The 54,979-nt window shown below is 69.8% G+C and carries 54 protein-coding genes and 1 pseudogene (2 of these 55 only partly in view); 38 read left to right on the forward strand and 17 right to left on the reverse strand.

The window, feature by feature from the left end; all coding sequences use genetic code 11:
• Window positions 1-366, reverse strand: partial view of a sugar ABC transporter ATP-binding protein gene (locus IEY14_RS16930; RefSeq protein ID WP_188910574.1) — the 5' portion only. The gene continues 1,170 nt to the left of window position 1, outside the view; the window shows 366 of its 1,536 coding nt (coding positions 1-366); its start codon is at window positions 364-366; the stop codon falls past the left edge of the window.
• Window positions 367-411: 45 nt separating this feature from the next.
• A complete protein-coding gene (locus IEY14_RS16935) occupies window positions 412-1,410 on the reverse strand; it encodes a sugar ABC transporter substrate-binding protein (protein WP_188910576.1) in 999 nt (332 codons plus the stop codon).
• On the opposite strand from IEY14_RS16935, the gene IEY14_RS16940 reads away from it, so the two are divergent.
• The 12 genes from IEY14_RS16940 (at window position 1,391) to IEY14_RS16995 (ending at window position 13,999) form a co-directional block, all read left to right on the forward strand.
• Window positions 1,391-2,113, forward strand: a complete 723-nt coding sequence (locus IEY14_RS16940; RefSeq protein ID WP_188910578.1) for a hypothetical protein — start codon at window positions 1,391-1,393, stop codon at window positions 2,111-2,113. The genes IEY14_RS16935 and IEY14_RS16940 overlap by 20 nt on opposite strands.
• Before the next feature lie 423 nt (window positions 2,114-2,536).
• Complete coding sequence (locus IEY14_RS16945; protein WP_188910580.1) at window positions 2,537-3,337, forward strand: VOC family protein; 801 nt, start codon at window positions 2,537-2,539, stop codon at window positions 3,335-3,337.
• On the forward strand, window positions 3,270-3,653 hold the full coding sequence (locus IEY14_RS16950; RefSeq protein WP_244639531.1) for a GMC oxidoreductase: 384 nt from the start codon (window positions 3,270-3,272) through the stop codon (window positions 3,651-3,653). Before IEY14_RS16945 ends, IEY14_RS16950 begins: the two co-directional genes overlap by 68 nt.
• Window positions 3,654-3,753: 100 nt before the next feature.
• On the forward strand, window positions 3,754-4,491 hold the full coding sequence (locus tag IEY14_RS16955; RefSeq protein WP_188910582.1) for a DeoR/GlpR family DNA-binding transcription regulator: 738 nt from the start codon (window positions 3,754-3,756) through the stop codon (window positions 4,489-4,491).
• 110 nt (window positions 4,492-4,601) lie between these two features.
• Window positions 4,602-5,609, forward strand: a complete 1,008-nt coding sequence (gene deoC / locus IEY14_RS16960) for a deoxyribose-phosphate aldolase (protein ID WP_188910584.1) — start codon at window positions 4,602-4,604, stop codon at window positions 5,607-5,609.
• A gap of 3 nt (window positions 5,610-5,612) precedes the next feature.
• Window positions 5,613-8,003, forward strand: coding sequence for an aldehyde dehydrogenase family protein (locus IEY14_RS16965; RefSeq protein WP_188910586.1), 2,391 nt, complete (start codon window positions 5,613-5,615; stop codon window positions 8,001-8,003).
• 47 nt (window positions 8,004-8,050) lie between these two features.
• On the forward strand, window positions 8,051-8,506 hold the full coding sequence (locus tag IEY14_RS16970) for an RbsD/FucU family protein (protein ID WP_188910587.1): 456 nt from the start codon (window positions 8,051-8,053) through the stop codon (window positions 8,504-8,506).
• Window positions 8,507-8,508: 2 nt separating this feature from the next.
• Window positions 8,509-9,432: a ribokinase gene (locus tag IEY14_RS16975; RefSeq protein ID WP_188910589.1), complete on the forward strand. Its 924-nt coding sequence runs from the start codon at window positions 8,509-8,511 to the stop codon at window positions 9,430-9,432.
• Window positions 9,429-10,304, forward strand: a complete 876-nt coding sequence (locus IEY14_RS16980; protein WP_188910810.1) for a carbohydrate ABC transporter permease — start codon at window positions 9,429-9,431, stop codon at window positions 10,302-10,304. Before IEY14_RS16975 ends, IEY14_RS16980 begins: the two co-directional genes overlap by 4 nt.
• Complete coding sequence (locus IEY14_RS16985; RefSeq protein ID WP_188910591.1) at window positions 10,301-11,335, forward strand: carbohydrate ABC transporter permease; 1,035 nt, start codon at window positions 10,301-10,303, stop codon at window positions 11,333-11,335. Before IEY14_RS16980 ends, IEY14_RS16985 begins: the two co-directional genes overlap by 4 nt.
• A gap of 44 nt (window positions 11,336-11,379) precedes the next feature.
• Window positions 11,380-12,831 (forward strand): extracellular solute-binding protein, encoded by a 1,452-nt coding sequence (locus IEY14_RS16990; protein ID WP_188910593.1) that lies wholly within the window; start codon window positions 11,380-11,382, stop codon window positions 12,829-12,831.
• Between the two features lie 76 nt (window positions 12,832-12,907).
• Entirely contained in the window at window positions 12,908-13,999 is a 1,092-nt protein-coding gene (locus IEY14_RS16995; protein ID WP_188910595.1) for an ABC transporter ATP-binding protein, read from the forward strand.
• Between the two features lie 24 nt (window positions 14,000-14,023).
• Here IEY14_RS16995 and IEY14_RS17000 read toward each other — a convergent pair whose 3' ends face one another.
• Complete coding sequence (locus tag IEY14_RS17000; protein WP_188910597.1) at window positions 14,024-14,503, reverse strand: MarR family winged helix-turn-helix transcriptional regulator; 480 nt, start codon at window positions 14,501-14,503, stop codon at window positions 14,024-14,026.
• 64 nt (window positions 14,504-14,567) lie between these two features.
• Between IEY14_RS17000 and IEY14_RS17005 the strand changes: the two genes are divergently transcribed.
• Window positions 14,568-14,987: a cupin domain-containing protein gene (locus IEY14_RS17005; RefSeq protein ID WP_188910599.1), complete on the forward strand. Its 420-nt coding sequence runs from the start codon at window positions 14,568-14,570 to the stop codon at window positions 14,985-14,987.
• Between the two features lie 46 nt (window positions 14,988-15,033).
• Window positions 15,034-15,492 carry a cupin domain-containing protein gene (locus IEY14_RS17010; protein WP_188910601.1) on the forward strand — a complete coding sequence of 153 codons (459 nt, stop codon included), beginning with the start codon at window positions 15,034-15,036 and terminating at the stop codon, window positions 15,490-15,492.
• A gap of 159 nt (window positions 15,493-15,651) precedes the next feature.
• Here the strand turns inward: IEY14_RS17010 and IEY14_RS17015 are convergent, their stop codons facing one another.
• Window positions 15,652-15,879 carry a hypothetical protein gene (locus tag IEY14_RS17015; RefSeq protein WP_188910603.1) on the reverse strand — a complete coding sequence of 76 codons (228 nt, stop codon included), beginning with the start codon at window positions 15,877-15,879 and terminating at the stop codon, window positions 15,652-15,654.
• Between the two features lie 154 nt (window positions 15,880-16,033).
• Between IEY14_RS17015 and IEY14_RS17020 the strand changes: the two genes are divergently transcribed.
• The 3 genes from IEY14_RS17020 (at window position 16,034) to IEY14_RS17030 (ending at window position 18,555) form a co-directional block, all read left to right on the forward strand.
• Window positions 16,034-16,456 carry a hypothetical protein gene (locus IEY14_RS17020; protein WP_188910605.1) on the forward strand — a complete coding sequence of 141 codons (423 nt, stop codon included), beginning with the start codon at window positions 16,034-16,036 and terminating at the stop codon, window positions 16,454-16,456.
• Window positions 16,457-16,641: 185 nt separating this feature from the next.
• Complete coding sequence (locus tag IEY14_RS17025; RefSeq protein ID WP_188910607.1) at window positions 16,642-17,388, forward strand: sulfite exporter TauE/SafE family protein; 747 nt, start codon at window positions 16,642-16,644, stop codon at window positions 17,386-17,388.
• 126 nt (window positions 17,389-17,514) lie between these two features.
• On the forward strand, window positions 17,515-18,555 hold the full coding sequence (locus IEY14_RS17030) for a 3'-5' exonuclease (protein WP_188910609.1): 1,041 nt from the start codon (window positions 17,515-17,517) through the stop codon (window positions 18,553-18,555).
• Window positions 18,556-18,562: 7 nt separating this feature from the next.
• Here IEY14_RS17030 and IEY14_RS17035 read toward each other — a convergent pair whose 3' ends face one another.
• From IEY14_RS17035 to IEY14_RS17045, 3 genes are read right to left on the reverse strand one after another with little or no spacing between them, the layout of a single operon-like run.
• The gene (locus tag IEY14_RS17035; protein ID WP_188910610.1) at window positions 18,563-19,630 is read right to left on the reverse strand and encodes a lipocalin-like domain-containing protein; all 1,068 of its coding nucleotides are present in this window, start codon (window positions 19,628-19,630) and stop codon (window positions 18,563-18,565) included.
• Entirely contained in the window at window positions 19,630-22,164 is a 2,535-nt protein-coding gene (locus IEY14_RS17040; protein WP_188910612.1) for an FtsX-like permease family protein, read from the reverse strand. Before IEY14_RS17040 ends, IEY14_RS17035 begins: the two co-directional genes overlap by 1 nt.
• Window positions 22,161-22,832 (reverse strand): ABC transporter ATP-binding protein, encoded by a 672-nt coding sequence (locus IEY14_RS17045; RefSeq protein WP_188910614.1) that lies wholly within the window; start codon window positions 22,830-22,832, stop codon window positions 22,161-22,163. Before IEY14_RS17045 ends, IEY14_RS17040 begins: the two co-directional genes overlap by 4 nt.
• 178 nt (window positions 22,833-23,010) lie before the next feature.
• Between IEY14_RS17045 and IEY14_RS17050 the strand changes: the two genes are divergently transcribed.
• The 4 genes and pseudogenes from IEY14_RS17050 (at window position 23,011) to IEY14_RS17065 (ending at window position 26,025) form a co-directional block, all read left to right on the forward strand.
• Entirely contained in the window at window positions 23,011-23,802 is a 792-nt protein-coding gene (locus tag IEY14_RS17050; protein ID WP_188910616.1) for a phosphate/phosphite/phosphonate ABC transporter substrate-binding protein, read from the forward strand.
• A 158-nt stretch (window positions 23,803-23,960) separates the two neighbouring features.
• Window positions 23,961-24,935: a fatty acid desaturase gene (locus IEY14_RS17055; protein WP_188910618.1), complete on the forward strand. Its 975-nt coding sequence runs from the start codon at window positions 23,961-23,963 to the stop codon at window positions 24,933-24,935.
• 43 nt (window positions 24,936-24,978) lie between these two features.
• A pseudogene (locus IEY14_RS25995) lies at window positions 24,979-25,218 on the forward strand (antitoxin Xre/MbcA/ParS toxin-binding domain-containing protein); the annotation flags it as partial.
• A gap of 126 nt (window positions 25,219-25,344) precedes the next feature.
• Window positions 25,345-26,025: a MarC family protein gene (locus IEY14_RS17065; protein WP_188910622.1), complete on the forward strand. Its 681-nt coding sequence runs from the start codon at window positions 25,345-25,347 to the stop codon at window positions 26,023-26,025.
• Window positions 26,026-26,052: 27 nt separating this feature from the next.
• Here IEY14_RS17065 and IEY14_RS17070 read toward each other — a convergent pair whose 3' ends face one another.
• Window positions 26,053-26,514, reverse strand: coding sequence for a hypothetical protein (locus IEY14_RS17070; RefSeq protein ID WP_188910624.1), 462 nt, complete (start codon window positions 26,512-26,514; stop codon window positions 26,053-26,055).
• An 80-nt stretch (window positions 26,515-26,594) separates the two neighbouring features.
• Complete coding sequence (locus IEY14_RS17075; RefSeq protein ID WP_188910626.1) at window positions 26,595-27,392, reverse strand: lytic transglycosylase domain-containing protein; 798 nt, start codon at window positions 27,390-27,392, stop codon at window positions 26,595-26,597.
• Window positions 27,393-27,575: 183 nt separating this feature from the next.
• Between IEY14_RS17075 and IEY14_RS17080 the strand changes: the two genes are divergently transcribed.
• Both IEY14_RS17080 and IEY14_RS17085 read left to right on the forward strand, forming a co-directional pair.
• A complete protein-coding gene (locus IEY14_RS17080; RefSeq protein WP_188910628.1) occupies window positions 27,576-28,748 on the forward strand; it encodes a zinc-dependent alcohol dehydrogenase in 1,173 nt (390 codons plus the stop codon).
• A 10-nt stretch (window positions 28,749-28,758) separates the two neighbouring features.
• Window positions 28,759-29,544 carry an SDR family NAD(P)-dependent oxidoreductase gene (locus tag IEY14_RS17085; RefSeq protein ID WP_188910630.1) on the forward strand — a complete coding sequence of 262 codons (786 nt, stop codon included), beginning with the start codon at window positions 28,759-28,761 and terminating at the stop codon, window positions 29,542-29,544.
• Between the two features lie 928 nt (window positions 29,545-30,472).
• Here IEY14_RS17085 and IEY14_RS17090 read toward each other — a convergent pair.
• Window positions 30,473-31,153, reverse strand: coding sequence for a CHASE3 domain-containing protein (locus tag IEY14_RS17090; RefSeq protein ID WP_188910632.1), 681 nt, complete (start codon window positions 31,151-31,153; stop codon window positions 30,473-30,475).
• Window positions 31,154-31,419: 266 nt separating this feature from the next.
• Here IEY14_RS17090 and IEY14_RS17095 point away from each other — a divergent pair, with 266 nt between their 5' ends.
• The 3 genes from IEY14_RS17095 (at window position 31,420) to IEY14_RS17105 (ending at window position 35,635) form a co-directional block, all read left to right on the forward strand.
• A complete protein-coding gene (locus IEY14_RS17095; RefSeq protein WP_188910634.1) occupies window positions 31,420-33,456 on the forward strand; it encodes an NADH:flavin oxidoreductase in 2,037 nt (678 codons plus the stop codon).
• A gap of 42 nt (window positions 33,457-33,498) precedes the next feature.
• Window positions 33,499-34,146: a TetR/AcrR family transcriptional regulator gene (locus tag IEY14_RS17100; protein ID WP_188910636.1), complete on the forward strand. Its 648-nt coding sequence runs from the start codon at window positions 33,499-33,501 to the stop codon at window positions 34,144-34,146.
• 172 nt (window positions 34,147-34,318) lie between these two features.
• Complete coding sequence (locus tag IEY14_RS17105; protein ID WP_244639532.1) at window positions 34,319-35,635, forward strand: OmpP1/FadL family transporter; 1,317 nt, start codon at window positions 34,319-34,321, stop codon at window positions 35,633-35,635.
• A gap of 93 nt (window positions 35,636-35,728) precedes the next feature.
• On the opposite strand, the gene IEY14_RS17110 is transcribed toward IEY14_RS17105, so the two are convergent.
• Complete coding sequence (locus tag IEY14_RS17110; protein ID WP_373288998.1) at window positions 35,729-36,439, reverse strand: pentapeptide repeat-containing protein; 711 nt, start codon at window positions 36,437-36,439, stop codon at window positions 35,729-35,731.
• A 270-nt stretch (window positions 36,440-36,709) separates the two neighbouring features.
• Here IEY14_RS17110 and IEY14_RS17115 point away from each other — a divergent pair, with 270 nt between their 5' ends.
• The 4 genes from IEY14_RS17115 (at window position 36,710) to IEY14_RS17130 (ending at window position 38,968) form a co-directional block, all read left to right on the forward strand.
• Window positions 36,710-37,594 carry a glycerophosphodiester phosphodiesterase family protein gene (locus IEY14_RS17115; protein WP_188910640.1) on the forward strand — a complete coding sequence of 295 codons (885 nt, stop codon included), beginning with the start codon at window positions 36,710-36,712 and terminating at the stop codon, window positions 37,592-37,594.
• The gene (locus tag IEY14_RS17120) at window positions 37,591-38,349 is read left to right on the forward strand and encodes an inositol monophosphatase family protein (RefSeq protein ID WP_188910642.1); all 759 of its coding nucleotides are present in this window, start codon (window positions 37,591-37,593) and stop codon (window positions 38,347-38,349) included. The genes IEY14_RS17115 and IEY14_RS17120 overlap by 4 nt, the downstream gene beginning before the upstream one ends.
• A gap of 163 nt (window positions 38,350-38,512) precedes the next feature.
• Window positions 38,513-38,710 (forward strand): hypothetical protein, encoded by a 198-nt coding sequence (locus tag IEY14_RS17125; RefSeq protein WP_188910644.1) that lies wholly within the window; start codon window positions 38,513-38,515, stop codon window positions 38,708-38,710.
• A gap of 18 nt (window positions 38,711-38,728) precedes the next feature.
• The gene (locus tag IEY14_RS17130) at window positions 38,729-38,968 is read left to right on the forward strand and encodes a response regulator transcription factor (RefSeq protein ID WP_188910646.1); all 240 of its coding nucleotides are present in this window, start codon (window positions 38,729-38,731) and stop codon (window positions 38,966-38,968) included.
• A gap of 77 nt (window positions 38,969-39,045) precedes the next feature.
• On the opposite strand, the gene IEY14_RS17135 is transcribed toward IEY14_RS17130, so the two are convergent.
• Window positions 39,046-39,657, reverse strand: a complete 612-nt coding sequence (locus tag IEY14_RS17135) for an NAD(P)-dependent oxidoreductase (RefSeq protein ID WP_188910648.1) — start codon at window positions 39,655-39,657, stop codon at window positions 39,046-39,048.
• 206 nt (window positions 39,658-39,863) lie between these two features.
• Here IEY14_RS17135 and IEY14_RS17140 point away from each other — a divergent pair, with 206 nt between their 5' ends.
• Window positions 39,864-40,235 (forward strand): winged helix-turn-helix transcriptional regulator, encoded by a 372-nt coding sequence (locus tag IEY14_RS17140; protein ID WP_188910650.1) that lies wholly within the window; start codon window positions 39,864-39,866, stop codon window positions 40,233-40,235.
• 55 nt (window positions 40,236-40,290) lie between these two features.
• Here IEY14_RS17140 and IEY14_RS17145 read toward each other — a convergent pair whose 3' ends face one another.
• Window positions 40,291-41,184, reverse strand: a complete 894-nt coding sequence (locus IEY14_RS17145; RefSeq protein ID WP_280515053.1) for an SDR family oxidoreductase — start codon at window positions 41,182-41,184, stop codon at window positions 40,291-40,293.
• 177 nt (window positions 41,185-41,361) lie between these two features.
• On the opposite strand from IEY14_RS17145, the gene IEY14_RS17150 reads away from it, so the two are divergent.
• From IEY14_RS17150 to IEY14_RS17165, 4 genes are all read left to right on the forward strand, one after another.
• Window positions 41,362-42,318 carry a DMT family transporter gene (locus IEY14_RS17150; RefSeq protein WP_210318461.1) on the forward strand — a complete coding sequence of 319 codons (957 nt, stop codon included), beginning with the start codon at window positions 41,362-41,364 and terminating at the stop codon, window positions 42,316-42,318.
• 190 nt (window positions 42,319-42,508) lie between these two features.
• Entirely contained in the window at window positions 42,509-43,702 is a 1,194-nt protein-coding gene (locus tag IEY14_RS17155) for an MFS transporter (protein ID WP_188910654.1), read from the forward strand.
• A gap of 137 nt (window positions 43,703-43,839) precedes the next feature.
• The gene (gene nhaA / locus IEY14_RS17160; RefSeq protein WP_188910656.1) at window positions 43,840-45,042 is read left to right on the forward strand and encodes a Na+/H+ antiporter NhaA; all 1,203 of its coding nucleotides are present in this window, start codon (window positions 43,840-43,842) and stop codon (window positions 45,040-45,042) included.
• 115 nt (window positions 45,043-45,157) lie between these two features.
• Window positions 45,158-45,409, forward strand: a complete 252-nt coding sequence (locus tag IEY14_RS17165; protein WP_188910658.1) for a hypothetical protein — start codon at window positions 45,158-45,160, stop codon at window positions 45,407-45,409.
• A gap of 29 nt (window positions 45,410-45,438) precedes the next feature.
• Here IEY14_RS17165 and IEY14_RS17170 read toward each other — a convergent pair whose 3' ends face one another.
• Window positions 45,439-46,104 (reverse strand): HAD family hydrolase, encoded by a 666-nt coding sequence (locus IEY14_RS17170; RefSeq protein ID WP_188910660.1) that lies wholly within the window; start codon window positions 46,102-46,104, stop codon window positions 45,439-45,441.
• A 355-nt stretch (window positions 46,105-46,459) separates the two neighbouring features.
• Between IEY14_RS17170 and IEY14_RS17175 the strand changes: the two genes are divergently transcribed.
• Window positions 46,460-46,921 (forward strand): MarR family winged helix-turn-helix transcriptional regulator, encoded by a 462-nt coding sequence (locus IEY14_RS17175; protein ID WP_188910662.1) that lies wholly within the window; start codon window positions 46,460-46,462, stop codon window positions 46,919-46,921.
• A 66-nt stretch (window positions 46,922-46,987) separates the two neighbouring features.
• On the opposite strand, the gene IEY14_RS17180 is transcribed toward IEY14_RS17175, so the two are convergent.
• The 3 genes from IEY14_RS17180 to IEY14_RS17190 all read right to left on the reverse strand — a co-directional run bounded on the left by IEY14_RS17180 (window position 46,988) and on the right by IEY14_RS17190 (window position 51,565).
• Window positions 46,988-48,892 (reverse strand): methyl-accepting chemotaxis protein, encoded by a 1,905-nt coding sequence (locus tag IEY14_RS17180; protein WP_244639533.1) that lies wholly within the window; start codon window positions 48,890-48,892, stop codon window positions 46,988-46,990.
• An 862-nt stretch (window positions 48,893-49,754) separates the two neighbouring features.
• Window positions 49,755-50,591 carry an alpha/beta fold hydrolase gene (locus tag IEY14_RS17185; RefSeq protein ID WP_188910664.1) on the reverse strand — a complete coding sequence of 279 codons (837 nt, stop codon included), beginning with the start codon at window positions 50,589-50,591 and terminating at the stop codon, window positions 49,755-49,757.
• A 218-nt stretch (window positions 50,592-50,809) separates the two neighbouring features.
• On the reverse strand, window positions 50,810-51,565 hold the full coding sequence (locus IEY14_RS17190) for an SDR family NAD(P)-dependent oxidoreductase (RefSeq protein WP_188910666.1): 756 nt from the start codon (window positions 51,563-51,565) through the stop codon (window positions 50,810-50,812).
• Window positions 51,566-51,676: 111 nt separating this feature from the next.
• Between IEY14_RS17190 and IEY14_RS17195 the strand changes: the two genes are divergently transcribed.
• Both IEY14_RS17195 and IEY14_RS17200 read left to right on the forward strand, forming a co-directional pair.
• Window positions 51,677-52,570 (forward strand): LysR substrate-binding domain-containing protein, encoded by an 894-nt coding sequence (locus IEY14_RS17195; protein WP_188910668.1) that lies wholly within the window; start codon window positions 51,677-51,679, stop codon window positions 52,568-52,570.
• Between the two features lie 237 nt (window positions 52,571-52,807).
• Window positions 52,808-54,979 carry the 5' portion of a PAS domain S-box protein gene (locus IEY14_RS17200; RefSeq protein ID WP_188910670.1) on the forward strand. It continues 1,455 nt past the right edge of the window, so 2,172 of the gene's 3,627 nt are visible here — the first part of the coding sequence; the start codon lies at window positions 52,808-52,810; the stop codon falls past the right edge of the window.

Genomic DNA, 54,979 nt, shown 5'->3' on the forward strand with positions numbered 1-54,979 from the left:
GCGCTGGAGGTCGCCCGGCACCAGCAGCCCGCCACGATTGCTCTCCTGGCCGAGAAAGACGTTCTCGGCGACGGTGAGATGCGGCACGAGCTGCAATTCCTGGTGGATCATGGCGATCCCGGCCTGGAGCGCCTCGCGCGGGGAGAAGCGCGCCACTGCCCGGCCGAAGACCGTCACCTCGCCGGCATCGGCGGAATAATAGCCGCCGATGATCTTGCCGAGGCTCGATTTGCCGGCGCCGTTCTCGCCGACGAAGGCATGAACCTCGCCAGCCGCGATGTCGATATCGATCCCGGACAGGATACGGGTGCCGCCGAAGCTCTTCTCGACACCGCGCAGGCTGACGGCGACGCCGTTACCGGACATGGGACGCGCCCTCTTTCCACCCCGCGCCGTGGCGCCCCGGCATGATCAGCCCTGCCATTCCGCCTTGAAGTCCGGATGGGCGTCGAGCCAAGCTTTGTCGACGATGACCGGGGTCTGGCCGAGCTTGGTTTCGTCGATCCAAACCGGCACGCTCTCGCCCTTCAGCGACTTCACCACCGCGTCGAGCGCCGCGCCGCCCATCGAATGGGGGAAGGAGGCGAGCGTCGCGCTGAAGGTGCCGGCGCGGATGGCGTCCACCGTGATCTGGTTGAGGCCGCCGCCGATCGTGAAGATCGAGCCCATGTCGATGCCGGCATCGGTCAGCGCCACCTCGGCGCCGAGGAGATGCTGATCGGCATTGGATAAGACGGCATTGATGTCGGGATGGGCCTGGAGGATGTCCTGCATCGCCTTCATCGACTTGTCGGGATCGTAATTGCCCTCGCCGGTGGCGACGAGCTGGATGTTCGGATGTTCGGCGATCACCTTCTTGAACGTGTCGTTGCGCAGGTTGTCGAAGGGATAAACCAACTGGCCGATCAGGATGGCGACCTTGCAGGGATTCTTGTCGGCGCAGTAGTCGGCCACCTTCTCCGCCTGCGCCCGCGCGCCGAGCGCGGGGTCGGAGGCGACGGTCGTCGTCAGCCCCTTCACCTGCGGCTGCATGTTGGAGAGTTCAGGCCCGACCGGGAACAGGGTCGTCGCGACCTTCAGCCCGGCGGCGGTGGCATCCTCCAGGGCGGTGGCGATGCCGACCGTATCGTTCGGCGAGATGATCAGAGCGTCGAAGCGCCCGCCGGCCACCAGATCCTCCACCTGGGAGAACTGCTTGGTCGCGGAGAACTCGCCGTCGAAGATCTCCGTCGTGACGTTCGGGTCCTTCTTCGCCGCCTCCTGGATGCCGGCATAGATGGCCTGATTGTAGCCGTTCTGGCTGGAGGCGGCGAGAAAGGCGATGTTGAACTTGCCGTCCTTCGCGCTGGCCGCGAACGGCGCGAGGCCGGCGAGGAGCGCCATGGCGGCGGTGAGCGATCTCGACTTCATGTGCGTTCTCCTTCGGGAACTTGATCGGCGAAAGGCCGGCGGCTTCGCTCAGCCCTTCCAGGGTGGCGGCGGTCGCGGCGAGGGGCTCGGCATGGAAGGTCGCGTCCTCGCGGCCGTCCATGAGGAGGAGCAGGAAGGCGAGCGTCGCGACCGGCTGCCAGGCCAGCGCCCGCGCGACGCGCTCGGCCGTGTAGTGTCCCTTCCGGTCGAGAAGGTTCACCGTCCCGATCACCCGTCCGTCGGCGATCGCCGGGATGTTCAGGTTGGACTCGAAGCCGAGGGCCCGGATCTTCTCCCAGTCGAAGAAGACCTCGGCGATCTCCTCGATCGTCGTGGAGGAGAAGGGCTTTTGTCCGGCCAGCACCGTCTCGAAATAGCGGTTGCGGTCGAGCCGCTTGAAATTGCCGACCGGATAGGCCTCCGGGTTTTCCGAGAAGACCCGGCGCGAGCGCATGGCCGGCAGGTCGTAGACGGAGGCCGTCAGCAGACCGCAGCCGGCATCGCGCTTCAGGCCAGCCTGGAGATGGGCGAAGAGCCTCGGCGCGGCATGCGGCCCCGCCACGATGCGCTCCAGTTCGGCGGGATCGTAGGGCCTCTCCATCGCGGTCGTCCGGTCAGACTGTCGACGGTGTCGCGGGGGCGTCGCCCACGACGCTATCCAGCATTCGACGACGCAAGGTTGCGTCGCGTCCGAAGGCGGTGATCGGGCGGAAGGCAGCCGCTGTGAAGGCGATCAAGACTCGTCGGCTCCGCTTGGTTTCGCAGCTATAGAAGCTTGTATATTCCTTGTGCACAAGAGGGCGACGGCAATATTCTGATCGTGTTCGCTCCCTGCCGTGGTCGGCTTCATCGGCCTCCAGGCCGCGCCGTAGCCCCATGCGGATCCGAGGCCGTGCGGGGTGGTCCTGTGGCGCCCGCTCGCCGACCCAGCCTTCCGACGCAGGCCGGCCCGATTGCCGAGGGTCCCGTTTCGGGCGCCATTGACAGGCCGCGCGGTCCGTTGCGATTCTTTGAAGGGAGCGCGGCGTCCCGGACCGGTCCCGTCTTCGCGGACGCGGGCCGACCGGGGGCAAGAGGGCGAGCGGCCGCGACCTTCGGCGCGAAGCGGGATGAGGGGAGATCGACGATGGTGGATCCCGACGGCACGCCGGTCTGGTTCGAACTCGTCACGCCGGACCAGGATCAGGCGCAGGTCTTCTACGAGGCGGTGGCGGGCTGGTCGGTCGCGACCTCGCCCATGCCCGAGCATGGCGGCTATCGCATCGCCAGCGCGCGCGATGGGGATGGCGTCGCCGGGCTGATGGCGCGGCGGGGCGAGATGCCGACCGGCTGGACCCTCTATTTCGCCGCCGAGGATGTCGACGCGCTGGCCGAGAAGGTGAGGGCGCTCGGCGGCCGGGTCCATGCCGGGCCGATGGACATTCCCCATGTCGGCCGCTTCGCCGCGGCGAGCGATCCGCAGGGCGTGTCGTTCAGCATCATGCGGATCGCCGGCACCGGCGCCGCGACCGCCTTCCGGCAGAGCATGCCGGGCGACCTGTCGAGTGTCGGTCACGGCGTGTGGATCGAACTCGCGACGCCCGATCCCGAGGCCGCCTTCGACTTCTACGGCCGGCTCTTCGGCTGGACCAAAGCCGGGGCCATGCCGATGGGCGACATGGGCGACTATGCCTTCATCGGCATGGGCGCGGATGTGCGTCCGGGCGCCGTCATGTCCAGCGCGACCACCGGCGCGCCGGCGCGCTGGAACTGGTATGTCCAGGTGCCCGATATCGATGCCGCGCTCGCGGCGGCCCGCGACAAGGGCGGCGACGTGCTGCAAGGCCCGGACGAAATTCCGGGCGGCGCCTTCTCGGCCAATGTCAGGGACGCCCAAGGCTTCCGGATCGGCCTCGTCGGCCCGCGCCGGCAGGAAGACGGGCGATGAGCGTCGGGTAGAAGAGCGCCCGCCCGCCGCAGCGGCGGTGGCGGATCCGAGACGCCGTGTCCATGGCGTCGAGGCGCTGCGGGTCCGCGACGCCTCGCCAATGCCCTCGATCCCCTGCGCCAACACCGATGTGCCGACGATCATGATCGCCGAGCGCATCGCCGAGACGATGCGGCGGGAATCACGGAGCGGTAGGCGCGAGCGACATCCGAGCCCGCCTTCTCGACTCCGAGCCCAGCGGTCTTCGCCGCCCGCGACGCGGATTGCTCAACGTCCGCCGATGAGAATTTGCTGGCGACCGTCGCATTTGTTGTGATTATAACATAGGACTCGGGTCGACACCGCTGGAGCGGTGCGAAGCCGGATGACGGTTGTCATCCGCGTCAAGGGCCCGGTTCGGAGGCGGTGCCGCGGCGATGCGAAAATCCAAGACGGCGCGGATCGAGACGCTGGCCGAGGCGATCGCGCTTCGCGGCACGATGCATCTGCGCGAGGCGGCGGACCTTCTCGGCGTTTCCGAGATGACGGTGCGCCGCGACATCGCCGCCGAGGCCGACCGCTTCGCCTATCTCGGCGGCCATATCGTCAAGGCCGCCGACATCGCGGCGGGCGGCGGCGCCTATGTGCTGGCGAGCGAGGCCGACAGCCATGCCAAGGCCAAGCGCGAGGCCTGCGCGAAGGCGCTCGGCCTCCTGTCGCCGGGCGAGACGATCTTCATCGACTGCGGCACGACGCTCGCCCATCTCGCCCAGCAGATTCCGAACGACATGGCGCTGACGGCGATCTGCTATTCGCTGAACGTCGCCGATCCGCTGCGGGCCAAACCGAATGTCCGCCTGGTGCTGCTCGGCGGCGTCTACCAGCCCGGCTCCGACTCCTTTTCCAGCGAGGACAGTCTGGAGACCCTCAGCCGCATCGGCCTCGACGCCGCCTTCGTGTCGGCCGGCGGCATCCATGCCGAGCGCGGGGTGAGCTGCTCGCATTTCCACGAGGTCGCCTACAAGAAGCGCGCCATGGCGGCCGCCGCGCGGCGCTATCTCGTGGCCGATAGCAGCAAGTTCGGGCGCATCCGGCCCGTCTTCTTCGCAGGCCTCGGCGAGTTCGACGCGCTCGTCACTGAGGAGGGCGTGAAGCAGGTCGATCGGGCCGCGTGACGGCGGGTGATTGCCTCTTGACGATCGTCACAAACTGAAGTTACAAATCTCACAAACGATAAGAAGCTGACAGGCCCGCGTCGCGATGCGTCGCGGGAGGGGAGGAACGGATGACGGTCCATGCGATCGCATCGCCGGTCCGGCACGCGGGGGCGATGCCGGGCGCCGCGCTGCCGCGCAACGAGGGCATGGCGCTCGACGCCGCCTGGCTTTCGGGCACGCGCGTCAATCTCTCGGCCGCCGAGCGGCGCTGCGCCACCTTGCCCGGCCGCCGCAGCGTCAAGAAGGACGCGCAGGCGGCCTGGCTCCTGAAGGCCGTGACCTGCATCGATCTCACCACCCTGTCCGGCGACGATACGGAAGGGCGCGTGCGCCGCCTCTGCGCCAAGGCGCGCAACCCGGTGCGCCAGGATCTTCTCGACGCGATGGGCATGGGCGAGCGGGCGATCGCGACCGGCGCGGTCTGCGTCTACCACCGCTTCGTCGCCGCCGCCGTCGATGCGCTGAAGGGCAGCGGCATTCCGGTCGCGGCGGTCTCCACCGGCTTTCCGGCCGGCCTCGTGCCGCACGACGTCAAGCTGCGCGAGATCGAGGCTTCCGTCGCGGACGGGGCGGCCGAGATCGACATCGTCATCACGCGCGAGCACGTGCTCACCGGCAATTGGCAGGCGCTCTTTGACGAGATGCGCGATTTCCGGCAGGCCTGCGGCGCGGCCCATGTGAAGGCGATCCTCGCGACCGGCGATCTGAAGACCCTGCGCAACGTGGCGAAGGCCTCGCTCGTCTGCATGATGGCGGGGGCCGACTTCATCAAGACCTCCACCGGCAAGGAGGGCGTGAACGCGACGCCGCTCGTGACGCTGATCATGCTGCGGCAGATCCGCGCCTATCACGAGCGCACGGGCTTCATGGTCGGCTACAAGCCGGCCGGCGGCATCTCGGCGGCGAAGGACATCCTGACCTATCAGTTCCTGATGAAGGAGGAGCTCGGCCGTCGCTGGTTGGAACCCGATCTCTTCCGCATCGGCGCTTCCAGCCTCCTCGCCGATATCGAGCGCCAGCTCGAACATCACGTCACCGGCCGCTATTCGGCCTTCAACCGGCATGCGGCAGGGTAGGCCATGAGCGTGGCGCATTATTTCGACACGATGGATTACGGCCCGGCCCCCGAGGCGGAGGGTCCGGCGCGCGACTGGCTGGGGCGTCATGCCGAGGGTTTCGGCCATTTCATCGACGGCGCCTTCCGCCCGGCGGCGGAGGGCGGTGCCTTCGAGAGCTTCGAGCCGGCGACCGGCCGGCCGCTGGCGAGGCTCGCCGCCGGCACGGCGACGGATGTGGAGGCGGCGGTCGCGGCCGCCCGGCGGGCGCAGGGCCCCTGGGCGAAGCTCGGCGGCCATGGCCGCGCGCGCCATCTCTACGCGCTGGCCCGGATGGTGCAGCGCCACGGCCGGCTGCTCGCCGTCCTGGAGGCGATCGACAACGGCAAGCCGATCCGCGAGACGCGCGATCTCGACGTGCCGCTCGTCGCCCGCCACTTCTACCATCATGCCGGCTGGGCGCAGCTCCAGGCGACCGAGTTCGCCGGCTATTCGCCGCTCGGCGTCGTCGGCCAGATCATTCCCTGGAACTTCCCGCTGCTGATGCTGGCCTGGAAGATCGCGCCGGCGCTGGCGCTCGGCAATACGGTGGTCCTGAAGCCGGCGGAATATACCTCGCTGACGGCGCTGCTCTTCGCAGAGCTCGCGAGCGAGGCCGGCCTGCCGGACGGCGTCCTCAACGTCGTGACGGGCGCCGGCGAGACCGGCGCCGCCATCGTCGAGCATCCCGGCATCGACAAGATCGCCTTCACCGGCTCGACCGAGGTCGGCCGCGCGATCCGCGAGAAGACCGCCGGCACGGGCAAGCGCCTGACGCTGGAACTCGGCGGCAAGTCGCCCTTCATCGTCTTCGAGGACGCCGATCTCGACGCGGCGGTCGAGGGCGTGGTGGACGCCATCTGGTTCAACCAGGGCCAGGTCTGCTGCGCCGGCTCGCGCCTCCTCATCCAGGAGGGCATCGCCCCGGATTTCGTGCGTCGCCTGAAGCGCCGCATGGCGGCGATGCGGGTCGGCTCGCCCCTCGATAAGGCGGTGGACATGGGTGCGATCGTCGATCCCGTGCAGCTTCGCCGGATCGAGGCGCTCGTCGCCGCCGGCGTCGCGGAAGGCGCCGTGCTCCATCAGGCGCCGGTGGCGCTGCCGGAGGGCGGCGGCTCCTTCTATCCGCCGACACTGCTCACCGAGGTTCATCCGAGCTCGATCGTGGCGCGCGAGGAGATCTTCGGGCCGGTCGCGGTGGCGATGACCTTCCGCACGCCGGACGAGGCGGTGATGCTCGCCAACAATTCGCGCTACGGCCTCGCCGCCAGCCTGTGGAGCGAGACGCTGGGCCTCGCGCTCGACATCGCGCCGAAGCTCCAGGCCGGCGTCGTCTGGATCAACGCCACCAATCTCTTCGATGCCGGCGTCGGCTTCGGCGGCTATCGCGAAAGCGGCTTCGGCCGCGAGGGCGGGCGCGAGGGCGCGCTGGAATATCTGAAGCCCGACGCCTGGGCCGGCCGCGCTCCGCGCGAGGCGGTGCCGGCGCTAGAGGCGGCAGATGCGGGGCCACGCGGCTTCGAGCTTCGCGCCATCGACCGCACCGCCAAGCTCTTCGTCGGCGGCCGCCAGGCGCGGCCCGACGGCAACGGCTCGCGGGTGATCCGCTCGGCATCCGGCGCGGCGATCGGCGAGGTCGGCGAGGGCAATCGCAAGGATCTGCGCAATGCCGTCGCGGCGGCGCGGGCCGCCGAGGGCTGGTCGCGCGCCTCGACGCACAACCGCGCGCAGATCCTCTACTATCTCGCCGAGAACCTTTCGGCGCGGGCAGGGGAGTTCGCCGCCCGCATCGCGTCCGCGACGGGGGTCGACGCGGCCGGGGCGGGGCGGGAGGTGGACATGGCGGTGTCCCGCCTCTTCACCTACGGCGCCTTTGCGGACAAGTTCGACGGCGCGGTCCATTCGCCGCCGCTGCGCGGCGTCGCGCTCGCCATGCACGAGCCGATCGGCACGGTGGGCGTCGTCTGCCCGGACGAGGCGCCGCTTCTCGCCTTCGTCAGCCTCGTCGCGCCGCTGATCGCGACCGGCAACCGGGTCGTCGCGGTGCCGAGCGAGAAGCATCCCCTCAGCGTCACCGATCTCTATCAGGTCTTCGAGACGTCGGACCTGCCGGCGGGCGTCGTCAATGTCGTTACCGGCGACCGCGAAAGCTTGACGAAGGATCTGGCGAGCCACGACGATCTCGACGCGCTCTGGGTCTTCGGTTCCAGGACGGCTTCGCGGGAGGCGGAGCGTCTGTCGGCCGGCAACCTGAAGCGCACGCTCGTCGACCACGGGCTGTCGCTCGACTGGAGCGATCCGGCGGCGGCCGAGGGGCGCATCTTCCTCACCCATGCGGTGCAGGTGAAGAACATCTGGATTCCCTACGGAGACTGATCGTCTCGGGAATCTGAAGGACATCGGACGCGCGAGGGAGGACGAGCGTGCTGAAGAACCTGAATCCGCTGTTGAACGCGGATGTGCTGCAGGCCCTCAGGGCGATGGGGCATGGCGACCGCGTGGTCGTCTGCGACACCAATTTCCCGGCCGACTCGGTGGCGCGGGAGACCGTCCTCGGCAAGCTCCTGCACATCGACAACGTGCCGGGGCCGCGCGCCATCGCCGCCATTCTGTCGGTGCTGCCGCTCGACGGTTTCGTGGACGACGCGGCGATGCGCATGGAGATCGTCGGCCAGCCGGATGAGATCCCCGACGTGCAGCGCGAGGTGCAGGCCGAGATCGACCGGGCGGAAGGCCGGTCCTGGCCGATGGGCTCCATCGAGCGCATGGAATTCTACGAGCATGCCCGGAAGAGCTATTGCGTGATCGCCACCGGCGAGCGCCGCTTCTACGGCTGCTTCATCTTCCGCAAGGGCGTCATCGCGCCGGACGGACAGTGACCATGCCGGGGCAGGGCGTCGCCATTCTCGGCATCTTCGTCGCCGATCTCGCCTTCCGCTCGGGGCGAATGCCGGCGGTGGGCGAGACCATCGCCGGATCGGGCTTCGCCATGGGACCCGGCGGCAAGGGCTCGAACCAGGCCGTCGCGGCGGCGCGGGCCGGCGCCTCCGTGCGCTTCGTGTCCAAGCTCGGCCGCGATGCCTTCGGCGACATCGCGGTCGCCACCTGGGAGCGCGAGGGCATCGCGCCGCATGTCGCACGGGTCGAGACGGCGACGGGCGCCGCCTTCATCTATGTCAACGAGGTGAACGGCGAGAACGCCATCATCGTCGTGCCGGGCGCGGCTGGATCGCTGTCGCCGGGCGATGTCGAGGCGGCGCGCGACGCCATCGCCTCGGCGGCGGTCTTCGTCACGCAGCTCGAACAGCCGCAGGATGCCGCCCTTCGCGGCCTCGAGATCGCGCGGGAGGCCGGCGTCGCGACGATCTTCAATCCCGCCCCGGCCGCGCCGGTGGACGACGTCTTCTATGGCTTGAGCAGCTTCGTCGTGCCGAACGAGACCGAGGCCGCCGCCCTGACCGGCCTGCCGCTGCGCTCGCTCGACGACGCGCGGCGGGCGGGCGACTGGTTCCTCGCCAAGGGCGCCGGCACCGCGCTGATCACGCTCGGCGAGCGCGGCGTCCTTCTGCACGGGCGCGGCGCCTCCGACCATGTCCCCGCCGTCGCCGCCGGGCCGGTGGTGGAAACGGCGGGCGCGGGTGACGCCTTCGTCGGCGCCTTCGCCGCGGCGCTCGCCAAAGGGCTCGATCCGCTCGCCGCCGCCCGTTTCGGCGCGGCCGCCGCCGGCATTTCCGTCACGCGCCCCGGCACCGCGCCCTCCATGCCGCATCTCGACGAGGTGCAGGCCCTTCTGGCGAGGGCCTGATGCGCGAGGACCCGATCAAGCACGTCTTCATCTGGCCGGCGGTGATCGTCGTCCTTCTCGTGTCGATCTTCCCGCTCGTCTATTCGCTGACCACGAGCTTCATGAGCTTCCGCCTCGTGCCGCCGACGCCGCCGCGCTTCGTCGGGCTCGACAACTACTGGAATCTCCTGCAGCAGCCGCGCTTCTGGACGGTGGTGCGCACCACCTCGCTGATCGCCTTCGTGGCCGTCGCCCTGCAATATGTCATCGGCTTCGCCGTCGCGATGGCGCTGAACATGAAGATCCCCGGCGAGCGGCTGTTCCGCGTCGGCTTCCTTCTGCCGATGCTGCTCGCCCCGGTCGCGGTCGCCCTCATCGCCCGCATGATCTTCCACCCGACCATGGGACCGCTCAACCAGTTCATGAGCGCTCTCGGCTTTCCGAACATTCCCTTCCTCACGTCCGAGGGCTGGGCGCTCGCCTGCATCGTCGCGGTCGAGGTCTGGCAATGGACGCCCTTCGTCATCCTCCTGCTCCTCGCCGGCCTCCAGACCCTGCCGGAGGACGTCTACGAGGCGGCGGCGCTGGAAAACGCGACGCCCTGGCAGCAGTTCTGGGGCATCACCTTCCCGATGATGCTGCCGATCTCGGCGGCGGTGGTCTTCGTGCGGCTGATCGAGAGCTACAAGATCATGGACACGGTCTTCGTCATGACCGGCGGCGGGCCGGGCGTGTCGACCGAGACGCTGACGCTCTTCGCCTATCAGGAAGGGTTCAAGAAGTTCAATCTCGGCTACACCTCGGCCTTGAGCTTCCTGTTCCTGATCGTGATCACGGTGATCGGCACGCTCTATCTCGCCGTGCTGCGCCCGCATCTGGAGAAGCGGCGATGACGCGCCGGCTCGCCGATCTCGGCCCCCTGGCGCGGACCCTCGTCGTCGCCGGCGTCCTCTTCTGGGCGTTTCTCACGCTGTTTCCGATCTATTGGGTGGCGATCACCGCCTTCAAGGCGCCGACCGGCGTCTTCGGCGGCCCGACCTATCTGCCCTTCGTCGATTTCGAGCCGACCCTCGCCGCCTGGCGGGACATCCTGGCCGGCATCCGCGGCCAGTTCTTCCGCACCTTCGTGAATTCGCTGGTGGTCAGCTTCTCGGCGGCGGTGCTCGCCACCGCCTTCGGCACGATGGCGGCCTATGCGCTGGTGCGCTTTCCGTTCCGCGTGCGGCTCGCCTCCGGCCTCGCCTTCTTCGCCGTCGCGCTCGGCGGCTATCTCGCCGGCTACTATCTCCTGGGGCTGGGGCGCGGCGCGGCGCTGATGACCTCCTTCGTGGTGGCCCTGGTCCTCGCCATCCTCGTCAACCGCCTGCGCGTGCCCGGACCGGTGCTCGGCAACGAGGACATCATCTTCTGGTTCGTCAGCCAGCGCATGTTTCCGCCCATCGTCACCGCCTTCGCCCTGTTCCTCATGTATTCGGAGGCCGGACGGGCCGGGCTGAAGCTCGTCGACACCTATTGGGGCCTGACGCTCTGCTACGTCGCCTTCTCCATGCCAATCGTCGTCTGGCTGATGCGCGACTTCTTCGCCGCCCTTCCCGTCGAGGTGGAGGAGGCGGCCATGGTCGACAATGTGCCGACCTGGCGGATCTTTCTCGGCATCGTCGTGCCGATGGCGGCGCCGGGTCTGGCGGCGACCTTCATGATCACGCTGTCCTTCGTCTGGAACGAGTTCCTGTTCGCGCTTTTCCTGACGAATTCGCAATGGCAGACCCTGCCGATCCTCGTCGCCGGCCAGAACAGCCAGCGCGGCGACGAATGGTGGGCGATTTCCGCCGCGACCCTCATCGCCATCGTGCCGATGATGGTCATGGCCACGCTGCTCAGCAGGCTGATGCGGTCGGGCTTGATGTTGGGAGCCATCAAGTGACCGCGTCCTACCGCCCGTCTCGGGCCACAAGGGGAGGAAGACAGATGAGGAAATGGATTCTCGCGGCGCTCGCCGCCACTTCGCTGGCCGGCGCCGCTCCGGCCCGCGCCGCCTGCGATCCCGACTATTCGGGCGTCCAGCTGAACTTCGCCAGCCAGACCGGGCCCTATATCGCCTCGGCGCTGCAGATGGCCGCGAAGAAGTGGCACGACAAGACCTGCGGCACGGTGAACGTGGTGGAGTTCCCCTGGTCGGAGCTCTATCCGAAGATCGTGACGGCGCTCACCTCGGGCGAGGCGACCTTCGACGGCATCACCTTCCCGCCCGCCTGGGCGCCGGACTTCACCGACTTCCTGACCGAGATGCCGGCGGAGATGCGCCAGGGCAAGGACTGGGACGACATCGCCCCGGTCTATCGCGACCGCCTGATGGTGTGGAACGACAAGGTCCTGTCGCAGTCGATGGACGGCGACGTGCATACCTATACCTACCGGATCGACCTCTTCGAGGACCCGAAGGAAAAGACCGACTTCAAGGCCAAGTACGGCTACGATCTCGCGCCGCCGAAGACCTGGAAGCAATATACCGACATCGCCGAGTTCTTCCATCGGCCGGACAAGAACCTCTGGGGCGTCGCCGAGGCCTATCGGCGCGGCGGCCAGCAGTTCTGGTTCTTCTTCAGCCATGCGGCGGCCTATACCAACCATCCGGACAATCCGGGCTCGATGTTCTTCGATCCGGAGACGATGAACGCTCAGATCAACAATCCCGGCTGGCTGCGGGGGCTGGAGGAGTATATCCGCGCCTCCAAGCTCGCGCCGCCGAACGCGCTGAACTTCTCCTTCGGCGAGGTGAACGCGGCCATGGCGGGCGGCCAGGTGGCGGAATCGATCGGCTGGGGCGATACGGGCGTCATCGCGGCCGATCCCAAGCAGTCGAAGATCTCCGGCAAGGTCGGCTCGGCCGTGCTGCCGGGCTCCGACGAGATCTGGAACGCCAAGACGAAGAAGTGGGACAAGTTCCCGGAGATCATCTCCTCGCCCTTCATGGCCTTCGGCGGCTGGCAGGCGGCCGTGCCGCAGACGACTCCGCATCCGGACGCCGCCTGGAACTTCATCCACTTCCTGACCAGCCCCGAGATCTCGGGCGAGGCGACGGTGACGGGCGGCACGGGCGTCAATCCCTATCGCCTGTCGCATACGAGCGACGTGAAGCGCTGGTCGACGATCTTCACCGATCGCGAGGCGAAGGAATATCTCGGCGCCCAGGCGGATTCGATCGCCGCCAAGAACGTCGCGCTCGACATGCGCCTGCCCGGCTATTTCTCCTATACGGAAGTGGTCGAGATCGAGCTCTCCAAAGCGCTGGCCGGCGAGGAGGAGCCGCAGAAGGCGCTCGACACGATCGCGGCGGAATGGAACCGGCTGACCGACGAGTTCGGCCGCGACAAGCAGCTCGCCGCCTATCGCGCCGCGATGGGCCTGCCGGCGAAGTAAGCCGGCGGCGGTGGCGGCGGGCCTTCCCGGCCCGCCGCGCCTTTCCTCGACGATCAAGCACTGGAGCGGCGTTCCCATGGCCGGGGTCACACTCGAAGGCGTCACCAAGACCTATGGCGCGGTGACGGTCATTCCGCCGCTCGACCTTGAGATCCGCGACCGCGAATTCGTCGTGCTCGTCGGGCCGTCGGGTTGCGGCAAGACGACGACGCTGCGGATGATCGCGGGGCTGGAAAGCGCCTCGGGCGGGCGGATCGCGATCGGCGAGCGCGAGGTGACGGATCTGCGGCCGGGCCTGCGCAACTGTTCCATGGTGTTCCAGAACTACGCGCTCTATCCGCATATGACGGTGGCCGAGAACATCAGCTACGGCATGCGCGTGCGCGGCACCGGCCAGACGGAGATCGCCGCCGCCGTGGCGCGCGCCGCGCGCGTCCTCAACCTCGAACCCTATCTGGCGCGGCGGCCGAAGCAGCTTTCCGGCGGCCAGCGCCAGCGCGTCGCCATCGGCCGCGCCATCGTGCGCGAGCCGGACGTCTTCCTGTTCGACGAGCCGCTCTCCAATCTCGACGCCAAGCTGCGGATCGAGATGCGCACCGAGATCAAGGCGCTGCATCGGCGCCTCGCCACGACGATCGTCTATGTCACCCACGATCAGGTCGAGGCCATGACCATGGCGGATCGCGTCGTGGTGATGAATGGCGGCCGCATCGAGCAGGCGGCCGATCCGATCACCCTCTACGAGAAGCCGGACAATCTCTTCGTCGCGGCCTTCATCGGCGCCCCTTCGATGAACTTCCTCGAGGGCCGCGTCGAGCGCGGGGAGGGCGGCCCGACGTTCCGGGCCGATGGCGGGGTCGAGCTGCCGCTTCCGCCGCGCTTCCACGCCGCCGCGCTTGCGGGGCAAGGCCAGGCCGTGGTGCTCGGCATCCGGCCCGAGCATGCGCTGCCGGTCGGCGCCGCCGGCCCGGCCGTCCGCCTCGCGGTGCGCGACGTCGAACCGCTCGGCCCCCATACGCTGCTGATCGGCCAGGTCGGCGCCGCGCCCTTCACCGCCGAGGCCTCGGCCCATACGCCCGTCGCGCCCGACGAGACGGTGTCGATCCCGCTCGACCTCGACCGGATGCACCTGTTCGACAAGGCAAGCGGCAAGGCGATCGGGCGCTGAGGGGGACGGGATTTCGCGCAGGCATCATTCGCGCCGCGGGTCGGTCCCGGCTTTGCCCGAGAGCTCCTTCAGGACGTCGAGAAAGACCGCGAAGCGGTCCGGGCCGACCTCGCGGGACCATTCGGTCTGGAGATAAGTCAGGCGCGCGTGGATCGCGTCGGCGATCGCCCAGCCGCGCGGCGTCAGATGCACCAGACGCCGATCCGCGTCGCCCTCCGCGCGGCGCTCGACATAGCCGAGACTTTCGAGCTGGCCGAGAAGGTAGTTCACGGCCTGGCGCGAGATGTTCTTCCGCCGTGCCAGCTCGGACGGCCGCACGCCGTCGGGCAGCGGATAGGAGAAGACGGCGAAATGGGCATCCTGGAACTCGGGAAAGCCCGCCGCGTGGATCGCCTCCAGAAGCTCGGCCCGCACATGCTGCCAGGTGATGCGCATGAGTGCGCCGAAGCTCGGCGGCGGCAGCGTGCGCTTGGAAGGCGGGGCGGCGTCGTAAGGATCGTCCATTGACAGCCTTGTAAAGTGGCTTTACGCCTATCTGTAAAGTCACTTTACAACGGATGCGCCACCGATGGAAGCGGATGACCGGGATCTGGTGCGCATCGGCGATCTCGAACTCCGTTTCAGGATCGGCGAGCCCTCCGCCACCGTCTTCGAGTTCCGCGTGCCGCCCCGGGCCCGCGTTCCCGCCCCGCACCATCACGCCGAAGCGGACGAGATCGTCTATGGCCTCGACGGCATCCTGACGGTGACCCTCGACGGCGTGGTCCGGGAACTGGCGCCGGGCGAGGCCGTCTTCATCCCGCGCGGCCGCGTGCATCATCACGAGAACCGGCATCCCGGTCCCGCCCGCGCCCTGGTCGTGATCACGCCCGGCACGATCACCCGCGCCTATTTCGAGGAGCTGGCGGCGGTGATCGACGGGCCGGGCCGGCCGGACCCCGAAAAGGTGCATGCCGTCATGGCGCGTCACGGCCTCGTGCCGGCCTGACCTCTTCCGAAGATACCAATCGCCCCCGCAACCGAGCCGTCCTCCGATGTCCGAGACGCAGACCGACACCTACTTCCTCGCCGGCACGCTCCTGCGCTTCCTTCAGCGCGATCCGGAGGCGGGCTACTGCCTCGTCGAGGCGCTGGTCGCGCCGGGCGCCGGCCCGCCGCCCAACCGCCATCCGACCGACGACGAGGCCTTCCACGTTCTGGAGGGCACGTTCGAGTTCGGCATCGGCGCCGAGATCCTGCGGCTCGGCGCCGGCGGGTTCGTCCGCGTCCCGCTCGGCGAAGCGCATACGTTCAGGAATGTCGGGGAGGCACCCGGACGCCTGCTCATCGTCAACACGCCCGGCACGCTGCATGTGAACTTCTTCTCGCAGGCCGGCGAGCCCATGCCGCCCGGCACCTGGCGCCTGCCCGATCCCATGCCCGCGCCCGACGTGGCGCGGCTTCTCGAAACCGGCCGCCGCAACGGCATGGAATTCCTGCTGCCGGAGTCCTGAGGAGGCGCGGAAGGCAGGCCGCGCGGGGATGTCGCCGTATCGAGACCGCGGCGGCAAGGATGCGGTGACGCAAGGACGCCGCGCCCTGCGGCGAATGCCCTTCGAGAAAGGATATGGCGGCGTCGATCCGGTAGAGGGCGGCGCTGTTCTATCGCAGTTTCAAAGGCGGTATGTCGAAAACACCGCTTCGACCTCGGCATCGGTCGCGATCTCGCCGCGCTCGATCTCGGCTTCGGCCTCGATCAGGTCGGCTTCTTCCTCTGACGTCAGTTGATAGACCGCCTTGTCATGGCTGGCATAGGCCAGCACCATGTGGGCAATATCGTCCGGCATTTCAGGGGAGAGGGTACGGGCGATCTGAACCGCCTGTTCGAGACGCTCGGTCATGTTTTCGTCATGCCTGTTATTCCACAAGAGAAAAGCGAATACTAATCAGCGGCTTGGGTTTTGTGCAAATGTCTTGATCCATACACCGCCGCAGCCGAAGGCTTGAAGCAAGCCTTATGGAGAAAAATGCTTCGGCCAAGACAAGAGGTGTACAATGTCGGGACCAGCAGGTGGAATCACATCCAACACGACAAGCATGTCGTTACGGCATAAATTTAATACTCACATCAATCCCGATTGGGAGAGGGGCATTGTTGTTGCGGTTGACGGAGCGGGCAATGGTAAAGGAGTTCGGATAAGTCCTGCTCTTTCCAAACTCAACTCAGAGGTGCTTGCGGCGGTTGAAAGAGGCGTTGCAGGCACAGCAATTGAGCCGGTTGCGGCGAAACGTGTTAACACTGAGGAGCGCCTCAGAGCTTCGCAGGAGGCGACGAATCTTACTCCTGAAGAAAAGGCCAAGGCTGCCGAAATCATCAACAAGCAGATCGCCGAACTCGATATGAAGCTAGGCTCGTTCAAGGGAACGGACGCTTACAACCGCTTTATCTCAGCATTCGCAAAGTACGAATTGAAGTAGGATAGTTCCATAACGCATCTTATGCAACTTGCACATCTGATTGATCTTGCGGTGATAACCGCCGTACTGAGCGCAGCGGGCAAGCGCTTCGCCGCTCCGCTCCCTGCCCCGTCCGACGCCCGTCTCGCCCGTTTCGCCGAACGGCTCAGGTTGCATCGGCGCGGCGAAGCGGGTCCTCTGGCGGCATGGACCTGAGCCCCGCCACCCTCGCCCTCGTCGTCGCCACCTTCTTCGTCGCCGGGCTCGTCAAGGGCGTCACCGGCATGGGCCTGCCGACCGTCGCCATGGGCGTGCTCGGCGCCGTCCTCTCGCCGCTGGCGGCGGCGAGCCTTCTCATCGTGCCGTCCTCGGTCACCAATCTCTGGCAGCTCTTCGCCGGGCCGAGCGTCTCGGCTCTTTCGCGCCGGCTCTGGCCGATGATGGCGGCGATCGTCCTCGGCACGCTGGCGGGGTCCGCCATTCTCGCCGGCGGCGACGGCCGGGCCACGACGACGGCGCTCGGCCTCGCGCTCGTCCTTTATGCCGCCGTCACGCTTCTCGCCCGGCCCTGGCGGGTGCCGGCGGCCTGGGAGCGCATCGCCTCGCCGCTGGTCGGGCTGGCGACCGGCCTCGTCACCGGCGCCACCGGCGTCTTCGTCATTCCGGCCGTGCCCTATCTCCAGTCGCTGGGCTTCGAGCGCGACACGCTCGTCCAGGCGCTGGGCCTTTCCTTCACCGTCTCCACCTTCGCGCTGGCGGCGGGGCTTCTCTGGCAGGGCGCCGCGCCCGGCACCGGCTGGCTCGCCTCGGCGCTGCTCGTCCTTCCGGCCCTTGTCGGCATGGGCGCCGGCCAGATCGTCCGCGCCTTCATCAGCCCGGCGGTCTTCCGGCGCGTGTTTCTCGTCGGCCTGCTGCTGCTCGGCCTCGAAATGACGGCGCGCGCGCTGGTCTGACGCCGGCGCCCTTCCATCGAGCCGTGGAAAACCCGGTGCCCCGCATCCCGCCGCCGCGCGGCGTGCTAGGCTGAAGGCTTGCGGCAGGGCTCCCGATCGCAAGGGAGCGGGCGAAGAACGGTTCGGATGCGCATCGACAGTCCCTCGCAGATCGACCTTTTCGCGATCGACGGCGCCCCGGCGGCGGCGAAGGCGCGCGGCCGGGCGGCAGCGGGCGCGCGGGCGGTCAAGCGCGGCGGGCGCGGCGCCGCCCAGCCCCGGCCGGCGCCGGACGAGGAGGCGCTCGCCGAGCGTCTGGAGGCGAGCGGCCGGTTTCGCGTGCTGCGCCGCCTGGAGCCCCGGCCGGTGGCCGCCGAGCTCTGGCCGGCGGGCGCGGCGCCGAGCGCCAGCGGCACCCGGCTCGGCATCGTCCTCGACACGGAAACGACCGGGCTCGACCATGGCCGCGACGAGATCATCGAGCTCGGCATGGTCGCCTTCCTCTACGACGAGTCCGGCATCGGCGAGGTCGTCGGCGTCTTCAACGCGCTGCGCGAGCCGGGCGTCCCCTTCGGGCCGGACATCACCCGCATCACCGGCATCACGCCGGAGATGGTGGCCGGGCAGTCGATCGATCTCGACGCCGTTGCCCGCTTCATCGCCCCGGCCAATCTCCTCATCGCCCACAATGCCCGCTTCGACCGGCCCTTCTGCGAGGGGCTGCTGCCGGCCTTCGCCGCCAAGCCCTGGGCCTGTTCGGTGGCGGAGGTGGACTGGGCGGGGCGCGGCTTCGAGGGCTCGAAGCTCGGCTATCTCGTCGGCCAGTGCGGCTGGTTCCACAACGGCCATCGCGCCGTCGACGACTGCCACGCGCTGCTCGCCGTTCTCGCCCGGCCCGGCCCGGCGGGCGAGGCGCCGCCCTTCCTGGCGCTGCGCGCCTCCGCCGCCAAGCGGCGCTGCCGCGTCTTCGCCGAGGCGGCCCCCTTCCATCACAAGGACAAGCTGAAGACGCGCGGCTATCGCTGGAGCGACGGCACCGGCGACATGCCGAAGAGCTGGTGGCGCGAGGTGGAAGAGGACGGCGTCGAGGCCGAACTCGCCTTCCTCAAGGAAGAGGTCTACGGCACCCGCATGGATCTCGAGCCGCACCTGCGCTGGCTGACCGCCTTCGAGCGCTATCGCGGCTGAGGCGCCGTCAGAGGCTCAGCGCCGAGGCATAGCCGGTGAGTTCGAGATAGCCCTTGCCGCCGGTGGTCCGCACCGCGCCCTCCCAATAGACCGGCAGGCCGCTGCCCCGCCCGTCGAGCTCCTGCGCGTCGAAGAGCGGGTCGAGGGGAAAGTCGCGCACGCCCTCCGGCAGCGTGACGCTGAGCGTCTGGCCGACCGGATAGAGGGCGTTTGTCGCCGGCGAGCGCCATTGCCGCGTCACCTTAAAGCGCACGTCCTCCGGCCGGAGCCGGGTGATGCTGCCGTCCGCCCGGCGCAGCGAGCCGCCGGCCCAGACCGTGCCGCCGTCCCGGCCCCTGATGCGGAAGGCCATCAGCGCCCCGCCATCGTCGAGATTGAGCCCGGTCCAGTCCCAGCCCGCCGCGTCCGTGGCGAGGTAGTTGGAGGACCATTCGCGGTCGAGCCACGCCTCGCCGGTGACCGCCACCGTCCGTCCCCCTTGGGAGACGCTGCCCGTCACCTTCAGGTGCGGCATGGAATAATAGTGGCTGGCATCGGCCGGGTCGGGGCCCTTGCGGCTATAGCCGCCCTCGCCCTGGAGAAAGACCTCCTGGCTTGGCGCGAAGCCGAGATCGAGGGCGAAGTCCGGCGCCGCGACGCGGGTGGTGAAGCGCCCGTCCGCCTCGCGGCGGAACCGCCAGTCGTCGATCGAAACGGCGGCATCGCCCTCGGCCGCCTCGGCGATGCCGAAGCCGGCGCGGGCGGCGCGCTCGCCATGAAGCAGATGGCCGACCGCCGGGTCGGACAGAGCCGCATGGGCGAAGAGCACCTGTTTCGGCGCGAAGCGGCTGGGATTGTCCGGATCGACCGCCGGCCGCGTGCGGAAGAACGTCACCTGGAAGCCGCGATCGCGCCCGTCCTCGCCACGCAGCCAGCCGGTGACGTACCACCATTCGGTGCGGAAGGCGGGATGGGCGCCGTGATCGGCCGGAAAGGCGAGCGCGACGCCGGGCTTCACCACGGGATAGGCGATGTCGGCCGCAAGCGCCGGCAGGGCGCCGAGAAGAACGAGGAGGAGCGCGAGGAGACGGCGCATCACCAGTCCTCCCGCACGGCGAGAACGGCGGCGGGCGCCACGGCGCGGCGCCCGGCCAGCATCGCCGTGCCGGCGGCGGCCGCGACGAGCGCGGCGGTGACGGCGAGGATCGTTCCGAAGGGCAAGCGCGTCGACATCGTCCAGTTGAAGGATTGCGGATTGATCACATGGATCAGCACCTGGCTGAGGGCGAGGCCGAGCGCGACGCCCGCCACCGCGCCGACGGCGCCGATCAGCGCGCCTTCCAGCCCGAGCATGCCGAGGATCTGCCGCTTCTCGACGCCGAGATGGCGCAGCATGCCGAATTCGCGGACGCGGGCGATGGTCTGCGACGACATGGTGGCGGCGACGCCCGCGAGGCCGACGAGGATCGCCACCGCCTCCAGGAGATAGGTCACGGCGAAGGACCGGTCGAAGAGGTCGAGCGCGAAGCGGCGCAGCGTCGCGGGGCGCGCCAGGGACACGGTGCCGCGCAATTCGGCCGGCAGCGCCGCCACGAGATCGCGCTCGGCCGTCGCCGCGTCAGTGCCCGGCCGAAGCATCACCGCCGCCTCGTCGCGCGTGGCATCGCCGGTGAGGCGCGTATAGTCCGCGTCCCGCAGCACCAGCGCGCCCTGCTGGCGGGCATAGTCGCGCCAGATCCCGGCGACCGCGAAACGCGCGCTCCCGCCGAGCGGCAGCTCGATCCGCTCGCCGACACGCCAGCCGTAGAGTCGCGCGGCGGGTTCCGACACCCAGACCGGCACCGCGTCGCCGGGCAGCGTCCCGGCCCGGTCGATCAGCACCAGCAGCCGTTCCGGCCGGTCGGCCGGCATCGCCCGCGCCAGCAGCACGACGGGCGGCCGGTCCGGCCGCAGCGTCAGCGGGATCTGCCGGCTGAAGGAGATCGCCGCGACGCCCGGCACCGCTTCGAGCCGGGCCTGGAGCGCCGGATCGAAGCTCGCCCGGCCCTCGCTCCGCAGATAGAGATCGGCGGACAGGACCTCGCCGAGCCATTCGTCGACCGCGCCGCGAAAGCTCGTCACCATCGTCGCCATGGCGATCATCAGCGCCGTGCTGGCGACGATGCCGCAAAGCGCCGTCGCCGCCTGGGCGGGCGCGCCGTGGACATGGCGGGTGGCGAGAAGCGGCGGCACGCGCCGCATCGGCCGGCGGGCGAGCGGCGCGAGGATCAGCCGGGCGAGCCAGGGCACGCCGGCGACGCCGCCGGCGAGAAGCAGCGCCATGCCGAGAAAACCGAGAATCGGCAGGCCGCCGAGCGGCGGCGCGAGACAGGCGAGGATGCCGGCGCCGACAAGGGCCAGCGCCGGCTTCCAGGGCACGGGACGGCGCGGGTCGAGCACGTCGCCGCTGTTCTTCAGCGCGGCGGCCGGCGCCGCCTTGGAGGCGGCCCGGGCCGGCAGGATGCTGCCGAGCATCGCCGCCGCGACGCCGAGGACGAAGAAGATCGCCGCCGCCAGCGGCTGGAAGGCGACGCGCGCCGCGGTGCCCGAGAAATAGCCGGCGCCGAGATCGCCGCCGAAGAGGCCGAGCACGAGGCTGGCGAGGCCGTAGCCGAGAAGGAGGCCGAGCCCGGAGCCGAGAATGCCGATGAGGCAGCCCTCGATCGCGACGACGGCGACGATGCCGCCGCGCGGCAGGCCGAGCGTGCGCACCAGCGCGAAGGCCCGGAGCCGCCGCGCCACCGAGAGCGACTGGGCGGAGAAGACGAGAAAGGCGCCGGTGAGGAGCGCGACCAGCGCCAGCATGTCGAGATTGACCCGGTAGGCGCGCGACAGGGCGCTGCCCTGCGCCACCTCCGTCTCGGCATCGCCGAGAAGCGCGGTGCGGCCGATCAGGGCGCGCAGCGCCGGTTCGGCCGCCTCCCGGTCCGTCAGCTTCAGGTCCAGCCGGTCGAGCCGGCCGAGACGGTCGAAGCGCCATTGCGCCGTCGCGATGTCGACCGTGCCGATCGCCTGGCCCTCCGGCACGCCGGCCAGAATGCCGACCAGCACCAGGGGCACGGTGCGGCCATGGGCGGTGACCTCCAGCCGCTCGCCGATGGCGGCGCCGGTCGCGGCCTGGGCGGCGCGCGACAGATAGAGCGCATCGGCCTGGAAAACGCCCTCGTCGCCGGCATCGGGGCCGATGGCGCGGCGCCCGACGAGGCTCGGCGAGACATTCGCCGCCCGGATGACATCGAGGCCGAGAAGGGTGAAGGCGGCGCCCTTCGCGGTGGCGTCGAGCCGCACGACCGGGCTCGCATTGCCGATGCCGGGCGCCTGGAGGACGCGCGGATAGAGCGCCTCGTCGAAGCCGAGCGGGCTCGCGGCGCGCACCGACAGGTCGGCCGCGCCGTTGACGCCGCGCACCGCCGTGTCGAAGGAGGCGAGCGCCGAGCCGTTGACGAGATGGACGGCGAAGCCGAGCGCGACGCCGATGGCGATCGCCACCACCGTCGCGAGAAAGCGCGGCCAATGCGCCCGCCCCTCCCCGGCGATCATCCAGCCGAGCGCCAGCCGAGCCGCGACGACATCGCTCTTCGCCGCGATCATGGCCGGAGGCCCTTCGCCGTCAGCGTCAGGACGCGGTCGGCGATCTCGGCCGTCGCCGCCGAATGGGTGACGATCACGGCGGCGGCGCCCCTGTTCCGCACCGCCTCGGCGAAGAGGCGCAGGACGCCGCGCGCCGTTTCGGGATCGAGATTGCCGGTCGGCTCGTCGGCGAGGATGAGCGCCGGCTCGTGCACCAGGGCGCGGGCGATGGCGACGCGCTGCAATTCCCCGCCGGAAAGGTCGCGCGCATAGCTCTCGCCCCGCGCGCCGAGCCCCACCGCCGCCAGCATCGCATCGGCCCGCGCGTCGATCTCGCGCGCCCGGCTCGACACCAGCGCCAGCGGCAGCGCCACGTTCTGGCGCAGCGTCAGATAGGGCAGGATGTGGAAGGCCTGGAAGACGAAGCCGATCCGCTCGCGCCGCAGCCGCGTGCGCCGCACCTCGTCCAGCGCGTCGAGCTCGACGCCCTCGACCCGCACCTCGCCGGCATCGCCCGTGTCGAGCCCGGCCAGGATGTTGAGGAGCGTCGACTTGCCGACGCCGGACTCGCCGAGGATCGCCACCAGCTCGCCGCCCGCGACCGCGAGCGACAGATCGGCGAAGAGCTGCCGGCTTTCGACGGACTTGGCGAGCGCCCTGACGTCGAGGATCGGGAGGGGAGAGATCAAGGGGCCATCCGCATGTCGCCTGCTGCTGCGCTGCGAGATCGGCCGCCAGGGCCGCCTCGTCAACGCGGCGTTTCGCCTAAGTCGCGAGCCGGGTCCCGGCCCTGCACCGGCCCGCCTCTATCCGCCGGACGCAGCGGACCTCTATGCTGGTCGCACGCCGCATCGAGCGTCGCCCGCCATGTCCGTCCGCCGCCTCGTCTCCCTGCCGATGTATGCCCCGCCCGAAGGCGCGCTCAACGCCTTCGCGGCCGGTCTCCTCGCGGGGCTGCGGCGCGCCGGCTTCGCGCCGGAATGGACGGTGCCCGGCGATCTTTATCCCCATTGGAACGACCCGGCGCTGCTCCTGTCGCAGACCTGCGGCTATCCGCTGACCCATGCGCTGGCCGGCCGGGTGACGCTCGTCGCGACGCCCGTCTACGATGCGCCGGGCTGCGAGGGACCCTTCTATCGCAGCGCCGTCGTCGTGCGGGCGGTGGATCCGGCGCGGCGCCCTCAGGATCTCGCGGGAAAGATCGCGGCCTATAACGGGCCGGATTCGCAGTCCGGCTTCCATGCGCTGCGCGCCGCGATCGCGCCGCTGGCGCGCGGGCCGGCCTTCTTCGGCGGAGCCATCGAGACCGGTTCGCATCATGGCGCGATCGAAGCCGTGCTGGCGGGCCGGGCGGACGCCGCCGCGATCGACGCCGTGACGCTCGCCCTCTGGCGGGACGCCCATCCGGATGCGCCGCTGCGGGTGCTTTGCGAGACGCCCGCCGCCCCGGCTCTGCCCTTCGTCACCGCCGCCGACACCGCGCCGGAGGCACTGGCGCGCCTGCGGGAGGGTCTTCTCGACTGCATCCGCGACCCCGCTTTGGCGCCCGCCCGCCGGGCGATGCGGCTGAAGGGCGTCGAGATCCTACCGCTCGCCGCCTATGACGCGATCCTCTGGATGGAGGACGCGGCGGCGCGTTCCGGTCTCGTCCGGCTCTGAGCCGCCTCCCCTCCCACCGGCCCGCGCAAGGCCGTTCCGCGCGACCGAGACGAAACGCAACGGCGATCTACGGAGGATGCCGGCGGCGAGGCATACATCTCTCTATCGGCACTATGGACTGATCTATCATCGGCCCCGACAGGCACGGGGATCGAAGGATGGCGACGAGGCGACACGGGGCGATCGAATGGCCGACGGCGATCCTGGCCGTCGTCATCCATGGCGGCTGGCTCGCCACGACCTTCTTCTGGGCCGCCCTGCCCTGGCCGCTCCTGATGCTGGTCGGCGGCTGGCTGGTCGCCTGGCACGGCTCCCTGCAGCACGAGGTGATGCATGGCCATCCGACGCGCCACCGCCGGCTGAACGATCTCGTCGGCTCGGCGCCGCTCAGCCTCTGGCTGCCCTACCGGCTCTACAAGAAGAGCCATATGTGCCACCATCGCGACGAGAGCCTGACCGACCCGATCGAGGACCCGGAATCGGCCTATCTGACGGGCGAGGTCTGGGCGCGGCTCGGCCCGGTCGGCCGCGCCCTGGCGCGGTTCAACAACACGCTGCTCGGCCGGCTGGCGCTCGGGCCGCTGGTGATGATCCTCGGCTTCCTCGCCAGCGAGGCGGCGGCGCTGGCGCGCGGCGAGCGGTGGCGGCTCGGCGTCTGGGTCCGGCATCTGGCGAGCCTCCTACCGGTGCTCGCCTGGCTGCATCTCGTCTGCGCCATGCCGCTCTCCGTCTATGCGCTGGCCTTCGTCTATGCCGGCGCCGCGCTCGGCCGCCTGCGCTCCTTCGCCGAGCATCGCTGGTCGGACGCGGTGGCGGAGCGGACGGCGGTGGTCGAGCGGGCGGGCCTCTTCGGCCTCCTCTTCCTCAACAACAATCTCCACGTCCTGCACCATCTGCGCCCGGCCGTTCCCTGGTATCGCCTGCCGGAGCTCTATCGGGCCGAGCGCGAGGCGCTGGTCCGCCACAATGGCGGCCTCGTCTATGACGGCTATCTCGACATCCTGCGCCGCTTCGCGCTCCGCCCCCATGACGAGCCGCTCTTCCCGCCGCTTAAGGCAACCGCCCGGGAGACGCCGGCCCCGGACCGCGCCCCCGCGCCCTTCCCCCGAGGTCTTGTCCCCAGCCTCGATTGAAGGAAGGATCGGAGATCCGTCGAACCGGAACTCCGTCATGTCCGTCCCGAGCGCGATCGCCGAGCCGCAGAACCTGTCTTCGGACGAGACCATGCGCCTCGCCCGGGTCTGGACGCTGGCGCTGGAGGTCTGGCGAAGCGAGGTCGAGGCGCGCGACTTCCTGCTCCGCCCTCATGCGATGCTGGCCGATCGTCGACCGATCGATGTCATCCTCGCGAGCGAGGGCGGCGCCGAAGCCGTGCTCGGCTGTCTCGGCCGGCTATGCCATGGCAGCGCCGCGTGAGGACGCGACAGCCCGGCCGAACCCGAGCGGGATCGCGGACTTAATCGCATCCGGCCCGGCCATTGCCTTGCGGCCGGGCGCCATGCAGGCTCCGGTCGGCGCGGCGGGCGGCGAGCGATTCGAGCGGTGGACTTTCCCAATTTCGGCACCCATTTCGCCCAGTCCTTCCTGCTCGCCTTCTCGGCGCTGTTCTCCATCGTCAATCCGCTGAGCGGCGCCCTGATCTTCCGCCAGCTGACGGCCGAGCGCAGCCACGAGGAGCGCCTGGGGCTCGCTCGCCGCATCGGCGCCTATGCGGCGATCGTGATGCTGAGCGCCCTGTGGATCGGCGTCTATGTGCTGAACTTCTTCGGCATCACCCTCGCGGCGCTGCGCATCGCCGGCGGCCTCGTCGTCGCGGCGGCGGCGTGGTCGATGCTCTCGACGCCCGAACAGCGCCAGGAGCGCAAGGAGAACCAGGCGGGCGAGGCGATGCATGCCGACGACGTCGCCTTCTTTCCGCTGACCATGCCGATGACGACCGGCCCCGGCACGATCTCCGTCGCCATCGCCCTCGGCTCGACGCGCCCCGCGCCCAATGCCGAATTCGCCGCCTTTCTCGCCGGAACCTCGCTGGCGGCGCTCGCCGTCGCGGCGCTCGTCTGGGTCGCCTATCACTTCGCCGATACGGTGGTCGGCTTTCTCGGCCGAGCGCGCACGCAGATCGTCAGCCGTCTCGCCGCCTTCCTGCTGCTCTGCATCGGCATCCAGATCATCCTCAACGGCGCGGCCGACGCCGCCGCGACCATCTTCCGACCGGCGGCCTGAGGCGAGAAGGCGGTGCTTCGGCGGCCTTCAGGACGGCAGGGCCTCGCTGCGGCCGGCCTCCGGCGGAGGCGCGGCGGCCGCCACGTCCTTGTCCGGCGCCGCTCGTTCCGCGAGCAGGCCGCGCCCCCGCGCCGTCAGCCGCAGCCATTGCTGCCCCTGCCAGCCGAAATGCAATTCGATGAGACCGAACTGGTGAAGCTCGGCCACGGCCTCCAGCCAGGGAAGCCAGTCCTCGGTGAGCATCGCGCCGATACTGTCCTCGGCGGCGTCCGTGTCGTCCAGCCGGGCGAGGAGGGCGAAGTGCAGGGGCGAGGCCTCGAAGAACCGCAGCTGCGCGCCGGGTCTGAAGACGTGGGGATAGGGCGAAAGGCCTTGCAGCAGCCGGCAGGAGCGCAGGAGCGCCGCGCGCGCCCTCTCGGCGAGCTGCCGGTCCCAGTCCCGTCCGGCGCGCTGTGCCGCCAGCCGCTCGCGAAACGCCATAGGTGTCATGGGGGCGCACTATAGCCGGGCGGAGGCGGCACGGAAGGCGCGCCGGCCGGTGCTTTGCGGGGCCGCCTACCGGCCGGCCCTCACTTCCCGCCGTGGCGGCCGACATCGATGACGACGCGGATGCGGCCGGGTTTCGAGGCCTTGACCTGCGTGATGCCGAGCCCGGCGATGAACATCTTCTGCCACGCCGCGGCCCGGAGCGGATGGTCGGGCAGCTTGGCCGTCAGCCCGCGCGCCGCCAGCCTCTCGCAGGCCTTGGCGAAGGGCATGCCGTCGGCGATGGGCAGCAAGGCGAGCTCGGTCTTCGCGGCCGACCAGTCCGCCGCCGAATGGCCGGTGATCCAGAGCACGTAGTCCTCCGTCTCGCGCGGCAGCGCCGCCTGGCCCTTGAGCCAGGCGTCGATGCGGCCGGGGCCGGCATTATAGGCGGCCGCCGCGAGCCCGAGACTGCCGAACCTGGTTCGCAGCAGCGTCAGATAGCGGGCGGAGGCGGCCAGCGCGGCGGGGGCGTCGAAGGGATCGGCAAGGCCATGCTCGGCGGCGGTGCCGGGCAGGAACTGGGCGATGCCCTGCGCGCCCCGGATGCTGACGGCCGCCGGGTTGAACAGGCTTTCCCGCCAGATCAGCCGCGCGAAGAAGGACGAAGGCAGGACGCGCCGACCCGCCTCCTCGGCGATCACCCGGCAGGTGTCCCGCGCGAAGCTCGCCGCGCCGATGCGCGCCGGCGCCGGCTCCTGCGCCGCCACCGGGCCGCCGGACAGGACGAGGACGAGGGCGAGAGCCGGTGGCAGGAGAGCGGCGAAGCGGACCATGATGACGCCGACGAGGACCGGCGATTTCGTCCTTTTCGCGGCCGGCGTGGCGCCGCCCTGCCGCATGCCGGGCGCGCCGGACGGGACGAGCCGTTCCAGGGGCTCGGGGCGCCGTCTTCGCCGATTGTTGGCTACACACCTATAGCTGGACAACTAAGCCCTTTGATTCGCTAGCAAAAAAGACCGGATGTCGGGTTCGGAACAACGGGCCGCCCCTTGGCTTTCGCTCCGGCAACAGGAGGGCGGACGATGCGGGCACTGACTTGGCACGGCAAGGGCGACATGCGCTGCGAGAGCGTTCCCGACCCGAAGATCGAGGACACGCGCGACGCCATCGTCAAGGTCACGGCCTGCGCCATCTGCGGGTCCGATCTTCATATCTATGACGGCGTCATTCCGTCCATGCAGCATGGCGACGTCATCGGCCACGAGGCGATGGGCGAGGTGGTGGAGGTCGCGCCCGGCGCCGCCTCCAAGCTGAAGGTCGGCGACCGGGTCGTCATTCCCTTCACCATCTCCTGCGGCGAATGCTTCTTCTGCCAGCGTGGCTATTTCTCCGGCTGCGAGCGCTCCAACCCGAACCGCGAGAAGGCGGCCAAGCTCTGGGGCAATTCGCCGGCCGGTCTCTTCGGCTATTCGCATCTCCTCGGCGGGTTTGCCGGCGGGCAGGCCGAATATATCCGCGTGCCCTATGCCGACGTCGGGCCGATCAAGGTGCCGGACGGCCTGTCGGACGAGCAGGTGCTGTTTCTCTCCGACATCTTCCCCACCGGCTACATGGGCGCCGATTTCTGCGAGATCAAAGGCGGCGAGACGATCGCCATCTGGGGCTGCGGCCCGGTCGGCCAGATGGCGATCCGCTCCGCCTTCCTGCTCGGTGCCGAGCGCGTGATCGCGATCGACACGGTGCCGGAGCGCCTGGCGATGGCGAGCGCGGCCGGCGCCATCCCGGTCGATTTCGGCAAGGAGGACGTCTACGACCGCATCATGGAACTGACCGGCGGGCGCGGCGCCGACGCGACGATCGACGCGGTCGGCACCGAGGCCGACGGCACGGCGAGCTTCGATTCCGTCATCGACCGCATCAAGACCGCCACCTTCATGGGCACCGAGCGCCCGCATGTCCTGCGCCAGGCGATCCATTGCACCCGCAATTTCGGCATCGTCTCCGTCATCGGCGTCTATGGCGGCTTCGTCGACAAGATGCCGATGGGCTCGGCGATCAATCGCGGCCTCACCTTCAAGATGGCGCAGACGCCGGTGCAGCGCTACCTGCCGCTGCTCTTGGAGCGGATCGAGAAGGGCGAGATCGACCCCTCCTTCGTCATCACCCACACCGCGCCGCTGGAAGACGGGCCGGACCTCTACAAGACCTTCCGCGACAAGAAGGACGGCTGCATCAAAGTCGTCCTGAAGCCCTGAGGACGCCATCATGACCCGTCAATTCGCCGTCGTCACCGGAGCCTCGACCGGCATCGGCTACCATCTGGCGCGGATCTGCGCCGAACGCGGCTTCGACCTCGTCGTCGCGGCCGACGAGCCGCGCATCCACGAGGCGGCCCGCGACTTCCAGGCGCTCGGCGCGCGCGTCGAGGCGGTGGAGGCCGATCTCGCCACCGCCGAGGGCGTCGACCGCCTCTATGCCGCCGTCACGGCCTTCGGCCAGCCGGTGGACGCGCTTCTCGCCAATGCCGGGCGCGGTCTCGGCCGGGGCTTTCTCGACCAGGATCTCGACGCCGCGCTGAAGGTGGTGGAGACGAATGTCAGCGGCACGATCCGGCTGATCCACCGCATCGGCCGCGACATGCGCGCGCGCGGCGAGGGCCGCATCCTGATCACCGGCTCGATCGCGGGCTTCATTCCCGGCGCCTTCCAGGCGGTCTATAACGGCACCAAGGCCTTCCTGAACTCCTTCGCCTTCGCGCTGCGCAACGAGCTGAAGGAGACGGGCGTCTCGGTGTCCTGCCTGATGCCGGGCCCGACCGAGACCGAGTTCTTCCGGCGCGGCGACCTAATGGACAGCGATGTCGGCCAGGCGAAGAAGGACGACGCCGCCAAGGTGGCCGAGGACGGGTTCGAGGCCATGATGAACGAGGAAGGCGACGTCGTCTCCGGCTGGAAGAACAAGATGCAGGCGGCCCTCGCCAACATCACCCCCGCCGGCCTCCTCGCCGAGCAGCACCGCAAGATGGCGGCTCCCGGAACGGCGAAGAGCTGACCGATCGCCGGGAGCCATGTGTATCGGCGTTTTCCGGGTAGGGACGCGACCGCAAAGCTCCTCCTTCTCCCGAGCCGGGAGAAGGTCGCGGCAGCGGGATGAGGGAGCCGTAGAGCGCCGGCGTCCGCATCGATCGGCTGACGCCACCGTTGGCGCCCTACGGTTCCCTCACCCGCCTGCCGGCACCCTCTCCCGGCTCGGGAGAGGGACGCGGTGGCACCGTCGGCGCTCGCTCGCATCGGCTGCTTCTTCGGTGCCTTACGAGACGAGGCCGCGCCACCGCATTCTTCTCCCTGCGGGGACAAGTGCCGGCAGGCGATGAGGGGTCGGCGGAGCCGAACGGCGGTCCACCAGTCTCCACCGCCGCATGCCCCTCACCCGGCCGCTTCGCGGCCACCCTCTCCCCGCAGGGGAGAGGAAGGGCGCCCGTTCTTCGCCCGAGGTGCTCGCATCAACCGCTTCTTCAGCGCCGAATAAGGCGGAGGCCGCAAAGCTTCCTCCTTCTCCCGAGCCGGGAGAAGGTCGCGGCAGCGGGATGAGGGAGACGTAGAGCACCAGCGTCCGCACGACGCGACGCCGATGCGTGCGCCCTACGGCTCCCTCACCCGCCTGCCGGCACCCTCTCCCGACTCGGGAGAGGGACGCGGTGGTGCTGTGGCGCCTTGCCCGCAAGGAAGCTTCTTCGGTGTCCTGAGGGACGAAGCCGCCCCACCGCTTTCTTCTCCCCTGCGGGGAGAAGTGCCGGCAGGCGATGAGGGGTCGGCGAAGCCGAACGGCCTCTAGACAATCTCCACCGCCGCGTGCCCCTCACCCGGCCCTGCGGGCCACCCTCTCCCCGCTGGGGAGAGGAAGGGCGCCCCTGCTTCTCCGGCCGTGCCGCTTCTCGGAGAGAAAGCGCGACCTCCCCTCGCCGCGTCGCTCCCCCCTCTCAGCGAACCGGCCGGGCCGCCGTCGCGCGGGCGGTTCTGGCAAGGTAGACCTCGACTCCGGCCCGCGTCAGGAACGAGGCGAGGGCGATGAGAACCGCAACCCAGCGGATGCGGCGCTCGTCGCGGGAGACTTCGATCTGGCGGGCGGCGAGGAGCGCCTTTTCGCGTTCCGTGATGTCGCCGATGATATGGCGGATGGCGTCCATCGTCGCCTGTTCCATCATGGCGATCTCGCGCCGGCGCGCCGCCTCGAAGCCCTCGTCGTCGTGAAGGCGGATCGAATCGCGCAATTCGCCGAGCTTGGTGTCGATCAGCCCGTCCAGCCGCGCGACGCGGGCGACCTGATCGGCACTGTCGGCGATCCCGTCCTTCAGCGTCGCGCGCAGCCGGACGAGCCGGTCCAGCGCCTTGTCATAGGGATCGAGATAGCGCCGGTCGCCGCTGAGAAGATAGCCGCGCTGGCCGGTCTCGGCATCGTCGAGCCCGATCAGGACGTCCTTCGTCGTATCGATCACCTCGAACGTATGGACGACGAGATCCTGGTGCCGGCTGAGGAGGCTGTGCGTCCAGCCGGTGGCGAGGACGCCGGCGGCGATGACGATGCCGACGGGAATCGAGCGCAGGAGCACGGGCGTCGTCAGGACATCGCGACGCAGTCTCCGCCACGACCAATCCGCCATCCCCCGCCCTCCGCTCCGCTTGCTCAGTGCCGAAATCGGACGGCGGCTTCCGATGTCAAATCCCCGAAGCCAGGTTTCGCGGCGGAACCGCCGTGCCGGGCGGAAAGCGGCAAGAACCGCAGAGGGTCCCGCGAGCGGCGATCCTCCGATCGGCGACGGGAATGTACAGATATGTCCACAAACCGCGCCATCGAGGTTTTGAAAATTGACAGTACCGTACATTTTCTTCTAGCCTCAAGCAGCCGCCCCAACCCGAAGGTGCCGCGATGTCCAACGATCCCCTGCTGCAACCCTATCAGCTGAAGCATCTGACGCTGCGCAACCGCATCATCGTCACCTCGCACGAGCCGGCCTATCCCGAGGACGGCATGCCGAAGGAGCGCTATCGCGCCTATACGGTGGAGCGGGCGAAGGGCGGCGTCGCGCTGACCATGACGGCGGGCTCGGCCGCCGTGGCGAAGGACAGCCCGCCCGCCTTCAACAACATCCTCGCCTATAAGGACGAGGTCGTGCCCTGGATCCGCGAACTCACCGACGCGGTGCACGAGGCCGGGGCGGCGGTGATGATCCAGCTCACCCATCTCGGCCGGCGCACGCGCTGGGACAAGGGCGACTGGCTGCCGGTGGTGGCGCCCTCACACCGGCGCGAGGCCGCCCATCGCGCCTTTCCGAAGCGGATCGAGGACTGGGACATCGCCCGGATCGTCAAGGACTATGCCGACGCCGCCGAGCGCATGCGGGCCGGCGGCATGGACGGCGTCGAGCTCGAAGCCTATGGCCATCTCCTCGACCAGTTCTGGTCGCCGCTGACCAACGATCTCGACGCGCCCTATGGCGGCTCGCTGGAGAACCGCATGCGCTTCGGCATGGAGGTGCTGCGGGCGATCCGCGAGCGCGTCGGGCCGGACTTCATCCTGGGCCTGCGCTACAGCGCCGACGAGGCGGTGGAGGGCGGCATCACCCGCGAGGACGGCTTCGAGATCTCGCGCCGGCTGAAGGCGAGCGGCCTCATCGACTATCTCAATATCGTGCGCGGCCATATCGACACGGATGCCGCGCTGACCGACGTGATCCCGATCCAGGGCATGGCGAATTCCCCGCATCTCGACTTCGCCGGCGAGATCCGCGCCGCGACGGACTTCCCGACCTTCCACGCCGCCAGGATCCCCGACGTCGCGACGGCCCGTCACGCGATCGCCAGCGGCAAGGTGGACATGGTGGGCATGACGCGCGCCCATATGACCGACCCGCATATCGTGCGGAAGATCATGGCGGGCCGCGAGGACGACATCCGCCCCTGCGTCGGCGCCAATTACTGTCTCGACCGGATCTATCAGGGCGGCGCGGCCTATTGCATCCACAATGCCGCGACGGGCCGCGAGCTGACCATGCCGCATGTCGTGCCGCCCGCGCCCCGGCCGAGGAACGTGGTCGTCGTCGGCGCGGGGCCGGGCGGGCTGGAGGCGGCGCGCGTTTCCGCCGAGCGCGGCCATCGCGTCACCGTCTTCGAGGTGGCCGACAAGCCCGGCGGCCAGATCCGCCTCACGGCCCAGAGCCCGCGCCGGCGGGAAATGCTCGGCATCGTCGAATGGCGCATGGGGCAATGCGAGAAGCACGGCGTCGCCTTCCGCTTCAACACCTGGGCGGATGTCGCGGCGATCGAGGCCGAGGCGCCGGACGTCGTCGTCGTCGCCACCGGCGGCCTGCCGCATACCGAGATCCTGTCCGCCGGCAACGAGCTCGTCGTCTCCGCCTGGGACATCATCTCCGGCGACGTGAAGCCCGGCTCCGACGTCCTCGTCTTCGACGACGCGGGCGATCCGGCCGCCCTCCAGGCGGCGGAGATCATCGCGCTGACCGGCGCCCGGGTGGAGATCATGACGCCCGACCGCAGCTTCGCGCCGGAGGTGATGGGCATGAATCTCGTGCCCTCCATGCGCGCCCTCCAGAAGCTCGATACGACCTTCACCGTCACCTTCCGGCTGGAGGCGGTGGAGCGGAGCGGCAACCGCCTCCTCGCCCGGATCGGCAGCGACTATGGCGGCGTCGCGAAGGAGCGCCTCTACGACCAGATCGTCGTCAATCACGGCACGATCCCGCTGGACGACATCTATTTCGAGCTGAAGCCGCTCTCCTCCAATCTCGGCGAGACCTCCTACGACGCGCTCGTCGCCGGCGAGCCGCAGGCGATCGTCGGCAATCCGGCGGGCCGCTTCCAGCTTTTCCGCATCGGCGACGCGGTCTCGGCCCGCAACACCCATGCCGCGATCTACGACGCGCTGCGCCTCGCCAAGGATTTCTGAGCGGCGGGCGAAGACGCCTCGGGCAACGAAGGGGGGAAGCGCATGAGTGAGGTCGCATCCGCCACCGGCTGGCGCGGCTCGGCGGAGGTCTGGCTGGAGGCCGCCTATGGCCTCCTGCTCGAATCCGGCGTCGATGGCGTGAAGATCGTGCCGCTCGCCAAGCGGCTCGGCCTGTCGCGCACCAGCTTCTACTGGTTCTTCGAGGATCGCGAGGCGCTGCTCGCCGCCCTCGTCGCGCGCTGGCGCGAGAAGAACACCGGCGCCATCGTCCGGCGCGCCGAGGCCTATGCCGAGTCGATCGCCGAGGCGATGCTGAACGTCTTCGACTGCTGGCTGGACGCGGACCTGTTCGACGCGCCCTTCGAATTCGCCGTCCGCAGCTGGGCGCTCCAGTCGCCAGGGGTGCTGGCCGAGGTCCAGGCGGCCGACCAGCAGCGGCTGGAGGCGCTCGCCCGGATGTTCGCCCGCTTCGGCTTCGACGAGACGGCGGCGGATGTCCGGGCGCGCACCGTCTATCTCGTGCAGATCGGCTATATCTCGATGCAGGCGCGCGAGGACATCGCCACGCGCCTCGGCCGCATCCCAGACTATGTCGCGATCTTCACCGGCCGCCCCGCCGAGCCGCGCGAGCTCGACCGCTTCGCGGCGCGCCAGGGCCGCCCCGCCCCGCCGCTGCCAGCCGGCGCCTGAGCCGAGCGGCGCAACCTTGGCGAGCGTGTCCTTCGGGAGACAGTGTGGTGACGAAGCGGCAAAAAGCCGCGCGCCGATGCTTTCCTTGCTACCGATCGCCGCAGGGCTCGGCTAGATTCCAGCGGCGCCGGCGCGATCGCCTTTCGCCCGGCGCCTTTAGGGGGAAGTCTTCATGCGGCATGACATGCGATGGATGGTGCTGGCGGCGGGCGTCATGGCGCTCGCCTCGGCGGAAGCGGCCGAGGCCGGCGGCTTCCTGCTGCGCGAGCAGAGCACCATCGGCATGGGTCAGGCCTTCGCCGGCGCCGCGGCCGGCGAGGCGGGCCTCGGCTCGATGTACTGGAACCCGGCGACGCTCACCGGCAATCCCGGCGCCCAGGTCGAAGCCGGCGTCGCCGGCCTCTTCCCCTTCGCGGATGTCACTCCGGCCACCGGCACCAGCCCGCTCCTGCTGCGCTTCGGCGGCAGCGCGGCCAGCGGCGACATCGTCGGCGATGCGGCCCTGCCCTCCGGCTATGCCAGCTATCAGTTGAGCGACCGGCTCTTCGTCGGGCTCGCGGCCAATTCGCCCTTCGGCCTCTCGACCTCCTATCCGGACGACTATGCCGGCCAGATCTATGCCAGGGCCTCGGAGGTGCGCTCCTTCGATCTCAATCCGAACGCCGCCCTGGCGGTGAACGACTGGCTGTCGCTCGGCGTCGGCATCCGCGCCGTCTATTTCAAGACCGAGCTGTCGCAGGCCGTCTCGCCGCTGCCCGGCGCGCCGAGCGCCAAGCTCGACGGCGACGACTGGGGCATCGGCATGACGGCCGGCCTGACGCTGAAGCCGATGGAGGGCACGGAGATCGGCGTCGGCTTCCGCTCCTCGGTGGCGGAGACGCTGCGCGGCTCGCTGGCCCTTGGCGGGCCGGTCGGCCGCCTGCCCGCCGGCGCCTATGCCGTCGAGGCGGCTCTCGACCTGCCGGAACAGGTGACCGTCGGCCTGCATCAGGCGCTCGCGCCCGATCTCGGCCTGAATGCCGGCTTCGAATGGACGAACTGGAGCCGGCTCGGGTCGGTGCCGGCCGTCGGCACGTCCGGCCCGACGCGCGGCCTGACCCTGACCGAACTGCCCTTCCGGTACAAGGACGGCTACTACGCCTCGGTCGGGGCCGACTATCGCTGGAACGACGCGCTGACCGTGCGGGCCGGCGCCGGCTACGAATGGTCGCCGATCGACACGTCCAACCGCGACCTGCGCCTGCCGGACAGCGACCGCGTGCATCTGAATGTCGGCCTCGGCTATCGCTGGACGGAGAACCTCTCCGTCGATCTCGCCTATTCGCACATCTTCACGGTCGGCGACGGCGATGTCGAGCTGACGGCCGGCAACCCGCATTACGTCACCGGCCTGCCCTTCGTCGGCAATGTCGAGGCGCGCGTCGATACGGTCTCGGCCGGCCTCACCTATCGCTTCGACGCGGAGGGAAAGACGGCCAGGCGCTTCTGAGGCGAAGCCGCCGCCGGCCGCGTCGCCCGCCATCACCGTTTCGGCTGCGTCATCCCGCCAGGGAAGCGGGACGATGCCAATGACGCCGCCCTGTCAGTCGAAGCGGCAGGGCCAGTTGGTCGGGATGGCGAGACCGGCGGGAAGCTTCGTCGCGCCGTCGCCGCAGGCGATGTCGACCTGCGCCTGCGTCAGCCCGGCCGCGCCGGAGAGGTCGAGGCCCTCGATGCGCGTCAGGAAGAGATAAGCGCCGCCGAAATCCAGCTTGCCCGCGAGCTTCGCGCCCTTGAAGCTGGCGCGGGCGAGATTGGCGAAGACGAAGCTGTTATTGGCCAGACTCGCCCCGGAGAAGTCGGCGCGGCCGAGCTCGGCCTTCTCGAAGCTCGTGTCGGGCAGCGCCGCGCCGTTGAAGCTGGAGCGTTGCAGCTCGGCGCTGCGGAAACTCGCGCCCTTCGCCGCGAGCTTGGCGAGATTGGTGCGATAGCCCTCGGTCTGTGCGAAATTCGCGCCGTCGGCCTTGGAGCCGGCAAGCGAGCTGCGCGCCAGCCGGGCGCCCTGAAGATTGGCTCCGGTCAGGTTGGCGCCGCGCAGGTCGCTCAGCGAGAGATCGGCGCCGTGCAGATCGGCCCGTTCGAGATCGGCGCCGGACAGCATCAGATTGCTGCGGTCGCAGCCGCTCCAGTCGCGCTCGGCCTCGGCCCCGCTCCGGCAGTCCGCGGCGCCCGCCACCCCGGCCCCGCCGCAGAGCAGCGCCAGCGCGAGCGCCGCGCCGCCGAGGCGGCGGCCGGCCCCGCCCTGCCTCTCGATGCCGTCTTGGCCGTCGCGTCTCGGTCTCGCCATGCCGCCACCCGCTCGCCCCGCCGCCTTCGCGGCTCGTCTCCAAGCTTAGATATCCGCCGCGCCGCGCTCCGCAATGGCCGCGACGAGCGGTTCAGCCGAGCGCCGCAAGGAGCGGGCGTCATAAAAGCGATGGCCTCGGCATATTATGGGCGCGCCGAGGGGCGGGGTCCGGCGGGCTCCGCCCCTCCGCCGGGCGAGAGCCGGCGCCTCCCTCGCACCCGCCCGTCAGGTTCCTCGATGCCGCTTTCCCGCCCGCGCCCGATCGCGGATGCGATCGCCTCGCCTCTCGCCGCAGCCGCGACGCTCGCCAATCCGAAGGTGCTCGTCATCGCCCATCGCGGCGTCTTCGACCGGGCGCCGGAAAATTCGCTCGCCGCCCTGGAGCGCGCCGTCGCGCTCGGCGTCGACATGATGGAGCTCGACGCGCAGGCCACCGACGAGGGCCTCCTCCTCACGCTGCACGACGACACGCTCGACCGGACGACCACGGCCGTCGGCCCGGCCGCCGCGCTGACCGAGGCGGCGCTCGGCGGGCTGCGCCTGCGCGCCGGCCAGGGCGGCCCGGGCGCAGAGGCGACGGAGGAGCGCCTGCCGCGCCTTGCCGAGATGCTGGAAGCGGCGCGCGGCCGCATTCTCCTCAATATCGACACCAAGCATGCGCGCGACCTGCCCGCCGTCGGCCGGCTGGTTCTCGATCTCGGCATGGCGGACGAGGTGGTGGTGAAGGCGGAGATCGACCCCTTCGCCGCGCGCCAGCCGGTGGAGGACATGGATTTCTTCGGCCGTGTGCCCTTCATGCCGGTCCTGCGGCTCACCGCCGGGCAGGCGGCGGCGCAGGTCCAGGCCGTCGCCCGGCTCGCCCCGCCGATGATCGAATGCAAGTTCGACGGGCTCGACGCGTTGCGCGAGACGCGCGCGGCGCGGAGCGCGGCCGACAGCCGGCTCTGGGTGAACAGCCTCGACTGCGCCCATTGCCTCGACTTCAACGACACGCGCGCCCTCCTCGATCCGGAAGGCGTCTGGGGCGAACTGCTCGAGGCCGGCGTCGGCGCGATCCAGACCGACATCGCCGAGACGCTGATCGCCTGGCTCGGCGCCCGTCACGGCGGCGCGGCGCGATGAGCCGCGAGGATCTTCTCGCCCGAAGGGCGGCGGCGGAGGCGGTGGTCGCGGAGGCGGCGAGCCTCGCGCTCGACTTCTTCGCCCGGCGCGGCGCGCTCGGCATCGACGCCAAGCGCCCGCGCGACTTCGTGCCGGAGGCCGACCGCGCGGTCGAGCGCCGGGTGCGCGCCCTCATCGCCGAGCGCTTTCCGGGCGAATCCGTCGTCGGCGAGGAGGAAGGCGGCGAGGCGGCGGAGCGCTACTGGATCGTCGATCCGATCGACGGCACCTCGAACTTCATCGCCGGCGCGCCGCTCTGGGGCGTCTCGCTCGGCTATGTCGTGGCGGACGAGCCGGTGGTCGGCGCCGTGCGCGCCCCGGTGCTCGGCGAGGCGCTGGCCGGCGCGCGCGGCTGCGGCCTCGCGCGGGACGGCGTGCCGCTCGAAACCGGCGCCCGGCCGCCGAGCCTCGGTCTCGTCTCCCTCGGCGACAGCGCCGACGACCATCTGCCGGCGATGATCGATCTCTATGCGAGGCTGCGGCGCGGCGGCTGGTTCGTCCAGTCCTATCATTGCACCTCGGTGGCGATGCTCTTCGCCGCGCTCGGCCGGCTCGACGGCCATATCCAGCCGCAGACCACGATGTGGGACATGGCGGGCGGCGTGGTCCTCTGCCGCGAGGCCGGCCTGACGGTGGCGACGCGGCGCTTCGAGACCGGCGCCTATGGCGTCTGGGCCGGCACGCCGGCGGTGCTGGACGTGGCGCGACCGGACTGACGGCAGCCCTGCCGTCGAGGCCGGACGGCCCCCCGCCCGGCCCGGCGCCGAAGCCTTTCGGCCGGGACGGCTTGAACCTGCCGCCGCGATCACCAAAATGCTCAATGACGTAGAGCGGCGCGGCCCATCCCATGGTCGCGCCGGAGTTGATGGAAGTATCCCGATGATGAGTCCGCTCGATACCGAGGACGATCGACGCCTCGCCAGGAAAGCTGCGGACTACATGCTCAGGGAGCACGGCGACGATGCTTTGGCGGAGGTCGAGCAAGCCTTGCGCGAAGCAAAGCTGGGAAACAATGCGACGGCTATTGACGCTTTCGAAGACATTCTAGTTCTGCTCCGTGAGACACGCCAAGCGTGAAAAACTCAAGGATGCAGGATGGACGAGGCGCAAGGGGGCGGTAGGCGAAAGCTTTCGGCGCAGGAACTCGCCTGCCTGAAGCTCCTAGTCATGGGGCGGACCAACAAGGAAATGGCGCGAGACCTCGGTCTCAGCCCGGCGACGGTGGCGTCCTATCTCCAGTCCGTCTACCAGAAGCTCGGCTCCCAGAACCGCACCCATGCCATCGCCCTCGCCATCCGAGCGGGCATCATCGATCCCGACGCCCCCGCCGCCTGATCCGTTCCGGTCTTCTCGAACGCATCCGCCCTGCCGCCGCGTCGTGGGCGGCATCGGCGCCGAAGAGGCGCGTGCGATCAGTAGCCGACGGTGAAGCGCTGGCGCGAATGCGCCGGCGTCTCGATCTCGTCGACGAGCGCGATGGCATAGTCCTCGAAGGAGATGCTCGATCCGTTCTCGTTGGCGAGAAGCGTGTCGCGGCCGAGGCGGAACCGGCCCGTGCGCTCGCCCGGCACGAACATCGCCGAGGGCGACAGGAAGGTCCAGTCGAGATCCTCCACGGTCTTCAGGCGGTCGAGGAATTCGGCGCCCTTCGTCGCCTCGGCCTTGTATTCGGCCGGGAAGCTCGGCTGGTCGATCAGCCGCTGTCCCGGCGCGATTTCGAGGCTGCCGGCCCCGCCGACGACGAGATAGCGCTTGACGCCGGAGGCGCGGACGGCAGCGATCAGCATCTCGGGATCGCTCGCCGAGAAATGCACCGAACTCACCACCGCGTCATGGCCGCCGAGCAGCGCCGCCAGCCCGTTCTGGTCGAAGACGTCGCCGGCGACGGGCGTGACGCGCGGCAGGGCCGCGATCCGCTCGGGATGCCGGGCGATCGCCGTCACCTCGTGGCCGCGATCGGCGAGTTCCTTCAGGATGCGCGCGCCGGCATTGCCCGACGCGCCGATAAGGGCGACCTTCGCCATCGTCTCTCTCCTTGGGTCCGATTTCGAGACCTGGTCTCTATTCACGACCGAGGCTTAGAGGCGATTCGATAGGCGCACAAGAAGTCACCGCGCCGGGACAAGGTCAGCCCCGGCTGACCGCCCCGCCTTCCGTGACAAGGGTTTCCCGGCGAACTATGCTGGCGCGGACGCTCGCGGGCCCGGCCCCGCCCCTGGAACCCTCGCCGATGCCTGAACGATCGCCGGAGATCGCCTTCGACCAGCCCTGCCCGATCCGCGACGTTCTCGACCGGATCGGCGATCAGTGGAGCCTTCTGGTGCTGGCGGCGCTCGACGGCGGCACGCTGCGCTTCAACGAGCTGATGCGGGCGATCGGCGACATCTCGAAGCAGATGCTGTCGCAGACATTGCGGCGGCTGGAGCAGGACGGCTTCGTGCGGCGCACCGTCTTCGCCGAAGTGCCGCCGCGCGTCGAATACGAGCTGACCGATCTCGGCCGGTCCTTTCTCGGCCCGCTGCGCCAGCTCGTCCATTGGGCGGACGAGAACCATCGCGACATCGTCCGCGCCCGGCGCAGCTTCGGGGCGCGGGCCGGCTGAGGCGGGGCCCGGAACGAAAGGGCCGGCGCCCTTCCGTTCCGCCGCGCCGGCGCGGTCAGGCGATGCCGGCGCCGCCGGTCACGCCATAGACCTCGCCGGAAATGTAGCTGCCCTCCTGGCTGGCGAGGAGCACGTAGACCGGCGCGAGCTCGACCGGCTGGCCGGGCCGGCCGAAGGCGCTCTGCCCGCCGAACTGCTGCACCTTCTCCTGCGGCTGGCCGCCGCTCGACTGGAGCGCCGTCCAGAACGGGCCGGGCGCCACGACATTGGCGCGGATGCCCTTCTCGATCAGCTGCTTGGCGAGCGCCTTGGTATAGGCGACGATGCCGGCTTTGGTCGTCGCATAGTCGAGCAGGATGGCGGAGGGCTCGTAGGCCTGGACCGAGGCCGTGGTGATCACGGAGGCGCCGGGCGGCAGATGCGGCACGGCGGCCTGCGCGATCCAGTGCAGCGCGTAGAGGTTCGTCTTCAAGGTCCTGTCGAAATCCTCCGAGGAGACCTTCGAGATGTCCGCGCGATTCTGCTGGCGGCCGGCATTGACGACGAGGATGTCGAGCCCGCCGAAGGCGGCGACCGTCTTCTCCACCAGGTCCCGCGCCCAGCTCTCCTCGGTGATGTCGCCGGGCAGCGCCAGGGCCTTGCGCCCTTCCGCCTCGATCAGCTGGATCACCTCCCGCGCGTCGCTCTCCTCTTCGGGCAGATAGGAGATGGCGACATCGGCGCCCTCGCGGGCGAAGGCGATGGCGGCGGCGCGCCCGATGCCGGAATCGCCGCCGGTGACGAGGGCGCGGCGCCCGGTCAGGCGGCCGGAGCCGCGATAGCTGGTCTCGCCGTGGTCGGGCACGGGGTCCATCTTCGCCGCGAGCCCCGGCACGGGCTGCGGCTGGCGCGGAAAGGGCGGCTGCGGATATTGCTGGCGGGGGTCCTGCATGGTCAGGCGATCGGCCAAGGTCATGATCCTGTCGAAAGGGTGATGGCCCTTCAAGGCGCGAGCCGCCGATCGCGTTCCCATCCCCGCCCGCGCGGCGCGCGCCGGCACCGCCGCCCGAGCCGGCTGCCGAATCAGGCCTTCGACGCCCTTCGTGACGACTGGACGGAACGAAGCGCAGCCTATAGCCGGGAGGCCATGAGCAGCCCCGCTTCGCCCCGCCTGCTGGACCCCTCCCTCGACCGCGTCCTGCCCGGCATCGCCCTGATGCTGGTCTTCTGCACCGTCGCGCCGCTGATCGACGTCGCTTCGAAGATCGCGGTCCAGACGGTCTCGACCGGCACGGTGACGCTGGCCCGCTTCCTCGTCCAGGGCGCGCTGATGGCGCCGGTCGTGCTCGGGCTCGGCCTGCCGTCGCGGCCGGATGCCCGGACCGCCGCGCTGACGCTGCTGCGCGCGCTCGCCGCCATCGGCTCGACCTTCTGCTTCATCGCGGCGGTGCGCCTGATGCCGATCGCCGACGCGCTGTCGATCGCCTTCGTCTCGCCCTTCATCCTGCTCCTGATGGGGCGCTTCCTTTTGAAGGAGCAGGTCGGGCCGCGCCGTCTCGCGGCGGCGCTCGTCGGCTTCGGCGGCACCGTGCTGGTGATCCAGCCCTCCTTCGCCCATTTCGGCGCGACGGCCTTCCTGCCGGTCGGCAGCGCCTTCTGCTTCGCGCTCTACATGCTGGTGACGCGCCAGCTGTCGCGGCGCCAGCATCCGGTGGTGATGCAGTTCCACACCGCCGCCGCCGCCGCCGTCCTCTGCCTGCCGCTCCTCGCCATCGGCTCGGCGGCCGATCTGGCGCCGATCCGCTTCGTCCTCCCGCAAGGCGGGATCTGGCTCGCCTGCGGCGCAGTGGGCCTCGCGGCGACGGTCAGCCATCTGGCGATCACCTATGCCCTGTCGCTCGCCCCGTCTTCGACGCTGGCGCCGCTGAACTATCTGGAGATCGTCACCTCGACGCTGTTCGGCTTTCTGTTCTTCGGCGATTTTCCGGTGGGCATGACCTGGACCGGCATCTCGATCATCGTCGCCTCGGGGCTCTATGTCATCCATCGCGAGCGGCTGGCGGCACGCTCGGCCAAGCTGATGCCGGCCGGCAGCCCGCCCTGACCGGTCGCGATGCGGGCCGGCGCCCATCCTTGGACGGCTAAGAAGGTCATGCCCCTTGCGGTCGCGCGGCGCGGGTGCGCGGCGGGATTTGGCGTCGCTCCGCTTCGCGAACTGGTCTAGACACGGGCGCGACGCGCCGTGCCGCGCCGAAGCATCTCGGGCGCGCGCCCTCGAACCGAAAGCCGAAGGCATGTCCACTCTGGCCGCCAATCCGCGGGCCTTCGCGGAAAAGACGACCCTTTCCGTCCTCGTCGCCATGAGCGCCTGCCACATGCTCAACGACATCATGCAGTCGTTGCTGGCCTCGCTCTATCCGCTCCTGAAGACGAGCTACGATCTCGACTTCGTGCAGATCGGCCTTCTCACCATGACCTTCCAGGTGACGGCCTCGCTGCTCCAGCCGGCGGTCGGCATCGTCACCGATCGCTGGCCGATGCCCTATTCCCTGCCGGTCGGCATGGCGAGCACGCTCGTCGGCCTCGTGCTCCTCGCCTATGCCGGCAGCTTCGGTCTGCTTCTCGTCGCGGCCAGCCTCGTCGGCTTCGGCTCGGCGATCTTCCATCCCGAATCCTCGCGCGTCGCGCGCCTCGCCTCCGGCGGGCGGCACGGCTTCGCCCAGTCGCTCTTCCAGCTCGGTGGCAATGCCGGCACGGCGATCGGCCCGCTTCTCGCCGCCTTCGTCGTCCTGCCCTTCGGCCAGCATTCCATCGCGTGGTTCGCCGGCATCGCGCTTCTCGGCATGGTCATCCTCACCTGGGCGGGGCGCTGGTACAGCGCCCATCGCCGGGCGCAGGCCGGCAAGCCGGCGCCGAGCCGGGCGCTGCCGCTGGCGCGGAACAAGGTGCTCTGGGCTCTCGCCATCCTCGTGCTGCTCACCGCCACGAAGAACGTCTATATGGCAAGTATCTCAAGCTATTACACGTTCTTCGTCATCGAGAAGTTCAACCTCTCGGTCCAGCAGGCGCAGCTGATGCTGTTCCTGTTCCTCGGCGCGGCGGCGGCCGGCACCTTTCTCGGCGGCCCGATCGGCGACCGCTATGGCGCGCGCTTCGTGATCTGGTTCTCGATCCTCGGCGTCATCCCCTTCGCGCTGATGCTGCCCTATGCCAATCTCGCCTTCACGGGGCTCCTCACCGTCGTCATCGGCTTCATCCTCGCCTCGGCCTTTCCGGCGATCGTCGTTTTCGCGCAGGAGCTGCTGCCGGGGCGCGTCGGGCTCGTCGCCGGCATCTTCTTCGGCTTCGCCTTCGGGGCGGGCGGCCTCGGCGCCGCCTTCCTCGGCGATTTCGCCGACAGCCGGGGCATCGAGTTCGTCTACCACACGGTCTCCTTCCTGCCGCTGCTCGGCCTGACGACCATCCTCCTGCCGCGCCTGGAGCGCTGAACGGGCGGAGCGGCGCCGGCCTGGAAGCGGCCGCGCCGCGACCCTATAATCTCGCGAAAGGCGTGTGCTGCGTGCGCCGAGGGTTTCCCTGAACCGACGGAGAATCCGGTCCCTTTCGCAAGAAGGAGCGCGCAGCCTTGTCCGCCGATCAGACCCCCGCCCGGTCGCCGAACCGTCCCCTCTCCGTCCTCCGGTCCCTGCTCGACAATGCGGCGGCCGGCGGCATCGTCCTGATGGCGGCGGCGGCGCTCGCCCTCCTCGTCGCCAATTCGCCGCTGGCCGGGACCTATGCGAAGGCCCTCCACCGCGAGATCGGCGGCCTGTCGCTTCTCCACTGGATCAATGACGGGCTGATGGCCCTGTTCTTCCTGATGGTCGGCCTGGAGATCAAGCGCGAGATGCTGGACGGCCAGCTCGCCACCTGGTCGCGCCGCATCCTGCCCGGCGCCGCCGCGCTCGGCGGGATGATCGGCCCGAGCCTCGTCTATCTCGCCGTGAATGCCGGCGAGGGCGGCCAGCCGCGCGGCTGGGCGATCCCCGCCGCGACCGACATCGCCTTCGCGCTCGGCGTGCTCGCCCTTCTCGGCAACCGCGTTCCGCTCTCGCTGCGCGTCTTCCTGACGGCGCTCGCCATCATCGACGATCTCGGCGCCGTCCTCGTCATCGCCTTCTTCTATACGGGGTCGCTCGATGCCCCGGCTCTGGTCGGCGCGGCGCTGGCGGTCGCGGCGCTCGCCGCGCTGAACCGGCTCGGCGTCCTGCGGCTGACGCCCTATCTCCTTCTCGGCGCCCTTCTCTGGGTGCTCGTGCTGAAATCCGGCATCCATGCGACGCTGGCGGGCGTCGTCCTGGCGCTCGTGATCCCGCTGCGCGCCCGCCCCGGCCGGCCGGACGACCGGCGCTCGCCGCTCCACATCCTGGAACACGCGCTCCAGCCCGTCGTGACCTTCCTCATCGTGCCGCTCTTCGGCTTCGCCAATGCCGGCGTTGCCTTCGGCGGGCTCTCGTTCGCCGCGCTCGCCGATCCCGTGCCGCTCGGCGCGGCGCTCGGCCTCTTCCTCGGCAAGCAGCTCGGCGTGTTCCTCACCGCCGCCGCCGTGATCCGCGCCGGCTGGGCGGACCTGCCCGCCCATGCCGACTGGCGCCAGCTCTATGGCGTGGCGCTTCTCTGCGGCATCGGCTTCACCATGAGCCTCTTCATCGGCCTCCTCGCCTTTCCGACGGACGCGGCCCTGCAGGACGAGGTGAAGATCGGCGTCCTTCTCGGCTCCGTCCTGTCGGCGCTGGCGGGAGCGGCGCTCTTCCGCTTCGCGCCCGCCCCGCCGCGCGGCGATCGCTGAGCGGGGCGTCGAGCGCCGGCCCGGCCTGTTTGCCGGCAACCCAACCCGCCGCCGGTGCCGCGAAGCCCTGTCGGGGCTTCGCGCATTCATCGCCCGTCGATCAGGGAGAAGGCCGATGCCCGAGAAGAGCGAGGACAGCCGGGGCTGGATCGTCGTCGTGGACGAGACGACCGGCGATTTCACCGTGGAAGGCCCGGCGCCGGATCAGGCGCGCTGGGAGCATGCGATCGCGGCGGCGAAGGCGGCCGGCCGCAAGGTCGCCTGGCGCTACGATGAAGGCACGCGCGACGAGGCGGTGGCGCAGGCCATGCACCAATATGGCGGCAAGGAGATCTATCCCGGCGGCTCGATCGTCGCCCTTGCCTGAATGCGGGCCTCGATGGCCGGCGGCGCCCTTCAGGCTCCGGCGGCGAGGCGCCGCGCGATCTCCTCCCAGGTCTGGGCGACGAGCTCGGCGCCGGCCTCGCGCAGCGAAGCGCCGTTGTTGGTGGCGAGATGCGCGCCGCCGAGAAAGCCGAAGGCCGTCATCCCAGCGGCCTTCGCGCCCATGACGCCGAAGCGCGAATCCTCGATCACCAGACAGCGGCCTGGCGCCGCGCCCATCGCTCCGGCGGCATGAAGCACAAGATCCGGCGCCGGCTTGCCATGCCGCACGTCATGCGAGGAAAAGATCGCCCCCGCCCGAAAGAAGCGGGCGAGATCGGTCGCTTCCAGACTGTGGCGGATGCGCTCGTGATCGGAGGAGGAGGCGACGCAGCGCGGGATCGTCGAGCCTTCGAGAAACTCGGCGATGCCGGTCGTCGGCTCCAGATGGCGGGTGAACAGCGCCTTCGTCGCCGGCCAGAACCGGGCCTGATGCCCCTCGGGCAACGGCCGGCCGGTCCGCTCCTCCAGGCCGCGCAGGATGTCGGCGAGCTTCATGCCCACCATGGCGTCGATCATCTCGGCCGTCACCTCGATCCCGGCCTCGCGATAGACGGACTGCATCGCCCGGCGCGCCAGGATCTCGGAATCGACGAGCACCCCGTCGCAGTCGAAAATGATCAGGTCGAACTCGGCCATTCCGTCGCTCGGTCCCCCACCCGCATGTCTCCGCCGCCATGATGTCCCGCAAGAGCGGTCCGATGTCCACCGCCCACGCAATTCGACCTGGGCTCGCCCCTCCCCGCCCTCCCCCGCTCGATTGCTGGCCGGACAAGGAAAAAAGCCAAAAGACGCATCATGTTAGACGGGTATCCAAAGCAGCCGGATGAATTCCGTAGCCGCATGCGCCCCTCGCGATGCCGGGGAATGCGGAGCTTCCGGGGCTATCGGCTGCGCCTTTCACCTGGCAGGCACGCCGGGGTTGATTGACCCTTGCGAGGTGGGCGGCAGCTAAGGTGCTGATTGAGAATATCTTCTTAGAGGAGGGGTCGATATGTCGGATCATGCCGTCCATCCGTCCGGTCAGCCGGGCGAGGCGACGCCGATCGTGACGCGGCTGGTGACGATCGCGAAGAACGTCCGCGTGCTGACGGGTCTCTATCTTGCCGATACCGAGGTCGTGAACGGACAGGACCAGTTCCTGCTCCTGTTCGACGGGCGCAACGCGCTGACCAATCGCGACCTGAGCCGGCTCCTGTCGGTGCGCCCGTCCACCGTTTCCAAGATGTCGGAGATCCTGAAGGCCAAGGGCTGGCTGGAAAAGACGCATAGCAGCAAGGATCTGCGGCGCGTCATGGTGCGGCTGACCGACGAGGGCCTCGCGGCCCAGCGGGAGGTGCGGGCCGCCTGGCAGAAGCTCGAAGCCGATCTCGCCAAGGTCGTCGGCAGCGAGATGCTGACGGCGGTCGGCGAGCTGGACGAGACGCTGATGGGACGGGTGGCGCGCCTGCGCTAGGAGCCGTTCCCGCGCCGCATCGGGCGCGGTCCGGCCGTTCGAGGGGCGCCACTCGCCCCGGCGCGGTCAGAATTCCGCCCAGTCCTCGGCTTCGGTGGCCGGCCGCCTCGCGGCGCCGCCCGTGCCGACCGTGCGCAGCTGCGCCACGGCGCGCGGCTTCTGGGGCGCGGCGCGCGGCGCCGATCGGCCCTTGGCGGCGCCCGCCGTGCGGAAGCTGTCGACGAGGCCCGCCAGCTGATCCGTCTCGCGCAGCAGGCTCTGTGCCGCCGCCGTCGTTTCCTCCACCATCGCCGCGTTCTGCTGGGTGACCTTGTCCATCTGGTCCGCCGCCGTCGACACCTCGCGCAGCGAGACCGACTGTTCATTCGCGCCGCGCGTCATGCCGATGATGACCTCGGCGACGCTTCCGACCTGGGTCATGATCTGGTCGAGCGAACGGCCGGTGGCCGAGACGAGATCGACGCCCTCCCCGACCTGAGCGGCCGAGGTCGAGATCAGGTCCTTGATCTCCTTCGCCGCCTCGGCCGAACGCTGGGCGAGGCCGCGCACTTCCTGGGCGACGACCGCAAAGCCCCGTCCCGCCTCGCCGGCCCGCGCCGCCTCGACGCCCGCGTTCAGGGCGAGGAGGTTGGTCTGGAAGGCGATCTCGTCGATGACGCCGATGATCTTGCCGATCTCGGCCGAGGAGCGCTCGATCTCGGCCATCGCCTGAACGGCGCGTCCGACGATGGCGCCGCCCTTCTCCGCCTCGCTCCGGGCGAGAGAGGCCGCCGCCTTCGCGTCTTCGGCGCCTTCGGCCGTCTTTCCGACGCCGCGCATCACTTCCGACAGCGCCGCGACGGTTTCCTCCAGCGAGGCCGCCTGCTGCTCGGTGCGCTGCGACAGGTCGCCGGCCGCGATGGTGATCTGGTTCAGCCCGACCCGCATCGTGCCGACCGCGCCGACGACGGCGCCGATGGTCGTCTCCAGCTGCGTCACCGAAGCGTTGAACTTCGCCCGGATCGGCTCGAATTCCGGCGCCACGGCCTCGGTCATCCGCACGGTCAGGTCGCCGGCGGACAGGGCGTCGAAACCCGCCTCCACAAGGCGCACGAAGAGTTTCAGGTCCTCCGAACGCGCATTGTCGATGGCGGATTGGCGGTCGCGCTGGGCGAGCTGCGCCTCGCGGGACGCTGCCGCCTCGGCCTCCAGGCGGCGCTGCTCGGTGGCGGCCTCCTTGAAGATCTGCACCGACTTCGCCATCGCGCCGAGCTCGTCGCGGCGGTCGGTGGCCGGCACCTCGATTGCGAGATCGCCCCCCGCCAGCCGGCGCATCGCCTCGGTCATGCGCCGGACGGGCCCGGCGATGCCCTTCGTCAGGAGGAGCCCCATCACCACGCTGAGGGCCATCGAAGCAAGGCCGCCGATCGCGAGCGTCGAGAGACCGGCCCGGTTGGCCTCCTGGGTCTGCTGGACGCGGGCGCCGATCCGTTCCTCTTGGATCTTCAGCATCTCGTCCAGGATGCCGCGCGCCTCACCCTGCGTCATCTTCCCCGTCATGGCGAAGGCCGCCTCGCGCGTCGCCGGGTCCTTCGACAGGGCGATCTGGACCTCGGCCGAGCGGGTCTGCCAGTCGAGAATGGAGCGCTCCATCTTCTCGACCCGCTCGCGCTGATCCTGGAACTTGGTCGTCTCTTTGAAATGTTCGGCCGCCTCGGTCAGCCGATCCTTCGCGGCCCGATAGGTCTCGGCGAAGCTCGGATCGCCCGTCACCATGAAGCCGCGCACCGCGCTCTGCTGCTCGACCATCGAGGTGACCATCTTCTGGACCTCGATCGACAGGCCGAAGCTGCGCTGATTGGCGACGACCGTCGCGTCGATCGTCTCCAGGCTGCGATAGAGGAAGGCGCTGGACAGCAAGGTCGCCGACACCACCGCCGCGAAAGCGAGGCCAAGTTTCTTGGCAATGCTGAGATGTTCGAAGGACATCATGCCGGACTGAACCGTTTGGGTTGCTTTCGGCGAATGTCACATGCGTGGTTTAACGGGATGTTGCGGCGGATCTATTGCGGATTTGCTCACTAGCACATTGCAACCGCCGCGAAGTGCCGCGTTTTCCGGGATTTCCAGATGGAGTGACGGTTCGTTTCTTACCCGGCGAAGCATTTTCTCCTCAGGGCAGCCGATATGGCCGGCCGTTCGCCGCACGGTTTCGCGTATGACCGTTTCGTCGCGCCGTCCCTCTACGCCGCTTGGCGCGAACGGCTGTCGATGGTCGGCGTCCGGGGCCCCTGCCGTCGCCCGACAGCGAGCGATGAAATTCTAGAGCAAGGCGGAACCAGAGCGCTGCATCTGGCTGGCCTCCTCGGCGCCGAGCCAGCCCAGGCAGAAGGCGACGCCGATGGCGAAGATCGCCAGCTTCGAGATCAGGTCGCGCATCGTTCCCCCCGGTCGGCGCTGAAGTTCCGTAGCGTAGCATGCCAAATTGTCACGCAACGACAAGATGTTTTGCCGTCTGCGGGGTGAATATTTTGTCGCAGGCATGTCGGCGCAAGTATCGGAGGGGCTGTCGTCATTCGTCCGCCTCGTCCCGCGCGGGCACATGCCCGGTCAGGACGAATTCGCGCATCCATTCGGCACAGAACAGACAGGCGATCGAGACCGCGACGAGCGGTGTATAGACATGGCGCATGACGCTCTCCGGCGCTGGGGCTGAAACCATCCCCGCGGAAACCGAAGCGCGCCGCGCTTTATTCCCCGTCGGCCGCCGGCAGGCCGCCGTTTGCGAATGTCGGAGTTCGGATGCGCCGGACGACGATGGCCCGGCGCGCGCCTATCCGTCCTTGGCGGTGCCTCAGCCTTTGACGAAAGCGAGGAGATCGGCGTTCAGCGTCTCGGCATTGACGGTGAGCATGCCGTGGCTGAAGCCCGGATAGGTCTTGATCTGGCCGTTGCGGAGGAGCTTGATCGAGCGATGCGCCGCGGCGTCGATCGGCACGATCTGGTCGTCCTCGCCGTGAAGGACGAGCACCGGCACCGAGATCGCCTTCAGATCCTCGGTCTGGTCGGTCTCGGAAAAGGCCTTGATGCCCTCGTAATGCGCCTTGGCGCTGCCCATCATGCCCTGGCGCCACCAGTTGCGGATCGCGCCTTCGCTGACGGCCGCGCCCTCGCGGTTGAAGCCATAGAAGGGTCCGGTCGGCAGGTCGAGGAAGAACTGCGCCCGGTTGGCGGCGAGCGCCTGACGCAGGCCGTCGAAGACCTCGATCGGCAAACCGCCCGGATTGGCCTCGGTCTTCAGCATCAGCGGCGGCACGGCGCTGACCAGCACCGCCTTGGCGACGCGGCCCTGCGGCTCGCCATGTTTGGCGACATAGCGCGCGGCCTCGCCGCCGCCGGTCGAATGGCCGATATGCACCGCGTTGCGCAGATCGAGATGTTCCGCGACGGCCGAGGCGTCCGCCGCGTAATGGTCCATGTCATGGCCGTCCGAGACCTGGGCGGAGCGGCCGTGGCCGCGCCGGTCATGGGCGACGACGCGATAGCCGTTCTGCAGAAAGAACAGCATCTGCGCGTCCCAGTCGTCGGCGGACAGCGGCCAGCCGTGATGGAACATGATCGGCTGCGCCTCCTTCGGACCCCAGTCCTTGAAGAAGATCTCGACGCCGTCGCTCGTGGTGACGAAAGGCATGACGAAGCTCCTGCTCCCGGTGGTTCGATGGAGGAAGCGCCATGGCGGTCTCCCCGGCCCCCATGGCGAGCCGGACCGGCCCGGACCCGTGCCGCCCGGCCGCCGCGATCCACCGAATCGCGTCGGCACGGGCGACTATGGCCGATCCGGCCAAGGCTCCGAGGGGAAATTTCCGCAGCCTCCCAACGGCCCGTTCGGCTGCGCTTCTCCGCCGCGCGTCAGACCTGGGCCTGACCGCCGTCGACGAAGAACTCGACGCCGTTGACGAAGCTCGCCGCGTCGGAGGCGAGGAAGAGCACGGCATTGGCGATCTCCGCCGCCTCGCCGACGCGGCCGAGCGGGATGCGCGCGCCGAGGAAATCGAGGAGGCCCTGCTGCTTCTCCGCGTCCTCGCCGGCAAGGCCGACGAGGCCGGGCGTGCGCGTCGCGCCGGGGCTGACGACATTGACGCGGATCTTGCGGTCCTTGAGGTCCAGCATCCAGTTGCGGGCGAAGCTGCGCACCGCCGCCTTGGTCGCCGAATAGACGCTGAAGGCGGCCGTGCCCTCGATGCTGGTCGTCGAGCCGGTGAGCACGATCGCGCCGCCATCCTTCAGGAGCGGCAGGGCCTTCTGGACGGTGAAGAGCGTGCCCTTCACATTGGTGGCGAAGGTCGTGTCGAAATGCGCCTCGGTGATGGCGCCGAGCGGCGCGAACTCGCCGCCGCCGGCATTGGCGAAGACCACGTCGATTTGGGCGTGCCGCTGCTGGACCGCGTCGTAGAGGCGGTCGATATCGGCGAGCCTCGCCATGTCGCCCCGGACGCCCGTCACGCGCCCGCCGATCGCCTTCACCGCGGCGTCCAGCGCGTCCTGCCGGCGGCCGGTGATGAAGACCGAGGCGCCTTCCCGCGCGAAGGCCTCGGCCGTGGCGAGGCCGATGCCGCTCGTCGCGCCCGTCACCACCACGACCTTGTTCTCGAACCGCTTCGTCATCGTCTTTCTCCTTCGCTCGGCGACGCTTGCGCCGTTGCCCGTGGAGATGCTCCCGGAACGCGGATGCGAAAAGCCAGCGAATCTGGCACTCAGCGTTCCATGGGAGGAACGATGATGCGCCAGGACCTCAACGACTACGTCTATTTCGCCGAGGTTGTGACGCATGGCGGCTTCGCCGCCGCCGGCCGGGCGCTGAAGGAGCCGAAATCGAAGCTCAGCCGCCGCGTCGCCGCCCTGGAGGCGCGGCTCGGCGCGCGGCTCATCGAGCGCTCCAGCCGGCGCTTCCGCGTCACCGAAGTCGGACAGGGCTTCTACGAGCGCTGCCGCGCCATGATGCTGGAGGCCGAGCGGGCCGAGGCGCTGGTCGCGACGGCGCAGGCCGAGCCGCAGGGCCTCATCCGCCTCAGCTGTCCGCAGGGGCTGGTCGAGGTCGCGTCCGGCATCCTGCGCCGCTTCGTCGCCCGGCATCCGAAGGTGCGGCTCCAGCTGATCGCCAGCGACCGCGCCGTCGATCTCATCGAGGAGCGCATCGACATCGCGCTCCGCGTGCGGCGCGAGCTGACGAGCGACGCCTCGCTGACCATGCGCTCGCTCGGCCGCTCGCGCTGGATTCTGGTCGCCAGCCCGCGACTGGCGAGCCGCCTCGGCGGCGGGATCGCCGATCTCGCGGGACTGCCGACCCTCGGCACGAGCGACGCCGCCGGCGAGGTCACCTGGACGCTCGAAGGCGAGGACGGGGCGACGCACGAGCACCGCCACGAACCGCGCCTGACCTGTTCCGACTTCGCGGTTCTCTGCGACGCGGCCGCCGACGGGCTCGGCGTCGCCTTCCTGCCCGACCATGCCTGCGCCGACCCGATCGCCGCCGGCCGGCTCGTCCGGGTCCTCGCCCCCTGGCGCGGCCGCGAGGGCATCGTCCATCTGGTGTTCACGACGCGGCGCGGCCTGCCGCCGGCCGTCCGCGCCCTCATCGACCATCTGGCGCGGGAATTCCCCGCTCTGTAGCGGCGGGGCGGCGCCCCGATGGTCCTGCGCCGTCCCCGCCGATGCCGCCCGCCCCTCCACGAGGTCGGCCGAACCTATCCGCCGAGGAGCCTCCCGAGACGCGCCCTCCCCCGAGCCGATCGTCCCACGGGATTTTGTTGAGGCCCGTAAGTCTTTGAAAGCGAAACCTGTTGCGCTCGGGGCGCGGATAGGCTTTGCAGGCGCTCAGGGGACATTCGCAGCGGGGATCGCGAAAAGGTGCGTGAGACGGACGACGTGGTTCGCGACCGGGACCGCTTTGCGACCTTGGACAGCTACCGGATCCTCGACACGCCGCCCGAGCGGGGCTTCGACGACATCGTCGCTCTGGCCACCCAGATCTGCGCGACGCCGGTGGCGCTGGTCAGCCTCGTCGGCCGCGACCGCCAATGGTTCAAGGCGCGGATCGGCTTCGAGCCCTGCGAGACCGATCTCGAGCGCTCGGTCTGCCGCCACGCGCTCGGCGGCACCGAGCTTCTCGAGATCGGCGACCTGACGCTCGATCCGCGCACGCGCGACAATCCGCTCGTGACCGGCGCGCCGCATCTGCGCTTCTATGCCGGCGCGCCGCTCGTCACGCGGGACGGCCAGGTCATCGGCACGCTCTGCGTCATCGACCATGTGGCGCGGCCGGAGGGGCTGTCCCCGGCGCAGCGATCGGGCCTGAAGGCGCTGGCCGGCCAGGTCATGGCGCAGCTCGATCTCCGGCGCGCGCTCGGCGAGCGCGACGAGTTCATGGAGCGGCGGGAGGCGGAGCAGCGCGTCGCGCTCGCCGAGGCGGCGCGGCTCGAAGCCATGATCGCGACGCAGCAGGCGGTGGCGGTGGCCGAAGCCGATCTCGGCATCGTCTTCCAGGCGATCGCCGACGGCGCGCTGCGCGTCGTCGACAGCGCCGACGGCGCGGTGATCGAGCTGCGGCGGGGCGAGGAGCTCGTCTACGAATCCGTCGCCGGCTCGCTGACCCCGCACAAGGGCCTTCGCCTGCCGATGGCGACGACGCTGTCCGGCCGCGCGGTGCGGGAGGAGCGGCCGCTCCTCTGTTCCGACACCTTCGCCGATCCGGTCCTCGACCAGCGGCTCGTCCGCAGCCTCGGCATCCGCTCGATGATCACCGTGCCGGTGACGCGCCGGGGCGAGCCGATCGGCGTCCTGAAGGTCCAGTCGAGGCGCCCGGACGCCTTCTCGCCGCGCGACGTTGTGATGACGCAGATGCTGGCCGGGCTCGTCGCCTCCGCCTTCGGCGATGTCGCCGAGGTCAGGTCGCGGCAGGCGCTGCGCGACGCCGACCGCCGCTATCGCCAGACCTTCGAGAGCATCACCGAATTCGCGGTGGTCGTCACCGACCGGACCGGCATCGTCACGGAATGGAACACGGGCGCGGAACTCACCTTCGGCTGGACGCGGGAGGAGATGCGCGGCCAGCACGTCTCCCGCTTCTTCACGCCCGAGGACAACGCGCAGGATCGCCCGGCCGTCGAGATGGCGGAGGCGCTCAGCGAGGGTCAGGCCGTCGACGAGCGCTGGCATCTGCGAAGCGACGGCGCGCGCTTCTATTCCAGCGGCAGCATGATGCCGCTGCGGGGCGAGAGCGGCGAGCATCTCGGCTTCATCAAGATCGTCCGCGACCGCACCGAGCAGCACGAGGCGGGCAAGGCGCTGGAGGCGAGCCGCGGCGACCTCGCCGCCAGCGAGACGAAATGGCGCGGCCTCTTCGAGCAGCTGGAGGAGGGCTTCATCCTCGGCCGCGTCCTTCGCGGCGAGGGCGGGCGCATCGTCGACTGGGTCTACGAGGAGGTGAACCGGGCCTGGGGCGAGCTCGTCGGCATCGCGCCGGAACGCGCGCTCGGGCGGACCATCCGCGAACTCATTCCCGGCATCGAGGACGCCTGGGTGAACGAATTCGCCGATGTGGTCGACACGGGCCAGCCGATCCGCTTCACGCGCCAGGTCGGCACCTTCGACCGCTGGTACGACGGCGTGGCGCAGCCCCTCGGCGACGACCGCTTCACGGTCCTCTTCCTCGAAGTCACCGATCGCGTCCGGGCGGAGGAGGAGTTCCGCCGCGCCCGCGAGCAGCTGCAACTGGCGGTTGAGGCCGCCAATATCGGCATCTTCGACTTCGATCCCGTCGAGGGCCGGCTCGGCTGGGACGCGCGCACGCGGGCGTTCTTCGGGGTCCCCTCCGATCGGCCGGTCGATTACGTCACCTTCCTCGACGGCCTCCACCCGGACGATCGCGCCCGCACCGACGAGGTGGTGCGGGCCTCGCTCGATCCGGCCGGCAGCGGCCGCTACGACGTCGTCTTCCGCACGATCGGCCTCGCGGACGGCGTCGAGCGCTGGATCGCGGCGAAGGGCCAGGCCTTCTTCGCCGGGGATCGCGCCGTCCGC

The sequence above is a fragment of the Aureimonas endophytica genome (assembly GCF_014642635.1).
GTDB classification, from domain to species: domain Bacteria; phylum Pseudomonadota; class Alphaproteobacteria; order Rhizobiales; family Rhizobiaceae; genus Plantimonas; species Plantimonas endophytica.

Excerpts from the sequence above, each read along its gene's own strand:
- IEY14_RS17170 (WP_188910660.1), bottom strand. The coding sequence starts at position 46,104 with ATGGCCGAGTTCGACCTGATCATTTTCGACTGCGACGGGGTGCTCGTC.
- IEY14_RS17085 (WP_188910630.1), top strand. The coding sequence starts at position 28,759 with ATGACCCGTCAATTCGCCGTCGTCACCGGAGCCTCGACCGGCATCGGC.
- IEY14_RS17115 (WP_188910640.1), top strand. The coding sequence starts at position 36,710 with ATGCCGCTTTCCCGCCCGCGCCCGATCGCGGATGCGATCGCCTCGCCT.
- IEY14_RS16935 (WP_188910576.1), bottom strand. The coding sequence starts at position 1,410 with ATGAAGTCGAGATCGCTCACCGCCGCCATGGCGCTCCTCGCCGGCCTC.
- IEY14_RS17185 (WP_188910664.1), bottom strand. The coding sequence starts at position 50,591 with ATGCCTTTCGTCACCACGAGCGACGGCGTCGAGATCTTCTTCAAGGAC.
- IEY14_RS17180 (WP_244639533.1), bottom strand. The coding sequence starts at position 48,892 with ATGATGTCCTTCGAACATCTCAGCATTGCCAAGAAACTTGGCCTCGCT.
- IEY14_RS17020 (WP_188910605.1), top strand. The coding sequence starts at position 16,034 with ATGTCGGGACCAGCAGGTGGAATCACATCCAACACGACAAGCATGTCG.
- IEY14_RS17070 (WP_188910624.1), bottom strand. The coding sequence starts at position 26,514 with ATGACACCTATGGCGTTTCGCGAGCGGCTGGCGGCACAGCGCGCCGGA.
- IEY14_RS17015 (WP_188910603.1), bottom strand. The coding sequence starts at position 15,879 with ATGACCGAGCGTCTCGAACAGGCGGTTCAGATCGCCCGTACCCTCTCC.
- IEY14_RS17140 (WP_188910650.1), top strand. The coding sequence starts at position 39,864 with ATGCCTGAACGATCGCCGGAGATCGCCTTCGACCAGCCCTGCCCGATC.
- IEY14_RS17130 (WP_188910646.1), top strand. The coding sequence starts at position 38,729 with ATGGACGAGGCGCAAGGGGGCGGTAGGCGAAAGCTTTCGGCGCAGGAA.
- IEY14_RS17105 (WP_244639532.1), top strand. The coding sequence starts at position 34,319 with ATGCGGCATGACATGCGATGGATGGTGCTGGCGGCGGGCGTCATGGCG.
- IEY14_RS17155 (WP_188910654.1), top strand. The coding sequence starts at position 42,509 with ATGTCCACTCTGGCCGCCAATCCGCGGGCCTTCGCGGAAAAGACGACC.
- IEY14_RS17000 (WP_188910597.1), bottom strand. The coding sequence starts at position 14,503 with ATGGACGATCCTTACGACGCCGCCCCGCCTTCCAAGCGCACGCTGCCG.
- IEY14_RS17175 (WP_188910662.1), top strand. The coding sequence starts at position 46,460 with ATGTCGGATCATGCCGTCCATCCGTCCGGTCAGCCGGGCGAGGCGACG.
- IEY14_RS17005 (WP_188910599.1), top strand. The coding sequence starts at position 14,568 with ATGGAAGCGGATGACCGGGATCTGGTGCGCATCGGCGATCTCGAACTC.
- IEY14_RS17010 (WP_188910601.1), top strand. The coding sequence starts at position 15,034 with ATGTCCGAGACGCAGACCGACACCTACTTCCTCGCCGGCACGCTCCTG.
- IEY14_RS17040 (WP_188910612.1), bottom strand. The coding sequence starts at position 22,164 with ATGATCGCGGCGAAGAGCGATGTCGTCGCGGCTCGGCTGGCGCTCGGC.
- IEY14_RS17150 (WP_210318461.1), top strand. The coding sequence starts at position 41,362 with ATGAGCAGCCCCGCTTCGCCCCGCCTGCTGGACCCCTCCCTCGACCGC.
- IEY14_RS17035 (WP_188910610.1), bottom strand. The coding sequence starts at position 19,630 with ATGCGCCGTCTCCTCGCGCTCCTCCTCGTTCTTCTCGGCGCCCTGCCG.
- IEY14_RS17025 (WP_188910607.1), top strand. The coding sequence starts at position 16,642 with ATGGACCTGAGCCCCGCCACCCTCGCCCTCGTCGTCGCCACCTTCTTC.
- IEY14_RS16955 (WP_188910582.1), top strand. The coding sequence starts at position 3,754 with ATGCGAAAATCCAAGACGGCGCGGATCGAGACGCTGGCCGAGGCGATC.
- IEY14_RS16965 (WP_188910586.1), top strand. The coding sequence starts at position 5,613 with ATGAGCGTGGCGCATTATTTCGACACGATGGATTACGGCCCGGCCCCC.
- IEY14_RS16990 (WP_188910593.1), top strand. The coding sequence starts at position 11,380 with ATGAGGAAATGGATTCTCGCGGCGCTCGCCGCCACTTCGCTGGCCGGC.
- IEY14_RS17075 (WP_188910626.1), bottom strand. The coding sequence starts at position 27,392 with ATGCGGCAGGGCGGCGCCACGCCGGCCGCGAAAAGGACGAAATCGCCG.
- IEY14_RS17195 (WP_188910668.1), top strand. The coding sequence starts at position 51,677 with ATGATGCGCCAGGACCTCAACGACTACGTCTATTTCGCCGAGGTTGTG.
- IEY14_RS17125 (WP_188910644.1), top strand. The coding sequence starts at position 38,513 with ATGATGAGTCCGCTCGATACCGAGGACGATCGACGCCTCGCCAGGAAA.
- IEY14_RS17100 (WP_188910636.1), top strand. The coding sequence starts at position 33,499 with ATGAGTGAGGTCGCATCCGCCACCGGCTGGCGCGGCTCGGCGGAGGTC.
- IEY14_RS16950 (WP_244639531.1), top strand. The coding sequence starts at position 3,270 with ATGTCAGGGACGCCCAAGGCTTCCGGATCGGCCTCGTCGGCCCGCGCC.
- IEY14_RS17135 (WP_188910648.1), bottom strand. The coding sequence starts at position 39,657 with ATGGCGAAGGTCGCCCTTATCGGCGCGTCGGGCAATGCCGGCGCGCGC.
- IEY14_RS16985 (WP_188910591.1), top strand. The coding sequence starts at position 10,301 with ATGACGCGCCGGCTCGCCGATCTCGGCCCCCTGGCGCGGACCCTCGTC.
- IEY14_RS17030 (WP_188910609.1), top strand. The coding sequence starts at position 17,515 with ATGCGCATCGACAGTCCCTCGCAGATCGACCTTTTCGCGATCGACGGC.
- IEY14_RS16945 (WP_188910580.1), top strand. The coding sequence starts at position 2,537 with ATGGTGGATCCCGACGGCACGCCGGTCTGGTTCGAACTCGTCACGCCG.
- IEY14_RS17050 (WP_188910616.1), top strand. The coding sequence starts at position 23,011 with ATGTCCGTCCGCCGCCTCGTCTCCCTGCCGATGTATGCCCCGCCCGAA.
- IEY14_RS17165 (WP_188910658.1), top strand. The coding sequence starts at position 45,158 with ATGCCCGAGAAGAGCGAGGACAGCCGGGGCTGGATCGTCGTCGTGGAC.
- IEY14_RS17055 (WP_188910618.1), top strand. The coding sequence starts at position 23,961 with ATGGCGACGAGGCGACACGGGGCGATCGAATGGCCGACGGCGATCCTG.
- IEY14_RS17080 (WP_188910628.1), top strand. The coding sequence starts at position 27,576 with ATGCGGGCACTGACTTGGCACGGCAAGGGCGACATGCGCTGCGAGAGC.
- IEY14_RS17095 (WP_188910634.1), top strand. The coding sequence starts at position 31,420 with ATGTCCAACGATCCCCTGCTGCAACCCTATCAGCTGAAGCATCTGACG.
- IEY14_RS17090 (WP_188910632.1), bottom strand. The coding sequence starts at position 31,153 with ATGGCGGATTGGTCGTGGCGGAGACTGCGTCGCGATGTCCTGACGACG.
- IEY14_RS16975 (WP_188910589.1), top strand. The coding sequence starts at position 8,509 with ATGCCGGGGCAGGGCGTCGCCATTCTCGGCATCTTCGTCGCCGATCTC.
- IEY14_RS16995 (WP_188910595.1), top strand. The coding sequence starts at position 12,908 with ATGGCCGGGGTCACACTCGAAGGCGTCACCAAGACCTATGGCGCGGTG.
- deoC (WP_188910584.1), top strand. The coding sequence starts at position 4,602 with ATGACGGTCCATGCGATCGCATCGCCGGTCCGGCACGCGGGGGCGATG.
- IEY14_RS17190 (WP_188910666.1), bottom strand. The coding sequence starts at position 51,565 with ATGACGAAGCGGTTCGAGAACAAGGTCGTGGTGGTGACGGGCGCGACG.
- IEY14_RS17120 (WP_188910642.1), top strand. The coding sequence starts at position 37,591 with ATGAGCCGCGAGGATCTTCTCGCCCGAAGGGCGGCGGCGGAGGCGGTG.